48 protein-coding genes, 1 tRNA gene and 2 pseudogenes (1 of these 51 only partly in view) are annotated in these 42723 nt (G+C 39.1%); 37 read left to right on the forward strand and 14 right to left on the reverse strand.

Annotation, left to right across the window (positions count from 1 at the left end):
• The 15 genes from ACHJH3_RS08650 to ACHJH3_RS08720 form a co-directional block, all read left to right on the forward strand.
• A protein-coding gene (locus ACHJH3_RS08650; RefSeq protein ID WP_407064484.1) for a portal protein crosses the window boundary here: on the forward strand, positions 1-1486 show its 3' portion. The gene continues 203 nt to the left of window position 1, outside the view; the window shows 1486 of its 1689 coding nt (coding positions 204-1689); its start codon lies beyond the left edge, outside the window; it ends in the stop codon at positions 1484-1486.
• Complete coding sequence (locus ACHJH3_RS08655; RefSeq protein WP_407064485.1) at positions 1487-1627, forward strand: hypothetical protein; 141 nt, start codon at positions 1487-1489, stop codon at positions 1625-1627.
• A 70-nt stretch (positions 1628-1697) separates the two neighbouring features.
• On the forward strand, positions 1698-2159 hold the full coding sequence (locus ACHJH3_RS08660) for a hypothetical protein (protein ID WP_407064486.1): 462 nt from the start codon (positions 1698-1700) through the stop codon (positions 2157-2159).
• A gap of 2 nt (positions 2160-2161) precedes the next feature.
• The gene (locus ACHJH3_RS08665) at positions 2162-2653 is read left to right on the forward strand and encodes a hypothetical protein (protein ID WP_407064487.1); all 492 of its coding nucleotides are present in this window, start codon (positions 2162-2164) and stop codon (positions 2651-2653) included.
• A gap of 67 nt (positions 2654-2720) precedes the next feature.
• A complete protein-coding gene (locus tag ACHJH3_RS08670; RefSeq protein WP_407064488.1) occupies positions 2721-2864 on the forward strand; it encodes a hypothetical protein in 144 nt (47 codons plus the stop codon).
• 92 nt (positions 2865-2956) lie between these two features.
• Complete coding sequence (locus ACHJH3_RS08675) at positions 2957-3883, forward strand: SU10 major capsid protein (protein WP_407064489.1); 927 nt, start codon at positions 2957-2959, stop codon at positions 3881-3883.
• Between the two features lie 13 nt (positions 3884-3896).
• On the forward strand, positions 3897-4544 hold the full coding sequence (locus ACHJH3_RS08680) for a hypothetical protein (RefSeq protein WP_407064490.1): 648 nt from the start codon (positions 3897-3899) through the stop codon (positions 4542-4544).
• Between the two features lie 79 nt (positions 4545-4623).
• Positions 4624-5364, forward strand: coding sequence for a hypothetical protein (locus ACHJH3_RS08685; RefSeq protein WP_407064491.1), 741 nt, complete (start codon positions 4624-4626; stop codon positions 5362-5364).
• A gap of 12 nt (positions 5365-5376) precedes the next feature.
• Positions 5377-5796 carry a hypothetical protein gene (locus ACHJH3_RS08690; protein ID WP_407064492.1) on the forward strand — a complete coding sequence of 140 codons (420 nt, stop codon included), beginning with the start codon at positions 5377-5379 and terminating at the stop codon, positions 5794-5796.
• Positions 5797-5799: 3 nt separating this feature from the next.
• Positions 5800-6189, forward strand: coding sequence for a hypothetical protein (locus ACHJH3_RS08695; RefSeq protein WP_407064493.1), 390 nt, complete (start codon positions 5800-5802; stop codon positions 6187-6189).
• Entirely contained in the window at positions 6131-6349 is a 219-nt protein-coding gene (lysC, locus tag ACHJH3_RS08700) for an Rz1-like lysis system protein LysC (RefSeq protein WP_455424390.1), read from the forward strand. The genes ACHJH3_RS08695 and lysC overlap by 59 nt, the downstream gene beginning before the upstream one ends.
• A 102-nt stretch (positions 6350-6451) precedes the next feature.
• Positions 6452-6808 carry a phage holin family protein gene (locus ACHJH3_RS08705; RefSeq protein ID WP_407064495.1) on the forward strand — a complete coding sequence of 119 codons (357 nt, stop codon included), beginning with the start codon at positions 6452-6454 and terminating at the stop codon, positions 6806-6808.
• Positions 6805-7212 (forward strand): DUF5675 family protein, encoded by a 408-nt coding sequence (locus ACHJH3_RS08710; protein WP_407064496.1) that lies wholly within the window; start codon positions 6805-6807, stop codon positions 7210-7212. The genes ACHJH3_RS08705 and ACHJH3_RS08710 overlap by 4 nt, the downstream gene beginning before the upstream one ends.
• A gap of 389 nt (positions 7213-7601) precedes the next feature.
• Positions 7602-7904: a hypothetical protein gene (locus tag ACHJH3_RS08715; RefSeq protein ID WP_407064497.1), complete on the forward strand. Its 303-nt coding sequence runs from the start codon at positions 7602-7604 to the stop codon at positions 7902-7904.
• A complete protein-coding gene (locus tag ACHJH3_RS08720; protein WP_407064498.1) occupies positions 7904-8797 on the forward strand; it encodes a hypothetical protein in 894 nt (297 codons plus the stop codon). The genes ACHJH3_RS08715 and ACHJH3_RS08720 overlap by 1 nt, the downstream gene beginning before the upstream one ends.
• A gap of 584 nt (positions 8798-9381) precedes the next feature.
• Here the strand turns inward: ACHJH3_RS08720 and ACHJH3_RS08725 are convergent.
• The 10 genes from ACHJH3_RS08725 to ACHJH3_RS08770 form a co-directional block, all read right to left on the reverse strand.
• A complete protein-coding gene (locus ACHJH3_RS08725; RefSeq protein WP_407064499.1) occupies positions 9382-10830 on the reverse strand; it encodes a Mur ligase family protein in 1449 nt (482 codons plus the stop codon).
• Positions 10827-11570, reverse strand: coding sequence for an alpha/beta fold hydrolase (locus ACHJH3_RS08730; protein WP_407064500.1), 744 nt, complete (start codon positions 11568-11570; stop codon positions 10827-10829). Before ACHJH3_RS08730 ends, ACHJH3_RS08725 begins: the two co-directional genes overlap by 4 nt.
• Positions 11560-11790: a type II toxin-antitoxin system Phd/YefM family antitoxin gene (locus ACHJH3_RS08735; RefSeq protein ID WP_169940864.1), complete on the reverse strand. Its 231-nt coding sequence runs from the start codon at positions 11788-11790 to the stop codon at positions 11560-11562. The genes ACHJH3_RS08730 and ACHJH3_RS08735 overlap by 11 nt, the downstream gene beginning before the upstream one ends.
• A gap of 115 nt (positions 11791-11905) precedes the next feature.
• Positions 11906-12940 carry a D-alanine--D-alanine ligase gene (locus ACHJH3_RS08740; protein WP_407064501.1) on the reverse strand — a complete coding sequence of 345 codons (1035 nt, stop codon included), beginning with the start codon at positions 12938-12940 and terminating at the stop codon, positions 11906-11908.
• 9 nt (positions 12941-12949) lie between these two features.
• Entirely contained in the window at positions 12950-13504 is a 555-nt protein-coding gene (gene ruvA, locus ACHJH3_RS08745) for a Holliday junction branch migration protein RuvA (protein ID WP_407064502.1), read from the reverse strand.
• Positions 13501-14061: an ABC-type transport auxiliary lipoprotein family protein gene (locus ACHJH3_RS08750; RefSeq protein ID WP_407064503.1), complete on the reverse strand. Its 561-nt coding sequence runs from the start codon at positions 14059-14061 to the stop codon at positions 13501-13503. The genes ruvA and ACHJH3_RS08750 overlap by 4 nt, the downstream gene beginning before the upstream one ends.
• Positions 14058-14972, reverse strand: coding sequence for an MlaD family protein (locus ACHJH3_RS08755; RefSeq protein WP_407064504.1), 915 nt, complete (start codon positions 14970-14972; stop codon positions 14058-14060). The genes ACHJH3_RS08750 and ACHJH3_RS08755 overlap by 4 nt, the downstream gene beginning before the upstream one ends.
• Positions 14972-15709 carry an ABC transporter ATP-binding protein gene (locus tag ACHJH3_RS08760; protein ID WP_407064505.1) on the reverse strand — a complete coding sequence of 246 codons (738 nt, stop codon included), beginning with the start codon at positions 15707-15709 and terminating at the stop codon, positions 14972-14974. Before ACHJH3_RS08760 ends, ACHJH3_RS08755 begins: the two co-directional genes overlap by 1 nt.
• A complete protein-coding gene (locus ACHJH3_RS08765) occupies positions 15706-16839 on the reverse strand; it encodes an MlaE family ABC transporter permease (RefSeq protein WP_407064506.1) in 1134 nt (377 codons plus the stop codon). The genes ACHJH3_RS08760 and ACHJH3_RS08765 overlap by 4 nt, the downstream gene beginning before the upstream one ends.
• Positions 16840-16848: 9 nt before the next feature.
• Positions 16849-18750, reverse strand: a complete 1902-nt coding sequence (locus ACHJH3_RS08770; protein ID WP_407064507.1) for a flagellar assembly protein A — start codon at positions 18748-18750, stop codon at positions 16849-16851.
• Positions 18751-18889: 139 nt separating this feature from the next.
• Here ACHJH3_RS08770 and murJ point away from each other — a divergent pair, with 139 nt between their 5' ends.
• The 12 genes and pseudogenes from murJ to ACHJH3_RS08830 all read left to right on the forward strand — a co-directional run bounded on the left by murJ (position 18890) and on the right by ACHJH3_RS08830 (position 30828).
• Positions 18890-20290: a murein biosynthesis integral membrane protein MurJ gene (murJ, locus tag ACHJH3_RS08775; RefSeq protein ID WP_407064508.1), complete on the forward strand. Its 1401-nt coding sequence runs from the start codon at positions 18890-18892 to the stop codon at positions 20288-20290.
• On the forward strand, positions 20277-21662 hold the full coding sequence (gene cysS, locus ACHJH3_RS08780) for a cysteine--tRNA ligase (RefSeq protein WP_407064509.1): 1386 nt from the start codon (positions 20277-20279) through the stop codon (positions 21660-21662). The genes murJ and cysS overlap by 14 nt, the downstream gene beginning before the upstream one ends.
• 89 nt (positions 21663-21751) lie before the next feature.
• Positions 21752-22483: pseudogene (locus tag ACHJH3_RS08785) on the forward strand (ABC transporter permease); the annotation flags it as partial.
• A 273-nt stretch (positions 22484-22756) separates the two neighbouring features.
• Positions 22757-23180, forward strand: a pseudogene (locus tag ACHJH3_RS08790) (ATP-binding cassette domain-containing protein); the annotation flags it as partial.
• Positions 23181-23427: 247 nt separating this feature from the next.
• On the forward strand, positions 23428-24495 hold the full coding sequence (locus ACHJH3_RS08795) for a quinone-dependent dihydroorotate dehydrogenase (protein ID WP_407064510.1): 1068 nt from the start codon (positions 23428-23430) through the stop codon (positions 24493-24495).
• Between the two features lie 20 nt (positions 24496-24515).
• Positions 24516-25766 carry a M16 family metallopeptidase gene (locus tag ACHJH3_RS08800; RefSeq protein WP_407064511.1) on the forward strand — a complete coding sequence of 417 codons (1251 nt, stop codon included), beginning with the start codon at positions 24516-24518 and terminating at the stop codon, positions 25764-25766.
• Positions 25767-25789: 23 nt separating this feature from the next.
• Positions 25790-26659 carry a 4-hydroxy-tetrahydrodipicolinate synthase gene (gene dapA / locus ACHJH3_RS08805; RefSeq protein ID WP_407064527.1) on the forward strand — a complete coding sequence of 290 codons (870 nt, stop codon included), beginning with the start codon at positions 25790-25792 and terminating at the stop codon, positions 26657-26659.
• Positions 26660-26661: 2 nt separating this feature from the next.
• Positions 26662-27450 carry an enoyl-ACP reductase gene (locus tag ACHJH3_RS08810; RefSeq protein WP_407064512.1) on the forward strand — a complete coding sequence of 263 codons (789 nt, stop codon included), beginning with the start codon at positions 26662-26664 and terminating at the stop codon, positions 27448-27450.
• Entirely contained in the window at positions 27447-27986 is a 540-nt protein-coding gene (pgsA, locus tag ACHJH3_RS08815; RefSeq protein ID WP_169940893.1) for a CDP-diacylglycerol--glycerol-3-phosphate 3-phosphatidyltransferase, read from the forward strand. The genes ACHJH3_RS08810 and pgsA overlap by 4 nt, the downstream gene beginning before the upstream one ends.
• 68 nt (positions 27987-28054) lie before the next feature.
• Positions 28055-29068 carry an AI-2E family transporter gene (locus ACHJH3_RS08820; protein ID WP_172199696.1) on the forward strand — a complete coding sequence of 338 codons (1014 nt, stop codon included), beginning with the start codon at positions 28055-28057 and terminating at the stop codon, positions 29066-29068.
• A gap of 3 nt (positions 29069-29071) precedes the next feature.
• Entirely contained in the window at positions 29072-30184 is a 1113-nt protein-coding gene (gene rseP / locus ACHJH3_RS08825) for an RIP metalloprotease RseP (protein ID WP_407064513.1), read from the forward strand.
• Positions 30181-30828, forward strand: a complete 648-nt coding sequence (locus tag ACHJH3_RS08830) for a YggS family pyridoxal phosphate-dependent enzyme (RefSeq protein ID WP_407064514.1) — start codon at positions 30181-30183, stop codon at positions 30826-30828. Before rseP ends, ACHJH3_RS08830 begins: the two co-directional genes overlap by 4 nt.
• 6 nt (positions 30829-30834) lie before the next feature.
• On the opposite strand, the gene ACHJH3_RS08835 is transcribed toward ACHJH3_RS08830, so the two are convergent.
• From ACHJH3_RS08835 to ACHJH3_RS08850, 4 genes are all read right to left on the reverse strand, one after another.
• A complete protein-coding gene (locus tag ACHJH3_RS08835; protein WP_407064515.1) occupies positions 30835-31323 on the reverse strand; it encodes a SixA phosphatase family protein in 489 nt (162 codons plus the stop codon).
• Positions 31324-31332: 9 nt separating this feature from the next.
• Positions 31333-32148 (reverse strand): ferritin-like domain-containing protein, encoded by an 816-nt coding sequence (locus ACHJH3_RS08840; protein ID WP_407064516.1) that lies wholly within the window; start codon positions 32146-32148, stop codon positions 31333-31335.
• Entirely contained in the window at positions 32145-32675 is a 531-nt protein-coding gene (locus ACHJH3_RS08845) for a rhomboid family intramembrane serine protease (RefSeq protein ID WP_407064517.1), read from the reverse strand. Before ACHJH3_RS08845 ends, ACHJH3_RS08840 begins: the two co-directional genes overlap by 4 nt.
• 130 nt (positions 32676-32805) lie before the next feature.
• Positions 32806-33396, reverse strand: a complete 591-nt coding sequence (locus ACHJH3_RS08850; protein ID WP_407064518.1) for a hypothetical protein — start codon at positions 33394-33396, stop codon at positions 32806-32808.
• Positions 33397-33525: 129 nt separating this feature from the next.
• Between ACHJH3_RS08850 and murA the strand changes: the two genes are divergently transcribed.
• The 10 genes from murA to ACHJH3_RS08900 all read left to right on the forward strand — a co-directional run.
• Positions 33526-34791 (forward strand): UDP-N-acetylglucosamine 1-carboxyvinyltransferase, encoded by a 1266-nt coding sequence (gene murA, locus ACHJH3_RS08855; protein ID WP_407064519.1) that lies wholly within the window; start codon positions 33526-33528, stop codon positions 34789-34791.
• Positions 34792-35949: a molybdopterin molybdotransferase MoeA gene (locus ACHJH3_RS08860; RefSeq protein ID WP_407064520.1), complete on the forward strand. Its 1158-nt coding sequence runs from the start codon at positions 34792-34794 to the stop codon at positions 35947-35949.
• Between the two features lie 40 nt (positions 35950-35989).
• Positions 35990-36064: transfer RNA gene (locus ACHJH3_RS08865), tRNA-Gly, on the forward strand.
• A gap of 59 nt (positions 36065-36123) precedes the next feature.
• Complete coding sequence (gene flgA / locus ACHJH3_RS08870; RefSeq protein ID WP_407064521.1) at positions 36124-36933, forward strand: flagellar basal body P-ring formation chaperone FlgA; 810 nt, start codon at positions 36124-36126, stop codon at positions 36931-36933.
• Positions 36930-37523: a UbiX family flavin prenyltransferase gene (locus ACHJH3_RS08875; RefSeq protein WP_407064522.1), complete on the forward strand. Its 594-nt coding sequence runs from the start codon at positions 36930-36932 to the stop codon at positions 37521-37523. Before flgA ends, ACHJH3_RS08875 begins: the two co-directional genes overlap by 4 nt.
• Positions 37520-37996 carry a pantetheine-phosphate adenylyltransferase gene (coaD, locus tag ACHJH3_RS08880; protein ID WP_169974611.1) on the forward strand — a complete coding sequence of 159 codons (477 nt, stop codon included), beginning with the start codon at positions 37520-37522 and terminating at the stop codon, positions 37994-37996. The genes ACHJH3_RS08875 and coaD overlap by 4 nt, the downstream gene beginning before the upstream one ends.
• Positions 37997-38596 carry a dTMP kinase gene (tmk, locus tag ACHJH3_RS08885; protein ID WP_407064523.1) on the forward strand — a complete coding sequence of 200 codons (600 nt, stop codon included), beginning with the start codon at positions 37997-37999 and terminating at the stop codon, positions 38594-38596.
• The gene (gene hisS / locus ACHJH3_RS08890; protein WP_407064524.1) at positions 38589-39824 is read left to right on the forward strand and encodes a histidine--tRNA ligase; all 1236 of its coding nucleotides are present in this window, start codon (positions 38589-38591) and stop codon (positions 39822-39824) included. Before tmk ends, hisS begins: the two co-directional genes overlap by 8 nt.
• Positions 39817-41652 (forward strand): biosynthetic arginine decarboxylase, encoded by a 1836-nt coding sequence (speA, locus tag ACHJH3_RS08895; RefSeq protein WP_173031096.1) that lies wholly within the window; start codon positions 39817-39819, stop codon positions 41650-41652. Before hisS ends, speA begins: the two co-directional genes overlap by 8 nt.
• A 20-nt stretch (positions 41653-41672) precedes the next feature.
• A partial coding sequence (locus ACHJH3_RS08900; protein WP_407064525.1) for a pyridoxal phosphate-dependent aminotransferase occupies positions 41673-42723 on the forward strand: 1051 nt, incomplete at its 3' end.

Genomic DNA, 42723 nt, shown 5'->3' on the forward strand with positions numbered 1-42723 from the left:
AATATTTAAAACCTCGTTTATGTCAGATCGTTGCCCTATAGAAATAACTAGAATCGGGCTAAGAAATGAAGACGATCTGATACTTCAAAACGCACTTACCGCAGCATTAAAGAACAGATGGGCAAAAAAAGAGCACAAAATAGGGCTATCTAAGGCGGTATTATCGTCTTTGTATCTGCCGCTTGGGATAGTGAGCCTCTTTTTTGATAAGCAGATGAACGATATAAGAACTAGGTTTATACCGATAACCGATCTTGCATTTGACAAGAGGGCAAGCGATATAAACGACATCGAATACGTAGCTTACAAGTGGAATCAGTCCATAAGGGAAGTTAAGCAAAAGATAAAATCGGGCTTTTACAAGAAAAAGGATAGCGAGAGGATATTTGCCCATAATTCGCGCCTAAGCGATAGGGTAAAGATGCAAGACCTATACGAAAAGAGCTACGAGGGCGGGCAGGTTAGATGGAAGCTAAAAAGCTATGCAAATGATGTGTTTGTAAGAGAGGCGACGTTTTCGCGTCTGCCGTTTCACTTTGGATACTGTATAGAGGCTATGCCTAGTATAGATATCGAGGCAAGAGAGGATGAAAACGCCGTATATGGTTCATGCGTGCCCGAGCTTGTGGCTGAAATTCAAGAAGAATACAATATCAAGCGCAATCAAAAAATAGACATCACCGAAAACCAGATAGACCCACCTATAGCCATTAATGCAAACGGAGAGGGAAGCGTCGCGGTAAGCGATATCGTTGCAAGAAAAAAGATGATAAGGGTCGAGCTTGCAACGGGCGCTAAAGTAAGCGACGTGATAATGCCGATGCCGGTAGCAGGGACATATCAGCTTAGCGAAGAGATAGCGATGCTAGCAAAAGAGTATGAGATAGCAACGGGCGTAAATAGCGTGATGACAGGACAAACTAGCCCAAGTGATAGAAGGGCTATGGGTGCCTTGCAAACGGTTAATGCCGCAAGCAGTATGAGAATAGAGTCAATGCTACAAACTTTGCTAGAAACAATGCTTCAAAGCTATGCGCAGCACTTCGTGGAGCTGCTTTATAGATATGTAAGTGATGAAGAATTTGTAAGGCTTACCGAGGATGTGGAGATAGTATCCAAGATAGGAAGCCTAAATGAGCGCAAGAACTCAAAGCTTGATTTTGATGTGGCGGTAAATTTTGGCACTACGATAGCAAACGAAGTGAAAATCAATCAGCTTAACGGACTTCTTGGTGTGCTTGCGCAAAACAATATGAATGCTCCGACAATAACTTCTCAAATTTTAAAACAAATCTTAACTCTTATCCTTGGTGAAAATGCGCCTATCGAGCAGATAGACATGGCGATGCAGATGATGCAAGCTGCTAATGCGCAAGATACGGGGGAGGCGGCTACGGCAGAGGATGTGCCACAAGATGGCGTAGAAGAGAGTGTTCCAAGCGAAGAGGAGCTGGAGATGGCGGCAATAATGAACGGAGGCGTGTGAGTGCTTAAAAAATATATAAATTTTAGAGGAGCGACCGTCGAAGAGAATGCGAACTGCTTCGCATTCGTGCGGGTAGTGAGTAGGCGAGTATGTCTATGGACGCGAGCCGCAAAGTCGGCTTTGCGTAAAAAGCTAGAGTGATGAAAAAGTATATAAATTTTAGGAAATCGATTCATAAAATAGTTATAAAAATTTTAAAAGGAGTAGAAAGATGCGACATAAGGCAATGTTTTTGTTGCTTGGCACGATCGTGGCTATGGCGAGTAACGGGCTTTCGATTTATCGAAAAGGCGAAGAAGAGGGGCAGATCAGCGGTGGGAATATCGGTGATGTGGTGGTTAGGGATGTCGGGAGTCAAAATCCTACCGCCATAATGATAATTTCCGAGAGTGAGTGGGAGGCTATGCCAAAAGATGAAGAGGCAGCCGCAGAGATAGAGGAAGCTAGCAAAAGCAAGGAAAATTTAAAAGAGGAGCTTGCAAAAGCTAAGAATAAAATTTCAGGGCTTGAGGCTGAGCTTGCAGAATCTAAAAATAACATCATAAAGCTTGAAGCGGCGCTTGCCAAGGCTAAATCAAAAAAAGGAAGCAAGGCAGACAGTGAGGGCAAAGGCGATGATGATAAGGGCTCGCAGGAAGGGTCTTTAAACCTAGTAGACGATGGTAAGGAGTAAAAATGCCTGATGTGTATGATCAAGAATTAGACGGCATAGAGGCTGCGGAATCTGAAGTGACAAAAGAGGCGGAAGCCATACCAAAACAGAGCGAGGCAGAAGCTAAAAAAGAGACGACGCCCGAAGAGCAAGGTGTGAAGCTAACCAAAGAGGAGTATGAGAGTTTTAGAAGATCTCAGCAAAGAGAGGAGCTTAATAGCCTCGAGGCTAAATTTAAAAAGCAATACCCAGACTTCAGTATGGAAAAGGTAACCGACAAAATCCTTGAGCTTGATGAAAAAGAGCCGGGTTTTGCTCAGAAATATTTTAACGATGTGGGGCTTGAAAATATATATCTAACTCATTTTAAGGGTAAAACCATAGAGGCTGACGATGAGTTTGACATAGGAAGAGGAATCAGCGGAGGGAACGGTAAGGCTGAGATGATAGGTAAGATAAACAAAGGTGAGGCTAGCTTAAGCGATAAGCAGGCCTTTTATGCAAAATATTTTTAGGAAAAAGGACGGGTTTTACTCGTCCGCGAAGTAGGCAGGGAACCCCGCTTGCGGGGACTTTAGGTGGGTGCAGGGAGCATCGCTTCCGCCCGTAGGCGAGGCTTTGCCTCGACAAGGAATAAATCAAGGGTTACCCTGCGAAGTAGGGACTTCAGGTGGGGAAGCGACCGCCGAAGAAAACGGCAACTGCTTGCCGTTTGTGCGGGAGTGAGTAAGCGGAGTATATCGCAAAGCGATACGAAGCGCCGGCAAGGGCGGGCTTGGCTCGTCCGCGAAGTAAAAAAATAAAAAAGGAGTTAAGAGATGCCGACATTAAAAGAGGGGTTGATAACCAGCGAAGAGGCTTTCGGTAAGTCGGGAATAGACTTGGAAAATACGATAAAACAGATAGGATGGAGAGCTACACCGTTTCTTTCATCCATAGGAACGGCGGCACCTGCCGATAGGAGCTCAAACGTGGCGCTTGGCCATCAGTGGCACTATGACGAGTTGCCCGACGGCGAGCTAGATAACGCACATGCCGAAGGCGGAGCCAAATCGTCGGCTAAATATAGCATAGGCGGAACGCTTAAGAACCACTATCAAATCGTTAAAAACGCTTACGGCGTAACGGGTTCGGAGCAGCCTAGCAAGAGAATCGACGGCAAGGCAATTTTAGCAAACGAGGGCGAGCATGCATCCATAAGACACAAAAAGAGTATCGAAAAGATACTTTTAAGCGGTCAAGCGGCGGTGCAAAGAGCTAAATCAAGCTCTACGGTAGGTAAATGCGGAGGACTAAAAAGCTTTGCAACTAGCGTGAATACGGTGGATGCGGGCAATGCGGCTTTAAGTTTGCAACTTCTTAGAAATCTTCTTAAGATAGGTTATATGAAGGATCGCCCGTATGACTTCATGATAATGTCCGATACCCAACAAGATAGAATGATGGACCTTATCGACAAGATCAAGCAAGCGGGCATGACGGTGGATTATCTAAGCGATAAAATTCAAGTTTTTGAGTCTCAATACGGCGGAAAAATCAAGCTTCTTTTATCCCCGGAGCTTGCTAATAACGAGATCATAGCTTATAGATCGGAGGATATCTTTAAAGTAAATTGGCGTCCGATGGCGGTAAGAGAGCTTCCTACCGGTGATGACGCGATTGAAAAAGAGATTATAAGCGAATTTACGCTTAGAGTTTGCACGCCTATCGCCTTTGCATGGCTTAAAAATTTAAAAGCCGACTAAAAAAGGCTAGCAAATGAAGCTAAAAGAGTTTAAAACGCAGCTTCAAATTTACACCAGGGGCGATATAAAAGCCCCTGAATTTGATGAGCTTAAAATATTAATGAGTGAGGCGGCTGCGGATATACATAGAGCCATAACTCCACTTGAGAAGATAGAGATAGATATAAAAAATATCGAGCGAGATTATTTTATAGACGATAGATATTTTGTGAGGAAATTTAAAGAGCCCGAAAACGAAGAGGATGAAGTTGATTTTCTTGACAAAATGCTTATTAAAGCTTTGATGTGCGGTGTGGCTTTTAAGAGAAGTATTGACGAGAAGCAGAGGGTTAAATACAAAAGATCATATATGTCTGCTTTAACTAAATACGAGCTAAACAATTTCGATGATAGAAGCTATGATTTAGAAGCATCACTTAGGGTTAAGGGGTGGATGAAACCTTACGTAATAAACAGCGCGCTTGATAACTACTACGAGTGGGACGTAGTCTTTATAAAAAATCTTGATTACTACATGGCAAACATCCCCAAGACAAGAGACCTTTCATGCGAAAAATTTATAAGGCTGTTTTTTGACTATCAAAATAAAAAGATTGACCCCGATAGGGAGGACTTAAGAGAGCTTGACAGACTCATGAAAAATAAAATAAGAGAGATATAAGATATCAGATAAAGAATTTACGCAAATTTGTAAAGAAATTTTAGCGCTCGATACGCAGATAAGAAGCCTAAGCTCGCAAGTGTCTACGGATAAGAGCGAGGTTAGCGAAAAAACGGCACAGACGCTTGATGCTAAAGAGGCGGTTGAGGGGCTAAACAGCGCAATATCTTTAATGAAGTCTGATATAGACAGCAAGAAAAATAATTTTGATACTAAGTATGAACAAGCCAACGAACTCTTTACATCTTTAAAAGAACTGAAGGCGCAGATTGAAAGCTTACTTGAGAGCACTCAAATAAACGATCAGACAGTTTCGCCAAATACAGCTTATTCTTCTGAAAAGGTAGAGCAGATCAAAGAGTCAATACAAAGCAGCATTCAAACCTTAACACAGAATGTAAATAAGAATTTTTTGGGTAAAACAGCAACAGCCGCCGACAGCGACAAGCTAGACGGACTTGCGGCTAGCGGTTATAGAAAATCTGCCGACAGCTATACAAAGGTTCAAACCGACGCAAAGATACTGGGAGTAGATCAAACATGGAAAAACCTAACCGCTCAAAGACAAGCGGGGATAATATATACAAACTCGTCTTCAAAGCCTATAGTAGTATCCATTTATATAAAACCCCAAGCACAAGGAAATAGACTTTCGGCTTCTCTTGAGGTTTCAAGCCTCATAGTGGCTTTTAGCGACATTACACCTATGAATAATACACCGCTAGTCTCAACATTAACGGCTATTGTCCCGGCTGCTGCCACGTATAGGCTGTCGGCAAATTTACCGCTTGAGATAACAAGATGGGCAGAGCTATCATAAAAGGAGTAAAAGATGAGATATTTTAAAAAAAATAATAACGAGATATATGCTTATGACGATGAGCAAATCGCTCAAGGTCTAGCCGAGGGGTTGCAAGAGGTTACGGAAAAAGAGACCGATAAAATACTTCATCCTCCGCTATCCGAAACGGAAGCTAAGACAAAACTAATAGAGAACTTTAAAAAGGTAGTCCAAAGCATGCTGGATACTAAAGCACAAGAAAAAGGCTACGACGACATAGTTTCGGCTTGCTCTTATGCAGGGTATGAAAACGAGTTTAGAGCCGAGGGCGAAGCTTTCGGGATATGGAGAGCTAAATGCTGGAGATGGGGCTATGACCTACTTGAAAGATATAAAGATACTCTAACAAAAAACATTCCTAGTATAGAGGAAATGCTTAAGAGTATGCCCGAGTATGTGGAGGTAAAATAAAATATGTTGGCAAAGATATTTACGTTAGGCAATTTAAAATACCTAAGCGCAGGCATAATCCTTGTATCTTTAACGATTTTATACAGGGATAATCAAAATCTAGTCGAAAGAAACTCTATTTTAATGAGAGAGAATAGAGCTTTTTTAGAGCATGCCGAGAGTATGAATGAGCAGATTATAGGCATTAACAAAATTTACCGACAAAGCCTAGATATGCTTTTGGAAAACACAAAGAAAAAAGAGAAAGTTTCACAACAAATTAAGCAAACCAAACAAAAGATAGTAAAGGAAAAAGATGAAGCTATGTCAAGCGGTCTTAATAGTGCCGTTAGCCATGTTCTTAACGGCTTGCTCGCCAAAGGCGCAGACCAAAACAAAAGTGGAAAAAATTAAGGTGCCTAATATTCTCTTGGAAATACCCCGAATTGAATACAGGAGCGTCTCTTCCCAAAACGATGCAGGGGTGCTTTTGCTTGATGTATATGAGGCTTATGAAAAATGCACTATAAACCTTCGTGACATCAAGGCTTTTCAAGATGATACAAGAAATTAAATACGGCAGGCGCAAAACTGATATGTCAGTAAAAGAATTTTTGATCAAGTTAATTATCGTCTCAATCCCTTATATTATCTATCTTATATCAGGGGCTATGTAATGGATTTTTTTGACAGGATAGGGCTATCGATATATCTTGCAATGCTTGCATTAACAGGCGGTATCCTGGGAATGATAAACAACAATAAATTCCTCAAGTGCGATAGCGTATCGTGTATCTTATTTACCTTTATCATAGGCGCAATATCAAGCGTTTATGTGGGGTATATCTCTTATCATATAACATTTTACTACTCACGAAGCGAGAAATATAGCTTTGCGATAGCTAGTATTGCCGCTTGGATAGGAACTGATGCGATGCTAATCATAAAAGCAAACATAGCCCTATTTATAAAAAACAAACTAGGCGTTAAAAAAGATATACACCCGCAAGTTAATGAAGAGGAGTTGAAATGAAGCTAATTATACAAAGAACAAGAGATATACAAGACGGAACGATAGGAGAATTTAAGCTAATAAGAGACGATGAAATTTTGCTTAAAGGCTTTACGCTTGAGCCAGCGGGCAATGATACCACACAAAGAGGCAAGGATAAACGAATACCTGCGGGAAGTTATAGTGTAGCTTGGCATGATAGCCCTAGATTTAAAAGACGCTTGCCTTTGCTTTATAATGAGCTTGTGCCAAAGGATAGATATATCTTAATTCATGCGGGCAATTATCCAAAGCATACGGAGGGTTGCATATTGGTCGGATCAAGCGCAACTAACGAGGGAGTGTTTAGCTCAGTTGATATGCTAATGAGGTTTTTGGCAATAACTTTAAACAGAGAGCTTGAAGTTGAGATAAGGAATGCCTAACTATGCCAAAATGAATTTTAAAGTCTTGCATATTAACCCTAGGATAGGCTGATATGTAAAACTTTAAGTGTGCCAAAAGTGTGCCAAGAGCAGTATATAAAAGTAGTTTTATTTTTATATACTTTGATATACTATTTTTTATCAAACACCGATACCTTGCCGGTTTAAAGAAATCCAAACTATAAGATATACACTAGAGGTTGGAGAAATAGAGCGATGAGGGCTTAAGAACCCTAACTCATAAAAATAGTAAAAGAGTATTTAGGAATTTTAAACTGTTTTAATACGCTTTTAAACACCATTTAAAACGATAAAATTTACGTTAGAAATCAAAGTAAAAATCAAGCAAATTTAACCCACTTTGATTTTAAGCGTAAATTCACTTTGATTTGAAAAGCGGTTTTACAGATAAAGATAGCGGTAAAATTTATGAATGGCAAGACAAAGACGGCGTAAGATTTAGAGTAGCGATATATGATAAAACGAAAAAGAGCGTCGGGGCGGGGTCCACAACCCGCATTACTACAACCGACGCTTATGAAAGTATTATAACGTTTTATTCTGACAGAAATCTTAACAGGCAAATGGAGTTTTTAGATCCAGGGGTGAAGATAGAAGCTAAATTTGAAGAGTTTAAGGCTAAAAACCTCGATGAGGACGGAAATATAAAAGATGGATTGGAGCTATGCTAATGAGTAAAAGTAAATGCCCTTTAAGGGAATTAAAAGAGAAGCAGGGCGGGCTTTTAAAGTATTTAAATAAGCTTGACAACTTTGTGGAGGATACTTTTGAAAAAGTCGAGGACGGATATGACAAATTTGCGAATTGGGCAGACGAGAATATCCCGTATGCGGTCAAAGTCCTTGACGTAAGAAAATTCGGTAAAGAGATAGATGAACTCTTGCAGGCTTATACAAGAACAAAATCCGCGATCTATGCTCAGGCGACGCAGTTTAAAGAGTATTTCGAAAATCTAAGCGTGAGCGATAGAAAGACTCTGTTTAAGGCGCTTGACGGGGAGTTTTTAGAGGGAGTAGAGGGGCAACTGCTTGCCGCTCGTGCAAAAACGAGTGAAGCGAACATATCGCAAGGCGATGTGAGCGAGGGTGCAATCTCTGTGACTCGCGGGAAGGGGTATTTAAATACGCACGGCAGTCAAGAAGCCGCGACAAAGCAGAGCAGTCTAAGCAGCGAAGATGTAGCCGCAACACTTCCCGAGCATCTTAGAGGGCTATACACAAAGGTAAGGCAGGCTATAGATAACGGCGCAAACACTCTAGTAGAAGCGGGTGTTCTTTATAAAGACAATGTCATAACTCACTACATAAAGCACTACTATAAAAAACATCTTGAGGAGGCGAAAGTTTTACTGACATTTTGTATAATACGATTTTATGTCAGTAAAAAAGGTCTGAATATGCCTAAAATACAAGCTCCGCTTACAGATGCTACACTTAAATTATTGAAGCCAAGGGAAAAGATTTACAGGATGTCCGATGGGCAAAATTTGTTTATTGCTGTACAAGCAAAGATGGTTTTACATCAGAGTCGTTTTGCGCTTGCAAAAAAATCTTTTAATACTTAAATAATTCCTAAAACATTACATAAAATAGTGTGTTTTGTTTTAAGGATAAATTTAAAAAAATCAAAAAGTAAAAACAATAAAACTACTTAAAAACAGCTTTTTTGGATCGAATAAAAACACTTCTTTTTAAATATAGAAAAAAGATTGAAAATTATAGTTTTCAATATAAAATAGTAAAAATAGTTTGTATTTAACCTTTTTTGTAGTCTTTTTTGATATCGGCTATATTTTTGATACTTTTAGAATTTTATAGTGGCTTTGCTTATTATTTTAATGCAAAAAGACTTTTGTGATGGATACTAATAAATAGTGAAAAAATATACTAAAAGCGCAATCAACAAAAAGATAACTTGTAGGAATCTCTATGAGTAAATGTTGAAGATAAATGTTAATAACGGGCTAGAGACAAATTGTGTAGTTTACTTTGCACTTTGTTTTGAGTGTATACTCCATAAATTTTACCACCCTGATACTTGATAATAGTATAAATATTAAATTATTCTAAATATAGCAATAATTTTAATCTACAAAGCCCATTTTAAAGTAAGAGCCTTGCAGATTAGTTTTTATCAAAGTCCAAATTTCTACATAAAACTAGGCGCATCATTTGAAAATAGTATTAGATCCCCTGCTCTTGTATTTTGAGCAAGTATCTCTTGCATTTTAGCCTTGTCTTTGATAATGATTATCTTTGGTTTTGTTAGGTATTTTAGTAAGGAAGCCGCATTTAAAGAGCTTGATATCATCACTACATCAAAAATTTCATTCAGGATCTTGCTTAGTTTTTCATTATCTTCCGCGGTACTCTCTACTATTCCGGGTGTTATAAGCACTTTTCGACCCTCATAGCTTTCAACAAGTTCATAAGATGCGCTCATACCGTTAAAATTTCCATTAAAGCTATCATCTATGATGATTTTACCTCCGGCATCAATGCGTTGCAGTCTATGCTCGACGTTTTTAAGCTCGGATATTAGGTTTTGTGTTTTTTCCGCTTTAAGCCCTAGATAAAGAGCGGTTTTTATGCAGGCTGCTAAATTTGCGCAGTTAAATTTACCAAGCAACGGCGAGCTGAATTTAAACCCGTCAAGGCTAAATTTTACGCCTTGTAAATTTGCTTCTATCTCGTTTAAATTCTTATCAAAAATTTCTATTTTTTCGCTCTCTTTTGCCAGTGTTGAGCTATGCACGAAGGCTTTTTCAAGTCGCTTTGATCCAAGCGCTTCAAGCTTGGTTGTGCGGATATTTTCAAGCGTTTTGAAATACTCTATGTGCTGAGCCCCTATTTCGCCTACGATTACGATTTGAGGACGTAAAAACGCGGTGATTTCAGCTATATCGCCCTTCAGTCTAGCCCCTGCTTCGGCGATATAAATTTGCGTATCACCAGCAAGATTTGAATTTACGTCTTGGATCAAGCCCGCTAGAGTATTTACGCTGCGAGGAGTTTTGTGGCACTTAAAGTCATCTTTTAAAATTTCAAACAAAAAATTTTTAATGCTTGTCTTGCCAAAACTTGCCGTTATCAGAACGATTTTAAGCTCTTTCATGTTTTCAAGCTTTTTTAAAGCCGCTTTTTCATACATCTTAAAATTCATCTTCTCAAGCATAAAGCTAAGTATAAATGAAATTGCAAGCGGAAGTATAACGCCTAAATTTTGACACTTAACCGAGATGTAGCAAAATATATTTTCAAGCACCAAGGCGATTATAAGTATAATGAAAAATCGCTTAACTCTTGGTGTAAAAACTAGCTTCTTATCAAGCCTTTTATGCCAAAGATATAGACTTGGCACCATCGCAAAGTAAAAATATATCCAAAAAAACTTGCCTGTCGTATAGTAAAGCACAATAGGAACTATCGCAAAAAATACGTGCCAAGCAGGCTTTGTGAAGTGAAAAAGCACCCGCTCGAATTTGTACGAAAACCACTGCAAGCAGGTGATGAGATAAAATCCAATCGCAAGAGTAAATAAAGAGTGAGTAATAATCAATCCGCCGCTTGTTAAAATTTGAGTTAAATTCTCGCTCATTTTAGCTCCTCTTTCTCATTTAAATTTAGCTCAGAATCAATAACGCCGCTGATGTATCTTGCATGAAGCAAAAAGAAAAAGTGATCGCCCTTAAGCGGATGAAAATCGCTGTTTGATATGAGGCCATGTATCCTCTCGCCGCTTTTTAGCGGAGTTGCACTATCGTCTTCCCCCCAAAATATAAGCGCCCTGCCCTTGTATTCTTTAAATTTATTTGTAAAATCCTCATTAACTACGTTTTTAAGTGTTTCATACATCTGCTTGCTCATGCCTTTTACGTCTTTTGTGGCAAAAAATTTATACAAAAAGCCAAATCCAAGAGCTTTTAAAATTTTAAAAATGGCTATTTTAAACCTTACGAAAAACGGCTTTTTGGTAACTATGCCCGCACTGCTTAAAAGAGCTAAATTTGCAGGCTTAAGCAAAGTCGCAACCTTTCCGCCAAACGAGTGTCCGACGATAAGAGTTGGAGTGATATTTATCTCTTTCAAAAACAGCCTCATAATCTCGGCATAATCTTTCGTATAAAGATCTTCGTGCATGTTTGACGCGCCAAAGCCAGGCATATCGATATAAACGTGTTTAAAATCGTTTAAAAATTTACCGAAAGCCTTTTTCATTATCTCTTTATTCGCTCCCCAGCCGTGTAAAAATACTATGGCGGGGCTAGATGATAAATTTAAAATTTCATAGCTTATGGTGTAAATTTTGCCGCCGAATTTGATATCCTTACTCGCCATTTTCACCCTTTTTTCTTGATGAGTAAATAGCTTGTAAAACCTCCACGGCCTCGCATAATCGCTCATATTCCGCCATATTAAGTAAGACCGCTTCAAATTTATTATTTTTTACGATCACGGCTCGCTTTATCTGAGCCGAGCCTACTTTAGTAAGTACGGCGCTAAAATTTCTAACGACTTCGGTTGCGGTATAAATTTCATCTTTGCTAAATGTAGTCATTTTTGCTCTTTTATGTAAAATTTTACATAAAATATAACACATAAGCCTTTAAATTCGGCTAAATCAGGCTACTAAATTTAGCGATTTAATAGCCCGATGATATTTTATTTGTGTTTTATAGTTTGCCTTTTGCGGAGGTGATTGAGTTGATAAATTGATAATCTATCCTTATATCCCGCTCTCTAGGAAGGTTTTTAGCAAGTGCATTTATCGTTGCTTCAAAGTCGTCAAACAGATAGTTCGCAAGGCTTCCAGGATTTGGATTGATCTCGTTTAGATAGACTTCATCATCTATCACAAAAAAATCACACCTTATAAGCGCGCCGTCAAACCCGCAGTTATAAATTTTCTCAAAACTACCTTTGAGTTTGGCTTTTAACTCTTCGCTTATATCAGCCTCTTTTGCCCTACTTTCGCTTGAAAAGCTCATATACTTTTGCTCGTAGTCAAGGAATTCTTTCTTTTTTGGCTCTTCGATGATTGAAAATTTTATCTTGCCGTCTATCTTGCAGCCTGCTAAGTTATACTCCTTTACGCCTTCTATAAAGGGTTCGGCTAAAATTTCACTATCAAATTCAAATGCCACGTCTAAAGCGTATTCAAGCTCGCTTTCATCTTTTACCACGCTTACTCCGATAGAGCTGCCCAGCCTACAAGGCTTTAGTATCGTAGGAAGCGATAAATTTATCATATCCTCTCTTCGTAATACGTCGTATTTTAGCGATTTTACACCCGCTTTTGCTGCTAGAAGTTTGGTTAATTCTTTGTTGTAGCTCATTGCGCTTGCTTCAAGACGAGGACCGATATATCTGATACCGAAAAAATCTAGCAAAGCGGCTATTTTGCCGTCTTCGCCGTCCATTCCGTGGATTAAATTTATATAGACATCGGCATCTATTTTTTTCTCGCCAAACATCCCGCCTATAAAAAATCCGCCGTTTTTAAGAAGCAACTTTTTGCTTTTTTTATAGTTTCCAGAGCTAAAGAAATTCGCCTTCATATCTTTTGCTTCGATTAGGTAAAATTCTCTAAATTTATCGCAAAATACAAATACAAGTTCGCTTTTAAGCACGTTTTTTAAAGCTATTGCGCTTACTATGCTGATCTCGTGTTCGTAGCTTTTGGCTCCAAATAAAATTCCAAATTTCATACCTATCCTTTATCCTAGTTTTTTAAGAGCTTCTTTGATAAGCTCGCTTACGTTTGTTGCCGTACAGGTTGAGAGCACCTTAGATATCTTATCTCGCTTGAATCCAAGACTCTCAAGTGCTAAAATCGCCTCATGATGATGGCTTGGCATAGCATCATCGCTTACGAGTTTAGCATCGCTTAACTCGGCTATTATACGCCTTGCGGTCTTTACGCCTATGCCAGGAACCGATTTAAGAGCGTCCGCATCGCCGTTTAAGATAGCGTTTGTAAAAGCGTTTGGATTTAAACTCGAGCACACTGCCATAGCCGTGCTTGCGCCTATGCCGTTTAGTTTGATAAGCATCTCAAACATCCTTTGCTCGCTTACATCTAAAAATCCGTAAAGTAAATTCGCATCTTCTCTGATGATTTGAGTTATGCTAAGTTCTACTTTTTCGCCTTTTTCAAGCTTTGCCGAGCAAAAAAGCGATATAACTATACCGTATGTAACGCCGCTTGAGGTTTTAAGCAGAAGATACGCGGGCTCTTTTTTGGTTATTACGCCTTCGATTGCTTTTATCATTTTACTTCCTTAATCCTTTTTAAAATTTCATCCACAGCCTCATCAAGAGCCAAATTTAGCCCATTTACTATATCTTTGTCTAAATTTGAATTAATCGGCTTGCTTGCAGAAATTATCTCGCTTTTTAAAATTTGACCATTTTTTACAAGCGAAAAAGCAAGCGTTATTTTAGCGTTTTTGATACCGGCTTCAAGGCTTATTAGAGTAATTTGCAAATTTAAATTCGTCTTATCAAAACTAGGTTGCAAAAAGCAACCGGCGTGAATAGTGTTGAGAATTCTCTCATAAATCATCTCGCTTGGAAGACTTATCCATTTGGCACTTTTAAGAGGATAAATTGCTCCATCATTGCCGCTTACGAGGATATCTCTACTTTCAGATGAGGCTTGGGATTTTACAGTAGCGATATAAATTTGCTTTTTATCCGCCTGCTCTTTACAAATTTTAAAATCCCCTTTTGCAAGGGTGAAATATCTTATCTCGGGCGCGCTTTTTGCTATGATTCCACACCCGCTAAAGCCTAGAGCCAAAACGGCGGCTAAGATTAAATTTCTCATCTTTTATCCTTATCTTCTTTTGGGTCCTTGAAGAAAAATTCATAAGGTCTATCTTCTAGTCTAAAAAGCGTCTGCCTAAATTCTTTTAAGGCTTTTTGAAACTCTATCATCGTTTCGCTAACCTCGCTTGAGAGTGAATTTAAAGTTGTTTTAAAATCAAATTCACCGTTTTTTATCCTGTCTTGTATGAGTACTTGAAGATTTTTAAATTCCCCTACCCCGCTACCTATCTTATCGGGGATGAAATTTATCGCTTCAACCGTCTTGCTAGAAGCCTTTATAAGACGCTTAAAGTCCAAAATAGCTTCATTTGCAAGCTTTATGGTTTCGTTTATATCGATATTTTGCTCATCAATCTCTTTTGTGATACTATCGATCGAATTTAGGATAGAGCTTACTTTGTCGATATTTTCTTCGTTTAGAACTCTATTTACTTTTGAAAGAGTGTCTTCAATACGCTGGGTTAAATCATTTGCTTTTCCGCCTATTTTTTCAAGCAGACTTGCCTCAAGCTTGATATAGGCTTTTTCATTTTCGCTAAAAATTTCGCTTTGATGCGAGCCTCTTTGGATATTTAAGTAGCTTATACCAGTAATCCCTTGACTCTCCGCTATGGCGGTGCTATCCTTTTTGATCGGCAGCTCCTTTCTCACTAGCAACTCAACCTCTATCATCGCCTCTTTTGGATCTGCAAATTTGATATTTTTTACTATTCCCGCATCAACGCCTATAAATTTTACTTGCGAGTCTTTTTTGATCCCGTTTGGAAGATCGGTCGTAAGGATATAATAAGACCTATAAGCGTCTTTTGACTCCCCATAGCTTCCCATCCACCACATAAATCCGCCTATGGACGTTACTACCGCTACGAAAAATAGCCCCACTAGCGTATAATTCACCCTATTTCCCATTATCGTTTCCTTGTCTTAAACAGCTCTTCAAGAGGGTTGTTTTTAAGTTCGTCAAGCTCGGTCAAATTTCCTTCAAAAAGCACTTTTTTATCTTCAAGTATCAAAAATCTATCAAGTATATCGCATATGCTGTCTATGTCGTGAGTTACCATTACTACGGTTAGTCCAAGCGTATCTCTTAGCTCCACAACCAGCTCGTCAAGCGCTCTGGCACTAATTGGATCAAGCCCGCTGTTTGGCTCGTCTAAAAAGAGAATTTTTGGACTTAGGACGAGCGATCTTGCCATCGCCACACGCTTTTTCATGCCGCCGCTTAGCTCGCTTGGATACTGAAGTGCCGCACTTGGACTTAGACCTACCTTTTCAAGCCAAAACATCGCTATCTCTTTCATCGATTTTTCGCTCATATTGCTATACTCTTTTAGGAGTATGTAGATATTTTCAAGCACGTTCATCGATGTATAAAGCGCTCCAAATTGAAACATAACTCCGCATTTTAGCCTTATCTCTTGCCTTTTATCCTCATTTGCAGCCCATAAATCCTCGCCAAGCATCTTTATATACCCGCCGCTTGGCTCTTTTAGATATATCATTGTTTTCATCAGGGTTGATTTGCCGGTTCCGCTTCCGCCTAGAAGTCCGTAAATTTCAGCCTCATCTACATGAAAATTTACTCCGTCATGTATAACTTTGTTGCCAAATTTCGTGGTTATTTGAGTCGCTTTTATGATACTCATATGTCAACTTGTGTAAAGATGATTGAAAATAGCGCATCAAGCATGATTACGCCAAATATAGCATTTACAACGCTTATAGTGGTATAAATTCCGACACTTTGGGTGCTGCCGCTTATCTGAAATCCTCTCATGCAGCCTATAAAAGCAATAGCCGCTCCAAAAAACGGTGCCTTGATAAGCCCCACGTAAAGATGTCTAAGCTCAACTTCTTGATGAAATCTACTCAAATAATCGCCAAAACTTATATCAAGGTAGGAATTTAGCACGACCATTTCACCAAAAATCCCTGCCGCATCTGCTAAAAATACAACCAAAGGCATAGCGATTATAAGAGCTACAACCCTAGGAAGCACTAGAAATTTAAACGGATCAAACCCCATCGTCTTCATAGCATCAACCTCTTCGGTTATCTTCATAACGCCAATTTGCGCGGTAAAGCTTGAAGCAAGCCTTCCTGCAACGACGATAGCGGCTATTAGCGGAGCTACTTCTCTAAGTGTGAGCATACCCATCATCTCGACTATGATTATACTTGCTCCGAATTTTTCTAGCAAATTTGAGCCTTGATAGGCAAGCACGATACCGACTAGAAAAGAGGTTAAGCAAACTATAAAAACGGAATTTATGCCCGCGTCCTGAAAATACGTAAAAATTTCTTTGATCCTAATGCTTTTTGGTACAAATACCGATCTTAAAAGCTTTATCAAAAGCTCTCCCAAAAAGGCTAAAAACATCATAGAATCAGAGTAAAATTTAGCTATCTTTTCGCCTATAACGGCAAATATGTTTTCATCTTCTTTAGTTTGCAAAATCGCTTTTATATCAGGGCTTATCTCTTTATTTATGGAGTTAAAAATTCTCTGCTGACTTTCGTTTAAATTTATAAATTCGTATTGTTTTTGACTTTTTGTAAGGCAATTTCTTAAAAATATCGCAACCGCATAATCAAGCTCTTTTACCTCTTTAAAATCAAGCACCAATTTTTTGTATTTTCGCGAGGATATAAGCGATGAAATAGAGTTTAAAACGGCTCTTTTAAGTTTGAAATTCCACTCGTTTTTTAAATTTATAACTAAGATCCCTTTTTGCAGATCATAGCTATAAAATTTGTCGTTTGACGCCTTGAACAATTTAGCCCTCTAAACTTTTCTTACGTTGTTGCTTTTTTTGATCGCATAATCAACTTCGCCGTCTTCGTTTTCGATCTTTTTGATCATCAAAACCCTTGCGATCTCGTTTTCTCTCGTGTTATAAACTATCTCTTTTGGCGGATCGACAAGCTTAAATTTTATCTCGTTGAACTCTCGCCAGTTGCTGTGATTTATCACTTTTGAGCTAAAAATTCCGTCTTGGATATCCTTTATCTCCTCTTTTAACTCGGCTATACGCGCTCTTTTTTCTTGAAAATCTTTTAAGATAGTGTTGTACTCGTGCACAAGCTGCTGGTACTCTTTAAGCTTTTTTATGAATGTTACGGGCGGTGTTTTTTGACTCACTCTAAATTCCTGCATCTTTTCTTTGATGATATTCATCGGTCCTCTATTTTCTTCGATGACGCATTTTTTGGACTCAAGTTGCTTTGGAGTCTTTGCTATCTGCTCTTTTATCTCTTTTATTTGAGCCATGTATTCATTTATCTTGTCGCCGCTATTTTTCACCATGCTAAAATCGACTAAAATTTTATTATTTACTCCGCGAAGCTGCTTTATCTCAAGCATATCGGCAACTATGATGGTTGAATTTGACGCTAAGACGCCAACCTCTAGTCGTTCGGCGATAACTTCGCCTCCAAGCATTGATTTTATTACCGCCGTTTTTGCCTTAACTTTGCCGTTTTCCAAGCGATCTATCTCGACATGATCTCCGTCAAAGCTTCCTATATGCACGGCTATTTTAGCCTCTTTTGCTTCTATATACGATTTGGCGTGGGTTTGTCCGCCTATGGTTATTTTATTTGCTTTTACAGTTGCGTTTTGAGCTACGTTACCTTGGACGTTTATCTCGTTTGCCTCAACTTTCATTCCTGCACCTATGGCATCTTTTGTAACGTCGCTTTCTTTCACGTTTAAAGTTACGTTATTATCAAGCCCTGTATCTATTGAGCCTGTGGTTTTAAACGAAATTTCATTTACGTCAAGTTGCTCTTTGATATCAAAAACACCTTTTTCTTCGCATACGTAGCCTGCTTTTTTAGAGTAGTACTTAATACCCTTTTCATCCTCTACAGCTTCTATATTTTCGCTATGTTCAAGCATTTTTGAAACGCTTGTTCTAGGCTGAGCCACGGATAAAAGATTTCCTCTTACGTCACGACCCGATTCACCAACGGCTGATTTTACGTATTCGGCTACAAGCTCATTTTCGGCAACTCCTAGCAAATATCCTCTGTTGGCGTAGTTTATCTTGCCTTGATTATCCGCTCCTTGAATCTTGTTTTTATAGTGATAAATAAGCCCGTCATCAATAGCCTCTATAGGATCAATACCCGAAGTTACCACAAATGTGTAGTCTTTGTCTATGATCTCGTTTATACGAAGCATGGATGAGATTTTACTAAGCTCGGCTTGCATGGCTTTATTTCTGATACCGATTAAAATTCCTACCTTAATGAGCTTTTTGTATATAAATTCCCGCATCTTGGCTTCAAAATCTTTAAAATACACCACATCGTTGCTTCTTGAAACGGTAGCTACTATCTTGGTCAAATTTTTATTTACGTTTAAAGCGATATTTGGAAGCGGTTTTGGCTTGTTTTTTCTAATGTCAAAAAACTCCACCTTATAAGTTTGTTTGACACTTTCAACTTGATTTACGTAAAATTTATCATCGTCAAAGATACTAAGCTTATCCTCTTCAACGGACTTTATCTCGCTATCTCCGAGCAATTTATACTCGGTAAAAAAAGTTATGATATTAAAATCTATAAATTTAGCTTCTACGTTAAAATTACTTACTAAATTCGGGATTTCTCCATATGGATTTGGCGTTTGCATTATTATCGGATCAAGATAAGTCGGTTGATTATTTTGACTGTTTTCCACTTTAAATTTCTCTCATAAATCACATAAATTTGCCTATTATCTCTAAAATTTGATTAAAACAAAGTTATGGCTCGGTTTTACGTCTTTTAAAACTAAATTTGCGTATCATTTCGTATCTTAAATTTATATATGGAAATTTATGTTTATTAAAGGTTTTTTTTCAAACAGCGTAGGCATACTTACTTCAAGGGTTCTTGGACTTTTTAGAGATCTGCTTACGGCTTCGACTTTGGGTGCGGGAATTTATAGCGATATATTTTTTATAGCCTTTAAAATACCCAATCTGCTTCGCCGAGTATTTGGTGAAGGAGCGTTTTCGCAAGCTTTTTTGCCAAATTTTACGAAAGCGCAAAAAAAAGGAATTTTCGCGGCTGAAATTTTTTTCAAATTTCTATTTTTTATTGCGATTTTAACTTTGCTTGTAAATATCTTCGCTCCTCAATTTACTAAAATAATCGCAACGGGACTTAGCAATGAGGACATTGTTAACGCAGTGCCTTTGGTAAAGATAAATTTTTACTATCTGGCGCTTATTTATATAGTTACATTTTTAGCATCCTTGCTTCAGTATCGCCAGCACTTCGTTACCACGGCATTTTCGACAGCGCTTTTAAATTTAGCCATGATTGCTTCACTTTTTTTATCACAAGGCAAAGAGCCTAAGATAGTAGCTTACTATCTTAGTTTTGGCGTGGTGGCGGGTGGAATTTTGCAAGTCATAGCCCATCTTATAGCGCTTTATATGACATCTATGTCAAGGCTGTTTTTTGGCGGAATTTTAAGATTTATAAAAGGCAAAAGAGCAAATTCCAAAGGATTTTTTACAAATTTTTATCACGGGCTTTTAGGCTCTTCGGCTATGCAGATAAGCTCGTTTATGGATACTTGGCTGGCTAGCTTTTTAGCGGCAGGAAGTATAAGCTATCTATTTTATGCAAACAGAATTTTTCAGCTTCCGCTTGCAATATTTGCTATAGCGCTTTCGACCGCGCTTTTTCCAAAGATAACAAAGCAAATCAAGGCTAAAAACGAAGCAGAAGCTTTAAAATGGATGAATAAAAGCTTTGAGTTTTTGTTTTTATTGCTTGCTGCGGCTATGCTGGGCGGGATTATTTTGGCTTATCCTATCATAAAGCTGCTCTTTGAAAGAGGGAGTTTTGACGCGACAAGCACTTATGAGACAGCTAGAGTTTTGCAAGCTTATATGATAGGACTTTTGCCTTTTGGTTTAAGTAAGCTCTTTTCGCTTTGGCTTTATGCAAAACTTCAGCAAAAAATCGCTTCTAAAATCGCGATGATATGCTTGGGGGTAAATTTAATCCTTGCAGTGATCTTGATGCGTCCTTATGGGGCTTTTGGGCTTGCGCTTGCCAGCTCGCTTGGAGGCTTTGTGCTGCTTGCTTTAAACATCAAAGCTTTTGGCACAAGGGAATTTTTAGCTATAATCAGCTTTAAAAGACTAAGCGTAATGGTCGCTGCCTTGAGCGTTTTTGCTATGATTTTAATATTTTTAAGGAATTTTATAGATGCAAATTTTTGATAGCGTAAAAAAAGAAAAAGTTAAATTTGAGCCGATTGATGAGGGCGTAGTTAGAATTTACGTCTGCGGGCCTACGGTCTATGACGATTCGCATTTAGGACATGCCAAAAGCGCGATTAGCTTTGATCTGCTTAGGCGTGTTTTTATCGAGCTTGGATATGATGTCAGATTTGTAAAGAATTTTACCGATATAGACGACAAAATTTTAAAAAAGATGAGTGAAACAGGCGAGAGCTTAGAGGCTATAACGAGCCGTTATATAAAAAGCTATAAAGATGATATGAGAGCCCTTAACGTGCTTGAAGCCGATATCGAGCCAAGGGCTACGCAAACACTTGAAGAGATGATAGAGTATATAAGAAATTTGCTTATTGAAGGGTTTGCTTACGAGATTTCCGGTGACGGGATTTACTTTGATACCTCAAAAGATAGCGAATATCTAAGCTTAAGCGGCAAGAGCGAAACAAATGAAAATATAGCCCGAGTTGAGAGCAATGAGCTTAAACGCAATGAAAAAGACTTCGTGCTTTGGAAATTTGACGAGGCGTGGTATGAAAGTCCGTTTGGCAGAGGTCGTCCGGGCTGGCACACCGAGTGCGTGGCGATGATAAAAAAGCATCTTTCAAGCGGCAGCAAATACGAGATAGATATACACGCAGGAGGTATCGACCTGCTCTTTCCGCATCATGAAAACGAAGCGGCACAATGCAGATGCGGCGAGAGAAAAACGCTTGCTAAATACTGGATGCATAACGGATTTATCAAAGTAAATGATGAAAAGATGAGCAAGAGCCTTGGAAATAGCTTTTTTGTAAAGGCAGCTCTTAAAGAAAATTTAGGCGAAGCGCTTAGGTTTTATCTGCTTAGTTCGCACTATAGGGCGCATTTTAATTATTCCGATGAGGATTTAGTTGCGAGCAAAAAGCGACTGGATAAAATTTACCGCCTTAAAAAGCGCGTAGGCGAAGATAATTTAAGTGAAGAGAATTTGGAGTTTAAATCCGAGCTTTTAGAAGCGCTTGAAGACGATCTAAACACCTCAAAAGCTCTTGCCGTGATAGATGAATTTGTAAAGATTGCAAACGAACGTCTTGATCAAAATCCAAAAGACAAGGCTTACAAGGGCGAAATTTTAGCGAATTTAAGACTGATAGCGCGAGTGTTTGGGATATTGCAAGTTGATGTTTATGAATATTTTCAATTTGGCGTAAGCGATGAGCAAAAAGCGCTTATAAACGAGCTTATAACCCAAAGAAACGAGGCAAAAGCCGCTAAAGACTACGCGAAAGCGGACGCCATTAGAACCAAGCTTTCGGATATGCAAATAGCTATTATGGATACTCCTAACGGCACGATGTGGGAGAAATTATGAGCCTAAAGATGAATCTAAAAGATGTCTTAAGGCGTTTTAGCCCATACTTTAAGGACTATATACCGCAGTTTGCGCTAGCCATTCTTGGAATGCTGCTTGCAAGCGGCGGAACTGCTGCATCTGCATGGGTAATCGAGCCTGTATTAAATAAAATTTTTATCGATAAAAATAAAGAGCTTTTATATCTGCTTCCTTACGCGATAGTGGTGATTTACTTCCTAAAAGGGCTTGGGACTTTTTTACAAGCTTATTTTACCGCTTTTATCGGGCAGGATGTAGTAAGGAGATTTCGCGAGAAGTTGCTTGCAAATTTGCTAAATTTGGATATGAAATTCTTTAACGACTTTCGAACAGGCGAGTTAATAAGCCGAAATATCAACGATATAGAGCGCATTAGAAGTATTGTCTCATCAATGATCCCTGAGATGATAAGAGAAAGCATAACGATACTTGGGCTTCTTTGCGTGGTGATATATCAAAGTGCCCAGCTTGCGTTTTTTGCTCTTATTGTTTTACCGGTTGCGATATATCCGCTATCTTTGCTTGCTAAAAGGATGAAAAAGCTTTCAAAAGCGGCTCAAGAAAAGACATCTGATATCAGCTCGCGCCTTAGTGAAATTTTTACAAATATCGAGATAATCAAAGCAAACAACGCGCAAGATTATGAGCATACAAGATTTGTCGAAGAGAATAATAAATTTTTCAAACTGAATTTAAAAAGCGTAAAGATAGACGAATCAGTAAGCCCTATCATGGAGGTTATCGGCAGTATCGGGGTCGCAGCCGTTGTCATCATTGGCGGCAAGGAGGTTATCGACGGACAGATTACCATGGGAAGCTTCTTTTCGTTTTTAACCGCTCTTTTTATGCTCTATACGCCGGTAAAGCGAATTTCAAGTCTTTATAATAGAATTCAAGACGCAGTTGCGGCAGCCGAGAGGACATTTGAACTGCTTGATAAAAAGCCTATGATAACAAGCGGCACAAAGCAAATTCCAAGCGTGATAGAGTCTATAGAATTTCAAGATGTCAGGCTAAAATACGACGATAAAGAGGTCTTAAAAGGCATAAATTTAAGCGCCTTAAAGTCTCAAATGATAGCGCTTGTCGGCTCAAGCGGTGGAGGCAAAAGCTCTATCGTAAATTTACTCATGCGATTTTACGACACTCAAAGCGGGCAAATTTTAATAAACGGTACCGATATACGCGAATTTGATCTAGCTTCACTTAGAGATAACGTGGGACTTGTTAGCCAGCGCGTTTATATATTTAACGATACGATAGCTAAAAACGTAGCTTACGGGCGAGAATTCGACGAAGAGGCGGTAAAAGAAGCGCTTAAAATGGCAAACGCTTATGAATTTGTTGTTTCGCTTGAGCATGGTATCAACACCGTCTTAAACGAATTTGGCACTAATCTTTCAGGCGGACAACGCCAAAGAATAGCAATCGCAAGAGCGCTTTATAAAAACCCTCAAATTTTGATATTTGACGAGGCGACATCGGCTCTTGATAACGAAAGCGAGAGACAAATTTCAAATGCGATCGCAAATTTACAGCACGAAAAGATCATTTTTGTCATAGCTCACCGCTTAAGCACTGTTGAAAATGCCGATAAAATCGCCGTTGTAAGCGACGGAACGGTAGTTGGATTTGGTAGCGATAAAGAGCTTAGCGATAGCTGCGAGATATATCAAAAACTAAAAGGAAAATCGCTAATTTAAGTTCAAATTTGCTAAAATTCGCGAAAATTGAAGGATAAATTTTGGATTATAATACCCTAAAATCTATTTTTTTTAAATTCCAGCCGGAAACTGCACACAAGATCGCAGAGTTTGGACTAACTTCGCTTTCATCGGTATTTCCTGGCTCTCTTAGCTTCCTTGCAAATAAGTGCGTAGTAAATGACGCAAGGCTTCAGCAAAATTTATTTAACATAGTTTTTAATAATCCGGTAGGAATCGCAGGCGGGTTTGATAAAAACGCAGTAATGATAAAGCCTTTAACCGCGCTTGGATTTGGGCATATCGAATTTGGCACCGTTACGCCAAAAGCTCAAAAAGGCAATGATAAGCCAAGGCTTTTTAGACTTGTGGAAGAAGAAAGCATCCAAAACGCGATGGGATTTAATAACGAAGGCGCAAAAAGCGTATCAAAAAGAGTAAAAAAACTATATCCTTTTGTTATCCCTCTTTTTGCAAATATCGGCAAAAACAAAATTACTCCAAATGAAAAAGCTATAGATGACTATGAAAATTTAGTGCGGGAATTTAATGAAATTTGCGACGCTTTCGTTATAAACGTCTCTTCGCCAAATACTCCAAATTTGCGTGCTTTACAAGAAGAAGATTTTATAAAAGAGCTGTTTTCTAGTATCCGTCCGCTTACTTCTAAGCCGATTATCTTTAAAATAGCTCCTGATATGAGTTATGAAAAAGCTGTAGAAATTTGCTCCTGTGCAGTTATTAGCGGAGCGGATGCGCTTATAGTAAATAACACGAGCGTTGATTATTCGCTTTCAAATTCGCCTAATCTGCAAAATTTTGGAGGGCTTAGTGGCAAAGTTATAACCGAAAAATCGGCAATGCTTTTTAAGGCTGTTGCAGATGAGCTGTTTGGCAAGACCATACTCATAGCAAGCGGTGGCATAGATAGCGGTGCAGAGGCGTATAGACGCATAAAAATGGGTGCAAATTTGGTTCAAATTTATACGGCTTTTATATTCAAAGGACCTTTTGTCTGTCAGATGATAAATTCAGAAATTTTAAGACTGCTTGAAGCTGATGGATTTGCCCATATAAGCGAAGCTGTCGGAGTAGATGTAAGAAAATAAATAAAAATTTAAGGTAAAAAATGCTTTTAAAATATTCAAAAACTAAGTTAAAAAACGGCTTTGAGATCTATCATATCCCCCTAAACAAAGGCTCGGGCGTGATAAGTGTGGATCTTTTTTATAAGGTTGGCTCCAGAAATGAAGTAATGGGCAAAAGCGGCATCGCGCATATGCTTGAGCACCTGAATTTCAAATCTACCAAAAATCTAAAAGCGGGCGAATTTGACGAGATAGTAAAGGGCTTTGGCGGTATGAATAACGCAAGCACGGGATTTGATTATACGCACTATTTTGTAAAATGCTCAAAGCAAAATTTAGATAAATCGCTTGAGCTGTATGCGGATATCATGTCAAATTTGAGCCTAAAAGACAAAGAATTTCAGCCTGAGCGCGACGTTGTTCTTGAAGAGCGCAGATGGAGAACTGATAACTCGCCTATCGGGTTTTTGTATTTTACGCTTTTTAATAGCGCATTTATCTATCATCCATACCACTGGACGCCGATAGGGTTTATCGAGGATATTAAAAACTGGAGCATTGAGGATATAAGAGAATTTCATGCGACTTACTATCAACCTAAAAACGCGATACTTCTAATAAGCGGCGATATAGATAAAAAATCAGCCTTTGAGCTTAGTAAAAAGCACTTTGAGGACATTAAAAACTCACGCGAGATACCAAAACTGCATTGCATAGAGCCCGAGCAAAACGGTGCAAGAAGGGTTGAAATTTATAAAGATAGCGAGGTTGAAATGCTTGCTATCGCGTTTAAAGTGCCTTCTTTTACTCATGAGGATCAAGTAGGTCTAAATGCGCTAAGCGAGTATCTAAGTAGCGGAAAAAGCTCGCTTTTGCATAGAATTTTAGTCGATGAAAAATGCCTTGCAAATCAAATTTACGCTTACAATATGGACAATATAGATGAGAGCTTGTTTATCATCATGGCCGTTTGCAATCCTGACGTCAAAGCCGAAGTCTTAGAGCAAGAGATAAAGGCGATTTTAGAGGGCGTTAAGACGGGTAAAGTTGATAAAGACGAGATAACTAAGATAAAAAATAGCATAAAGTCTGATTTTGTATATTCGTTTGATAGTGCTTCAAGAGTGGCGAATTTATACGGAAGCTTCCTAGCTCGCGGAGACATCAAGCCTCTTTTTGAACTTGAGAGTAAGATAGAAAATTTAAAAGCTAAAGATATAAATGAAATTTGCAAAAGATATTTCACCGATAAGACCTCCACAACGGTAATCTTAAGAAAGGATACAAAGTGAATAAAAGAGTCATACAAGGCGCTATGACGGCGCTTATCACGCCTTTTAAAAACGGTAAATTAGACGAGCAGGCTTACGAAAAGCTCATAAAACGCCAGATAAAAAACGGCATAGACGCCGTGGTGCCTGTGGGAACGACCGGAGAGAGCGCTACGCTAACTCATGACGAGCATAGAATTTGTATCGAGATAGCCGTTAGCGCTTGTAAAGATACGGGAGTAAAGGTTCTTGCGGGTGCCGGCAGTAACGCGACCCACGAAGCGGTAGGGCTTGCGCAATTTGCTCAATCACACGGAGCGGGCGGCATCCTTTCGGTTGCGCCATACTATAACAAGCCTACTCAAGAAGGGCTTTATCAGCACTACAAAACCATAGCAAACAGCGTTGAAATTCCCGTGCTTTTATATAACGTGCCGGGTCGAGTGGGAGTTGATATCCTGCCATGCACCATCTTTAGGCTCTTTAATGACTGTAAGAATATATTTGGAGTAAAAGAGGCTAGCGGAAGTATCGATAGGTGCGTAGATCTGCTTGCCCATGAGCCAAATTTGGTCGTCATAAGCGGTGAAGATGCGATAAACTACCCTATCCTTTCAAACGGCGGTAAAGGCGTGATATCGGTAACTTCAAATTTGCTTCCTGATAAAATTTCAGAGCTTACGCACTTAGCGCTTGATGAGGAGTATATCAAGGCAAAAGCGATAAACGATAAGCTTTACAATATCAATAAAATGCTATTTTGCGAGAGCAATCCGATCCCTATAAAAGCGGCTATGTATATCGCGGGACTTCTTGAAACGCTTGAATATCGCTTGCCGCTTTGTGCGCCAAGTAGCGAAAATTTAAAAAACATAGAAGAGACTATGAAACAATACGAGATAAAAGGATTTTGATAGTGGATAAATTTGCAGATGAATTTAGAGGAAAAACGCTAGTTATAAGCGGAGGCACAAGAGGTATAGGACGCGCGATCGTAGAAGAATTTGCTAAAGTCGGTGCAAATATCGCTTTTACTTACAACTCAAACGAAGAGCTTGCAAACACGCAAGCTAAAGAGCTTGAAGAAAATTTCGGCATAAAGGCAAGAGCTTACGGACTAAACATACTTGAGCCAGAAACTTACAAAGATCTCTTTGAGCAGATTGATAATGACTTTGATCGTATTGATTTTTTTATATCAAACGCTATCATTTCAGGGCGCGCGGTTGCGGGCGGATACACGAAATTTATGAAGCTTCGCCCAAGAGGGATAAATAATATATTTACAGCCACCGTAAATGCCTTCGTGGTAGGCGCTCAAGAGGCTGCAAAAAGGATGGAGAAAACGGGTGGCGGAAGCATAATATCTCTTAGCTCGACGGGAAATTTAGTCTATATCGAAAACTATGCAGGGCACGGAGCTTCAAAAGCGGCCGTTGAAGCCATGGCAAGATATGCCGCAACCGAACTTGGAGAAAAAAATATCCGAGTAAATGTGGTTAGCGGTGGACCTATCGAAACGGACGCGCTAAGAGCTTTTACCAACTACGAAGAAGTGCGCGATATGACGGCTAAGCTTAGCCCGCTAAATCGTATGGGTCAGCCGACAGACCTGGCCGGAGCATGCTTATTTCTTTGCTCAAGCAAGGCTAGTTGGATAACCGGGCATACATTTATAATAGACGGCGGAACGACATTTAAATGAGCTTGAATTTACCGAATTTACTTGCGTTTTTACGCATTTTACTAGCGCCTGCGATGTTTTATATCCTCGTAAATGCAAACACGCATTTTGAAGATGTGCATATCAGCTGGATAAATTATTTTGCGGGACTTATTTTTGTTATCGCTAGTGTAACCGATTTTTTTGACGGCTATATCGCAAGAGCGTGGGATCAAAAGACCAAGCTTGGCGCCATCATTGATCCCTTGGCCGATAAGATGCTAACGCTGGCTGCATTTTTGGGGCTCATGATGATGGATAGAGCAAGTCCTTGGGCGATATATCTTATCTTGATTCGTGAATTTTTCATAACGGGCTTTCGCGTGGTTATCGCGGCTGAAGGGCTAAATTTGGCAGCTTCAATGGCGGGAAAAGTAAAAACAGTATTTCAAATGATAGCCATAGGATTTTTGATAATGCAGTGGCCGTTTGCAAATTTACTGCTCTGGATAGCGGTTGGATTGACGTTATATTCGGGGTTTGAGTATATTTTTGCTTATATTAAATCGGATAAGTAAATTTGGTTTTATCATCGCGACCTATTTAAAATTTTAAATTATAATTTCCTAAATTTTAAAGGAATTTTTTGAAAAGCAATGTATTTATAGTATATTTGGCAAGCTTTGTTGTGGTTGCTGCAGGTCTTAAGGCTGCAGGCACGATAGTTTTGCCGTTTTTGATAGCTGTTTTTATAGCTATCGTTATCTCTCCCGCGATCAATCAGCTTCAGAAGCTAAAACTGCCGCGAATAGTCGCGTTTATCTTGGTTGTGGGGGTTATTTTTGTATCTTTGGGCTTTGTTACAAATACCGTTATAAGTACCATAAATGGGCTTTTAGGACATCTTCCGGAGCTTCAAGCTAAATTTAAAATTTTCAACGATCAAGTGATAAGCATTTTGGCTAAATACGGGGTTGAAGATGTTCAAAAGATCATCCCAAGCGATTATGACCCGAATAAAATTTTCGCAAACCTCGGCACGCTTTTAAGAAGCAGCACGGAGCTTGCTTCAAAGAGTTTTTTTATATTTTTGCTTGTTACGTTCATGCTTTTTGAAACGCACATTTTTAGGCAAAAGGTTGATTATTTTGCCAGCAAAAACCCGCAAGCCGAGATGATCGTAGATACCTTTATCTCAAATTTAAAGCGCTATCTTGAGATAAAGACCATAGCTTCTTTCGCGACCGGAGTTTTTATATTTGCAGGGCTTGAGATGCTTGGTGTGCCTTACGCTCCGCTTTGGGGGATTGTCGCTTTTGTTTTAAACTTTATCCCGACTATCGGCTCTATCATAGCGGCGTTTCCTGCGATACTTGTTTCGCTTCTTATAAACGATATTAGCACGACGTTTTGGACCGTGATACTATATCTTGTCGTGAATTTAGCTATCGGAAATTTTATTGAGCCGAGATTTCTTGGCAAAGGGCTTGGCATAAGCACTCTTGTTGTGTTGCTTAGCCTTCTTTTTTGGGGATTTTTATTCGGTATCGGCGGTATGTTTTTAGCAGTTCCGCTTACCATGAGCCTTAAATTGGCCCTTGATGCCAACCCCAACACGAAATTTATCGCCGTTTTACTTAGCGATAAGATTGAAAGGTAGAATTTGAAAAGTATAATATTTGTTATTTTACTCTTAATTGCAGGCGTTTATGCCTACTCTTGGTATTTTTTTATAACGGTTTTTGCCATCTCGTTTTTGGTATTTTTTCATGAGCTTGGGCACTTTACGGCTGCTAGGATACTTAAGGTCGGTGTGCTTAAATTTAGCGTCGGATTTGGCGAGAGCCTATACTCAAAGAAGATCGGACAGACCGAATACGCCATATCGGCGATCCCGCTTGGAGGCTACGTAAGCCTAAAGGGGCAAGACGACTCAAACCCTGCGGCAAAAAGCATGGATGATGACAGCTACAATAAACTCACTCCTCTTGGACGTATCTTCATCCTCTTTGCAGGACCGTTTTTTAACTTCGCTTTGGCGTTTTTGCTTTTTATCGCACTTGGATATATCGGCGTAGATAGACTTGCTCCTGTTGTGGGAAGCGTTATGCCCGATTCGGCTGCCCTAAAAGCAGGCATGATGAAAAACGATAAAATTTTAAGCATCGACGGAATTACTATCCGCGAGTGGGACCAGATAACTAAGCAAATTTTACCAAAGCCTACAACGATAGAAATAGAGCGTGAAGGCAAAATTTTAACTATAAATTTAACTCCAAAGATAGGCGAGAGCCTAAATCTATTTCGAGAAAAAATCCAAAAACCGCTCATCGGCATATCTCCAAGCGGAGAGATAATAAATTTAAAAAACACAGGTCTTGACTCGATCAAATTTGCATACAAAGAGACGCTTGAGGCTTCAAAGCTCATATTTGTAGGTATAGGCAAACTGATCGAGGGCGTCGTGCCGATGAAAGATATGGGCGGGATAATCCAAATAGCCGATATCACGTCAAAAGCAGCTAAAATCGGCATCTCAACCCTGCTCATAATCACTGCTTTGATATCGGTAAATTTAGGCGTGCTAAACCTGCTGCCCATCCCTGCACTTGACGGCGGACATATACTTTTTAACCTTTATGAGCTAATTTTTCGCCGCGAGATGAATGAAAAAGTCTATATCGGACTTACTTACTGCGGCTGGGCGCTACTTTTGACGCTTATGATATTTGCGACATTTAATGATATTTTAAGATTAAGCGGTAGCGGACAATGAATAACTTAGAAGAAATTTTAAAACGTATTGATAGCGCCGGTCTAAATAAAGCTGTAAAGCTAGTTGCCGTTAGTAAAAACGTAACTACAAAAGAGGTTTTAGAGCTTTTTAATGAAGGACAAGTTGATTTTGCTGAAAATAGAGTTCAAGAGCTTAAAAACAAACAGCAAATTTTAGCTGAAATTTTGCCACAAAATCCTATAAAATGGCACTTTATCGGTCGCCTTCAAAGCAATAAAATAAACCAGCTCATATCTCTTCGCCCTACTCTTTGGCAAAGTTGCGAAAGCCTTAAAGCTGCTCTTGAAGTAGATAAAAGGCTTGATTATAAGCTTGAATGCTTGCTTCAGATAAACTCCGCCGAGGAGGAGAGTAAGCAGGGTGTGGAAGCCAAAATGGCGGTGGAGACGTTTTTATCTATCAAAGAGAGCTGCAAATTCCTGTGTCCCGTGGGTGTAATGAGTATCGGTGCGCATGTTGATGATATAAAGACTATCCAAAAAAGCTTTGAAACTACGCGCAAAATTTATGAAGAGCTTGAGCCGCACGGAGCTAAAATTTGCTCTATGGGGATGAGTAGCGACTTTGAGCTAGCTATAAAATGTGGCTCAAATATGGTTCGTCTTGGGTCTGTTTTGTATTAAAAATAATTAATATTTATGTTTCTTTGGGTAGTCAAAAAATAACGCTTTGCCACTATGTTCTGAAATTTCAGAAAATTGGCATTCAAATTCTATACAAAATATCCCGCAAGTAGGTATATTGCCTATCACGGCATCGCTTAAAAGCTCGCAAATTTCAGTTATTGTGTCATTGTGCGATACTATAAATACGCTACTAAAACTATCCTCAATGCCTTTTATAAATTTCAGCATATCGGCAACACTTGCTTCGTAAAAGATATCTACAAATTTTATTTTTTCTTTAAATTTTACTGCATCAGCCATCTTATTGGCGGTTTTTACGCATCTTTTAGCAGGACTTGAAAAGATCGCATCCGCCCTCACCTTGTGTTTTTTAAGCCTATCGCACATCAGCGCAAGATCTTTTTTGCCTCGCTCGTTCAAATCACGCTCAAAGTCGTTTTCGCACTCTTTTTGCGTAGCCTTTGCATGTCTTATGAAGTAAATCTTTTTCATCTAAATTTCCTATATATTCGCCCTGCTTTTAGATATCTGCTTGATACGCTCAAGCTCGCTTACGCTAAAGCCTGACTTTACCCTCGCCTCTTCGTTTAGCTCTCTGGTTTGCAAAAAGGAATTTGGATAAATTCTTTGAACGATAGCGATATATTCGCTTGGATCAACTCTCTTGCGTTCGCATTCGAATTTAAACCACCTATCGCCCTTGCTTACGTGTGAAATTTCCTCGTCTAAAATAACCTGCAAAATCTCTTTTAAATCGGCTTTCGTATCGTCATTTTGAAGTTTTTTAAGCATAAAAGCGTTTGCGTCAAGCCCGTTTGCCTCCATATATCTTGGAAGCACAGCCATACGCTCAAGAAGAGAATTTTCAGTCATCTTAAGCGCTACAAAAAGTCCGTTATGCACTTGCATATCGCCGTATTTCACTCCAAAATTTTGCATATATTTTTCTATCATCTTAAAGTGTCTTATCTCGTCTTCAGCCACTTCAAGCCAGTCGTCATAATACCGCCTAGGAAGCCCTCTGAAACGATAAGCGGCATCAAGTGCGATATCTGTGGCGCTATATTCTATGTGGGCAATTGAGTGAAGAAAAGCGGCTTCTTTGTTTTGTTTTTGGGATTTTTTATCTAAATTTTTCATCTCCACGACATCACAAAATTTAGCGTAACTAGGCTCTTTGAGAGGTAAAATTTCGCCATCATCGACTATCTCGTAATGCCCTGCTTTGTAGCCATTATAAAATCTTTTAAATTCGGCAAATTTCTTATCCTTGTCGCCACATCTTAAAATTTCGCCAAGCTCTTTAAAAAACCTCATAAAACTCTCGCTTTCATTATCAAATACCCAACGCCAAAGCCGATTATGTGAGCATACCAAGCTATATTTACACCCATCATCAAAGGCACAAAACTCATAAGCAAGATAGCTATCAAAAGCCCTTTAGCGCTACTTCTATCAAGAAACGCAACTATACCAAGCAGCACGCTTATAGCCCCGCTTGCTCCTACTAAATTTATAAAAGAGCCGTTAAGTTTATAAGCAAAATAGATATAAACAAAGCTTAAAAGAGATGTTGCAACGCCTCCAAGTAGATAAACGGCGCTAAATTTTAAAGCTCCGAATTTATACTCCAGCATAGAACCAAACTGAAAAAGAACCACCATATTCATAAGCAGGTGAGTTAAATTTGCGTGCATAAACATCGAAGTTAAAGGCTGCCAGATCAAAAGAGCATCTATAAAATATAAATTAAGTCCAAGCACGAGATCGTTACTAAAATTTGCATAATTAACCAAAAAATATATCAGGCAATTTAGCGCTATAATAGGTGCGGTTACGTTCAATTAGGCTCCTTAAAAAGCGCTATGATATAAAATTTCTCCCTAAAATTAGCTAAAATTTCACGCTACCAAAGCCTGCAAATCTATTTGAAGCAAGGCAAGAGCCATTTTTTTCAATTTACGATGTAGGAATTTAAAAATCTATTTTTAGTTTTATACCTATTGGTTTATTGAAATTAATAAATCCGTCTTTGACGTCTTGATTATTATTTTGCATAAGGCTAATTGCCTTGCCTTTATTAACTTTATCCATAACTCCTATATTAGTTGTTAATTTGCTTTTTTTATTATTTCTTGGTATATCGGTAGCATTATTTAAAAAAACCGAATCTGGCAGTTCTGTTTTGTTTTGGATTATTAAATTTTGGTTTTGATAAAGATTGTATAACTCTTCGGAATATAGTTCTTGTTTTATATAAGATTTATCAAAATTTTGCCATTTAAGGTATATATTATCGGCTTTTTTGTCAGTTAAAGATGTGGCATAAATACTATTATTAAAATACTTACTTGTAAGGTCTGATATTTCTTTTGATTCTTTAAGCCACCATTGTCTACTCTCATAAAATAATGGATTATTTTTTGCTTCTTGTATATCTGTATTAAACTTTGCTAGATCATTAATCTGTGGTTTTTGAGTCGGCAAGGTTTTAGAGATAGTCGAGCAACCGTTTAATGAAAAAACAATAAGCAATGAAAATGATATTAAATTTATAAATTTCAATCTTTGCTCCTCAATTTTAATTACCTTAATTATATACGCAAATGAGTAAATATGAGCCGAAATTTAGGCTAAAATTTCTTTTTATAAGCTAAATTTCATTACAATATCTTTTTTATATAAGGATTTATTATGCACTATTTAGAGATTGAAGGCAATGCCAAACTAAGCGGAGAAGTTACTATAAGCGGAGCAAAAAACGCCGCTTTACCATTAATAGCCGCAACGCTCATAATGAAAGATGAAGTTACTATATCAAACGTTCCAAACGTAGCAGATATCAAGACGCTGGCTAAACTGCTTGAAAATTTAGGCTCAAAATGCGAATTTACAGATCATAATACGATTAAAATCAATACAAACGAGATAAATTCCACCAAAGCCAACTACGATATCGTTCGCAAAATGCGCGCCTCAATCCTTACCCTTGGACCGCTTCTTGCTCGCTTTGGGCACTGCGAAGTAAGCTTGCCGGGAGGTTGCGCTATAGGTCAGCGCCCTATTGATTTGCATTTAAGCGCACTTGAAAAGATGGGTGCCAAGATAGATATAAAGCAAGGATATGTAGTAGCAAGCGCTCCTGAAGGGCTAAAAGCAGCCGATATAGTATTTGATAAGATAACCGTAACCGGCAGTGAAAATATCATCATGGCGGCAGCCCTCGCTCACGGAGTAACAAAACTTACAAACGTGGCAAAAGAGCCTGAAGTGGTGCAACTGTGCGAGGTTTTGGCAAGTGCCGGAGTGCAGATAGAAGGCATCGGAACCGATGAGCTAAGCATAAAAGGCACAGGTCAAAAATTAATAAACGTAAAATCCATAGAAGTTATTCCCGATCGCATAGAGGCAGGCACTTATCTATGTGCAGGAGCCATAACCAACTCAAAAATCACGATAAAAAAAGCAAATGCAAACCACTTAAAAGCCGTCTTAACTAAATTTAAGCAAATGGGCTTTGGCATAGAGGTTCAAGATGACACCATAACCATACTTCCTGCGGATAAAATTCTGCCTACCGAGATAGTTACTACCGAATATCCGGGCTTTCCTACCGACATGCAAGCGCAGTTTATGGCTTTAGCGCTCATGGCTGAGGGAGTTAGCACTATAGATGAAAGGCTCTTTGAAAACCGCTTCATGCACGTTAGCGAGCTAACCAGAATGGGTGCAGATATCAGGCTAAACGGGCATATCGCAAGCGTTTATGGCGAGATTAAACTAAACGCCGCAGACGTTATGGCGACTGATCTTAGAGCAAGCTCGGCTCTTATCTTAGCCGCACTTGTAGCCGACGGCACTAGCAGAGTGCATAGAATTTACCACCTTGATAGAGGTTATGAAAATTTAGAAGTTAAACTTGCAAATTTGGGCGCTAAGATAAGAAGACTGGAGGAATAGATGCTGATACAAGAGGCTCTAAAAAAGATATTTGAAAACATAAATTTAAAAAACTCAAGCGAATTTATAAGTATAGATAATGCAGTTAATAAAATAGTAGCAGAGGACATCGTTGCCGTTAAAAATCTGCCCTCGTTTGATAACTCCGCACTTGACGGATACGCAATAAATTTTGCCGATAGAAACGCTCCTATTAGCATTACGGATACGGTATTTGCTGGAGACGGTAGAGAAATAAGCATAAAAAGCGGTGAATGCGTAAAGATAATGACGGGTGCTAAGATGCCAAAGGGTGCCGATACGGTGGTTCGTTTTGAGGATGCGATCATAGAGAGCGGCAAGCTAATAGTGGATGAGCGAACCAAGCAGTTTAGCGCGTTTAGACACAAAGGCGAGGAGATAAAATCAGGTGATGTATTGTTTGGCAAAGGTACTAGATTAAGTGCCGCTCACGTGATGATGCTAGCCGCGCAAGGAATTTCGTTTGTAAAGGTATTTTGCGAGCCAAAAATCGGAATTTTTTCAAGCGGAGACGAGATAGTAGAGCCTTGGCAAAGCGCAAGCGAAGATCAAATTTATAACGCAAACGCAATCGGCATGCAAGCTCTTTTGTCCAAATTCGGCTTTAAATCTAGCTACTTAGGAATCATAAAAGATGACTTAAACGATACTATAAACGCTATAAATTCTGCCGATATGGACGTGCTTATCTGCTCCGGAGGAGCTAGCAAAGGAGAAGCTGACTTCATGAAAACCGCCCTGCTTTCACTTGGATTTACCGAGCTGTTTGGCCACATAGATGCTCGTCCTGCTCGTCCAAGCAAGGCTTATGTAAAAGATAGCAAGATAGTTTTTATAATGCCAGGAAACCCGATGTCGGCATTTTTAAGTGCGTTTTTGCTGATAGTTCCGTTTTTGCTAAAAAGACCTCTTGAAGCGACTAAAGCTTACATAATGCAAGATCTTAAAGTAAAATCAGGCCGTGAAAACGTAGTTCTAGGTAGGCTTGAAGAGGATAAATTTTACGTAACGGATAATAACAAATACGGCTCGGGCATGATCATGCCGCTTGTAAAAAGTAATGCAATCTGTCTTTCACATTTTGATCAAAGCGAATTTAGACAAAACGATGAAGTTTTGGTCTATAAATTTTCTTGACAAACGGATATGATTTTGCTAAAATTGCGACTTCTTATCCGCGGGAATAGCTCAGGGGTAGAGCACAACCTTGCCAAGGTTGGGGTCGCGAGTTCGAATCTCGTTTCCCGCTCCATTTTTTTTACTCTATTTTTTCCGATTTTTTTATTTGCAAACTCCATCACTATAAATCCGATGTATTGTATAAATGATGATGCCATAACTCTTAAGACATTAGGATTTAACGGCAAAAATGAAGAAATTTTAAATCTAAACCAGCAAAAAGCTGCCAAGATAAATTCAAACAAAATGGCTGAAATTTTAAAATTTCATCTCATAAATTTCACCGACAAAAGCGGTGGAGAGATAATCTTTGTAAAACATTGCGATGAAATTTTAAAGCTTCAAAGAGATTTTTTAGCAGCCCTTACAAATGAATATCCACGCATTAAATTCAGCCAAATTCCAACTATTTCTGCGCAAAGCGAACTTCCGAAAGATTTTTCTACATATAAATTTGAAAAACTTTTCATAAACTCTCTAAACAGTCAAAAAGGAAGCTTTAGGGCTACTTTTATCCTGCCTGATAGTAGCGTTAAAAGCATATTTTTCAGATACGAATTCAAAGCTAAAATGCCAATCTTAAGATCCAGCAAGCAAATTTCAGCCAAACATATTTTAAGCGTGCTTGATTATAGGCTTGAAGAGATTGATTTTGGCGAGTTTTCAAAAGACTATTTTACCGAAATTCCAGTTTCAAAAATGATATCAAAACAAAACATAAAAGCAGGCGAAATCCTTGCAAAAAGGCAGTTTCAAATGCTTTCAATGATCAAAAAAGGAGACAGCATTCAAGCCGTTTTTAACGATGGATCATTAAATGTAAGCATAGAAGTAAGAGCTTTGGAAGATGGAAATTTAGGCGATGTGATAAAGGTTAGAGGAAGGGATAAAAAGGTATTTTATGCTACAATAATTTCAAAAAAACAGGTGCTAATCAGATGAGCAAAATTCTAGTGGCTATCAGCGGTGCAAGCGGGGTAAATTTAGGCGTTAAGCTTGCTAACGAGATAGCTAAAACAAGCGAGTGTCACGTCATCATAAGTCATAACGCAAAGCTTGTGCTAAGCAAAGAAGAGGAAATTTCACTTGAAGATAATAATAAATCTAGTGAAATTTTTCAGATTTACAAAAATCTTAAAAATACGGCTAAAATTTATGATGATAGCGATATCTCAGCCTCGCTTGCTTCAGGCTCTTTTGGCACAAAAGCTTCTATCATAGCACCCTGCTCTATCAACACATTAGCAAAAATTCATGCAGGCTTTGCCGATACGCTTATAACTCGTGCTGCAGCAGTTGCTCTTAAAGAGCGAAGAAAGCTAATACTTGGGGTTCGCGAAATGCCTTTTTCTACCATCGCGCTTGAGCAGATGGCAAGACTATCAAGCATGGGCGTTATCATCGCTCCTCCTGTTTTGGGATATTACGCAGATATAAAAAGCGTAGAAGACATGGAGAATTTCATCATCGGCAAGTGGCTTGACGCACTTGGCATAGAAAATCAAATTTATAAAAGATGGGGTAAAGAGTGAAAAAATCTTGCATATATCCGGGAACCTTTGATCCTATCACAAACGGACATATAGACGTTATCAAGCGCGCTACGAAAATTTTTGACAAGGTAATCGTGGGCGTTGCTAAAAGCGAGAGCAAACAGCCTTATTTTAGTATCAAAAAGCGCGTTGAGATGGCTAAAATCGCAACGGCAAATTTAAAAAACGTAAGCGTGATTAGCTTTGATAACTTGCTTGTGGATTTTGCAAAAAGCCATGATATAAACATCGTTATACGCGGGCTTCGCGCGGTTAGCGACTTTGAATACGAACTTCAAATAGGCTACGCAAACGCTACTCTTTGGGATGAATTTGAGACGGTTTATCTTATGCCAAGCCTTAAAAACGCCTTTATATCAAGCTCTATCGTGCGTTCGGTTTTAAGACATAAAGGCGATGTAAGCAAGCTTGTGCCAAATGAAATTTTAGAAATTTTAAAGGAAAAAAATTAGATGTATATCCTGTTTGAAGGGGTTGATGGAGTAGGTAAAAGTACTCAGATAAAAAAAGTGGCGAAATTTTATGAAAACGCCGTTATCACTTATGAACCGGGCGGAACAGAGCTTGGTAAAAAACTAAGAGAAATTTTGCTTGGCAAAAACTCACTTAGCAAAGAGGCTGAAATTTTGCTGTTTTTAGCTGATCGTGCCGAGCATTTTGATAAGGTTATAAGCAAGAATAAAGATAAGATAATTCTAAGCGACAGAGGATTTATCTCAGGCATGGCTTATGCGATGGCAAACGAAAACCGAGCCGTCAAGGCGTGTGATGAAAGCTATATGAAAAAGCTTCTTGAGTTTAACAAATTCGCCCTGCAAGGAAATCTGCCTGATAAGATAGTGTTTTTTGAAGCGGATTTAGAGCTTTTAAATTCTCGAGTTTTTTCTCGCGGGCTTGATCACATAGAAAGTCGCGGAGCGGAATATCTACTAAAGGTTCAAGAGTGCATGAAGCGCGTTTTAAACTCACTTGATATAAAATTTCTTACCATAAATGCAAGCGACGAAATGGGCAAAATAACAAATTTGATAAAGGAATTTATAGATGATTAGCGCATTAAGAGGTATGAAAGATCACCTGCCGCCAAGCGGGCAAACTTACGAATACGTTATCAAAATTTGCGAAGAGGTGGCTAAAAATTACGGGTATGAATTTGTATTAACGCCGCACCTTGAGCAAACCGCGCTTTTTAGAAGAAGTGTCGGAGAAAGTAGCGATATCGTAGGAAAAGAGATGTATCAGTTTATCGATAAAGGCGAAAATGACGTCTGTTTGCGACCCGAAGGAACTGCCGGAGTCGTGCGGGCTTTTATCGAAGCGAAATTCGATAAAGCGGGAGGTGTGAGAAGATACTTTTATCACGGCTCAATGTTTCGTTACGAGCGCCCGCAAAAGGGACGCTTAAGGGAGTTTCATCAGTTTGGCTGTGAGTGCTTTAACGAGCCAAGCGTCTATGAGGATGCGAGCATTATTTTGATGATAGATGAAATTTTTGCCAGACTAAACATAAAAACCGCTCTTAAGATAAATTCGCTAGGAGATAGCGAATGTATGCCGGCTTACCGCGAAAAGCTGGTTAAATTTTTAGACGAGCACGAAGCTGAAATTTGCGAGGATTGCAAAAGACGCAAACTTACAAATCCTATACGCGTGCTTGATTGCAAAGAGCAAAAATGCCAAACAATCTACAAAAACGCGCCTTTAATCATAGATAATTTAAACGATGAATGCAAAGAGGACTTTAAAAAGCTACAAGAAATTTTAACGACAAACGGAGTTCAATTCGAAGTAGATCCAAGGCTTGTGCGAGGGCTTGACTACTACTGCAAGACGGCTTTTGAGTTTATCAGCAACGAGATAGGAAGCCAAAGCGCGGTTGCAGGTGGCGGCAGATACGATAAGCTGGTTGAGTATCTTGGCGGCAAATCAAGCTACGGGGTCGGCTTTGCTATGGGAGTTGAGCGCATAATGGAAATTTTAAGCTCAAGAGAAAATAGCAGCGACAGAGAGGGAATTTACATCTGCGCACTTGATAAAGAAGGTCTTGATATCATCCATCAAGCGGGTATAAATTTAAGAAAAAAACACAAGACAAATATATCTTATGAGGCTAAAAATTTACAAAAACATCTTAAAAACGCTGATAGCCTAAATGCCGAAATTTTTCTTTGCATGGGTGAAAACGAGCTTAAAGAGGGTAAAATTTGGTATAAAAATCTAAAAAATAAAGCTGAAAAGACAATAAATTTAAATGAGCTTGAAGGAGTGCTAGGTGAATAACTACGGTTTAAATTTATGGGGTGATTCAAATTTTATCATCGAAAACGGCAAGGTATGCATAAACAACGGCTCAAAGCCCGCTATCATAGATATCGTAAAAGATATTAGAAGCGAAGGCTATAGAGGACCATTGCTACTTCGCTTCCCGCATCTAATCAAAAAACAAATTCAGCAAATTTATTCAAATTTCAAATCGGCGATTAAAGAATTTGACTACAAAGGCGACTTTAACGCCGTCTATCCGCTTAAAGTAAATCAATACCCTGGCTTTGTAAAAAACCTGGTTAAGCACGGCAAAAGCTACGGATACGGGCTTGAAGCGGGCTCTAAAGCGGAACTTTTACTTGTAATGGCTTACAATAACGAAAACGCTCCGATAACGGTAAACGGCTTTAAAGATAAAGAGATGATAAATATCGGTTTTATCGCTGCTGAAATGGGTCATAATATCACTCTTACGATAGAGGGATTAAACGAGCTTGAAGCTATCATAGCTACGGCAAAAGAGCGCTTTGCGCCAAAGCCAAACATCGGACTTCGTATCAGGCTTCATAGCTCGGGTTCGGGAATTTGGGCAAAGAGCGGCGGCATAAACTCTAAATTCGGACTAACCGCAACCGAGCTGATTGAAGCCGTAAATTTGCTAAAAGAGGCGAATTTGCTTGATTGCTTTAATATGATTCACTTTCATATCGGCTCTCAGATAACCGAAATCCATCCGCTTAAAAAGGCGCTAATAGAAGCGGGCAATATATACGCAGAACTACGAAAAATGGGAGCGAAAAACCTAAAAGCGATAAATTTAGGCGGAGGCCTAGCGATAGAATACTCACAGTTTAAGGAAAACTCAAGCCGTAACTATACCCTAAGCGAATACGCAAACGATGTCGTTTATCTGCTTAAAACCATAGCCAATCAAAAAAAGGAGCTTGAGCCTGATATATTTATAGAAAGCGGTCGCTTCGTAGCTGCCTCTCACGCAGTGCTCGTTGCGCCCGTGCTTGAGCTCTTTAGTCAAGACTACACCGAGGAAAAACTAGCGCTTAAAAAGAAAAATCCTCAGCTCATAACCGAGCTGGTTGATCTACTAAACACCATAAAACCGTCAAATGCGATGGAGTATCTGCACGATAGCATGGATCATATGGAAAGTATCCTTACGCTGTTTGATTTAGGATATGTTGATCTGGTTGACCGCTCAAACGCTGAAATTTTAACTCATCTCATCATTAAAAAAGCCGTTAAAATGCTTGGAACTAAGCAAAATAATCCCGAGCTTTTAAAACTTCAAGAAGAGGTTCAAGAAAGATACTTGATAAATTTCTCGCTCTTTCAGTCACTGCCTGATTTTTGGGGGCTTAAGCAAAATTTCCCCGTCATGCCGCTTGATAGGCTTGATATTCGCCCTACCCGCTCGGCTTCGCTTTGGGATATCACTTGCGATAGCGACGGCGAGATAGGCTTTGACGATGAATTTAATCCACTGTTTTTACACGATATCGACGTGGAAAAAGAGGAGTACTTCTTGGGATTTTTCATGGTAGGAGCATATCAGGAAGTGCTTGGAATGAAGCACAATCTCTTCACTCATCCTACCGAAGCGACGATAGATATAGACGAAAACGGCTATAAAGTGGCTCACCTGCTTGAAAGCCAATCAATCCTTGATATCATGGAAGATCTTGACTACGATATATACGAAATTCAAGACACTCTAAACGAACGAATCGAGAAATCAAAACTAGTAAATGAGACTCAAAAAAAGCAAATTTTAGGCGAGATGTATCTCTTTTTAAACGATAACGGTTATCTAAAAACCATATCTTAAATTTCACAAAAAGGAAAAACATGCTGTCAAATAGAGTTCAAGTATTAAGCGAATCGCTTACCATAGCTATCAGCTCACTTGCTAAAGAGATGAAAGCAAAAGGCGAAGATGTCGTCAGTTTTTCGGCGGGCGAGCCGGACTTTGACACTCCAAAAGCCATAAAAGACGCGGTCGTAAAAGCCCTTGATAAGGGATGTGGCAAATACACGGCGGTTCCCGGCTCTCCTGATGTCTTAAAAGCTATCGCTTCAAAGCTGGAGCGTGAAAACGGGCTAAAATACGAGACAAGCCAGATCATAACAAACGTAGGCGCCAAGCACTCGCTTTTTAACATCTTTCAAGCACTGATCGATGACGGCGACGAGGTTATAATCCCAAGCCCTTACTGGGTGAGCTATCCCGAGATGGTGAAATTTAGCGGCGGTGTGCCTGTTTATATAGATACTTGCGAAAAGAGCGGATTTAAGATAACACCTGAGCAACTAAAAGCGGCAATCACGCCAAAGAGCAAAATTTTAGTTCTAAATAGTCCTTGCAACCCGACAGGTGCGATATATAGCAGCAAAGAGCTGCTTGCTCTTGGCGAAGTTTTAAAAGATACCAAAATTCTCATAGCAAGCGATGAAATTTACGAAAAACTTAGCTACGACACTCCTTTTACCGCAGTTGCAAGCGTGAGTGAAGATATGTTTAAGCGCACCATTACCATAAACGGACTGAGCAAATGCGGAGCTATGCCCGGCTGGAGATTTGGCTATATGGCAAGCGTGATACCTGAGCTAAACGCCGCAGTTAAGAGGCTTCAAAGTCAAAGCACAAGCAACATAAGCTCGATCGTCCAAGAAGGAGCGATAGCAGGACTTTCAGGAAAAGCCGATGAAGATATGGCTATGATGAGAGCGGAATTTATCAAGCGCAGAGATAAAGCGTGCGAGATGATAAACTCCATAAACGGACTTAGCGTGCTTAAGCCCGAAGGTGCGTTTTATCTATTTGTAAATTGCTCTAAGGTTGAGCCTGATTCTATGAAATTTTGCCGCCGCTTACTTGAAGAAGCCAAGGTAGCTTGCG

The organism is Campylobacter canis (assembly GCF_045504005.1).
In the GTDB taxonomy this organism is placed as follows: Bacteria; Campylobacterota; Campylobacteria; order Campylobacterales; family Campylobacteraceae; genus Campylobacter_A; species Campylobacter_A canis.

Bases quoted from the DNA above. Each gene is read 5' to 3' on its own strand.
- ACHJH3_RS08660 (WP_407064486.1), top strand. From the start codon at position 1,698: ATGCGACATAAGGCAATGTTTTTGTTGCTTGGCACGATCGTGGCTATG.
- ACHJH3_RS08665 (WP_407064487.1), top strand. From the start codon at position 2,162: ATGCCTGATGTGTATGATCAAGAATTAGACGGCATAGAGGCTGCGGAA.
- ACHJH3_RS08675 (WP_407064489.1), top strand. From the start codon at position 2,957: ATGCCGACATTAAAAGAGGGGTTGATAACCAGCGAAGAGGCTTTCGGT.
- ACHJH3_RS08680 (WP_407064490.1), top strand. From the start codon at position 3,897: ATGAAGCTAAAAGAGTTTAAAACGCAGCTTCAAATTTACACCAGGGGC.
- ACHJH3_RS08690 (WP_407064492.1), top strand. From the start codon at position 5,377: ATGAGATATTTTAAAAAAAATAATAACGAGATATATGCTTATGACGAT.
- ACHJH3_RS08695 (WP_407064493.1), top strand. From the start codon at position 5,800: ATGTTGGCAAAGATATTTACGTTAGGCAATTTAAAATACCTAAGCGCA.
- lysC (WP_455424390.1), top strand. From the start codon at position 6,131: ATGTTCTTAACGGCTTGCTCGCCAAAGGCGCAGACCAAAACAAAAGTG.
- ACHJH3_RS08705 (WP_407064495.1), top strand. From the start codon at position 6,452: ATGGATTTTTTTGACAGGATAGGGCTATCGATATATCTTGCAATGCTT.
- ACHJH3_RS08710 (WP_407064496.1), top strand. From the start codon at position 6,805: ATGAAGCTAATTATACAAAGAACAAGAGATATACAAGACGGAACGATA.
- ACHJH3_RS08720 (WP_407064498.1), top strand. From the start codon at position 7,904: ATGAGTAAAAGTAAATGCCCTTTAAGGGAATTAAAAGAGAAGCAGGGC.
- ACHJH3_RS08725 (WP_407064499.1), bottom strand. From the start codon at position 10,830: ATGAGCGAGAATTTAACTCAAATTTTAACAAGCGGCGGATTGATTATT.
- ACHJH3_RS08730 (WP_407064500.1), bottom strand. From the start codon at position 11,570: ATGGCGAGTAAGGATATCAAATTCGGCGGCAAAATTTACACCATAAGC.
- ACHJH3_RS08735 (WP_169940864.1), bottom strand. From the start codon at position 11,790: ATGACTACATTTAGCAAAGATGAAATTTATACCGCAACCGAAGTCGTT.
- ACHJH3_RS08740 (WP_407064501.1), bottom strand. From the start codon at position 12,940: ATGAAATTTGGAATTTTATTTGGAGCCAAAAGCTACGAACACGAGATC.
- ruvA (WP_407064502.1), bottom strand. From the start codon at position 13,504: ATGATAAAAGCAATCGAAGGCGTAATAACCAAAAAAGAGCCCGCGTAT.
- ACHJH3_RS08750 (WP_407064503.1), bottom strand. From the start codon at position 14,061: ATGAGAAATTTAATCTTAGCCGCCGTTTTGGCTCTAGGCTTTAGCGGG.
- ACHJH3_RS08755 (WP_407064504.1), bottom strand. From the start codon at position 14,972: ATGGGAAATAGGGTGAATTATACGCTAGTGGGGCTATTTTTCGTAGCG.
- ACHJH3_RS08760 (WP_407064505.1), bottom strand. From the start codon at position 15,709: ATGAGTATCATAAAAGCGACTCAAATAACCACGAAATTTGGCAACAAA.
- murJ (WP_407064508.1), top strand. From the start codon at position 18,890: ATGTTTATTAAAGGTTTTTTTTCAAACAGCGTAGGCATACTTACTTCA.
- cysS (WP_407064509.1), top strand. From the start codon at position 20,277: ATGCAAATTTTTGATAGCGTAAAAAAAGAAAAAGTTAAATTTGAGCCG.
- ACHJH3_RS08800 (WP_407064511.1), top strand. From the start codon at position 24,516: ATGCTTTTAAAATATTCAAAAACTAAGTTAAAAAACGGCTTTGAGATC.
- dapA (WP_407064527.1), top strand. From the start codon at position 25,790: ATGACGGCGCTTATCACGCCTTTTAAAAACGGTAAATTAGACGAGCAG.
- pgsA (WP_169940893.1), top strand. From the start codon at position 27,447: ATGAGCTTGAATTTACCGAATTTACTTGCGTTTTTACGCATTTTACTA.
- ACHJH3_RS08830 (WP_407064514.1), top strand. From the start codon at position 30,181: ATGAATAACTTAGAAGAAATTTTAAAACGTATTGATAGCGCCGGTCTA.
- ACHJH3_RS08835 (WP_407064515.1), bottom strand. From the start codon at position 31,323: ATGAAAAAGATTTACTTCATAAGACATGCAAAGGCTACGCAAAAAGAG.
- ACHJH3_RS08840 (WP_407064516.1), bottom strand. From the start codon at position 32,148: ATGAGGTTTTTTAAAGAGCTTGGCGAAATTTTAAGATGTGGCGACAAG.
- murA (WP_407064519.1), top strand. From the start codon at position 33,526: ATGCACTATTTAGAGATTGAAGGCAATGCCAAACTAAGCGGAGAAGTT.
- ACHJH3_RS08860 (WP_407064520.1), top strand. From the start codon at position 34,792: ATGCTGATACAAGAGGCTCTAAAAAAGATATTTGAAAACATAAATTTA.
- flgA (WP_407064521.1), top strand. From the start codon at position 36,124: ATGTATTGTATAAATGATGATGCCATAACTCTTAAGACATTAGGATTT.
- ACHJH3_RS08875 (WP_407064522.1), top strand. From the start codon at position 36,930: ATGAGCAAAATTCTAGTGGCTATCAGCGGTGCAAGCGGGGTAAATTTA.
- tmk (WP_407064523.1), top strand. From the start codon at position 37,997: ATGTATATCCTGTTTGAAGGGGTTGATGGAGTAGGTAAAAGTACTCAG.
- hisS (WP_407064524.1), top strand. From the start codon at position 38,589: ATGATTAGCGCATTAAGAGGTATGAAAGATCACCTGCCGCCAAGCGGG.